The 57139-nt window shown below is 63.1% G+C and carries 52 protein-coding genes and 1 riboswitch (2 of these 53 running past the window's edge); of the genes, 22 read left to right on the forward strand and 30 right to left on the reverse strand.

Translation table 11 applies throughout. The annotated features are described in order from the left end of the window. Nucleotides 1-263, reverse strand: the beginning of a protein-coding gene (locus P9875_RS20550; protein WP_278316456.1) for a xanthine dehydrogenase family protein molybdopterin-binding subunit. Its footprint begins 2011 nt before the window's first position; only the first 263 of its 2274 coding nucleotides appear in the window; the start codon lies at nt 261-263; its stop codon lies beyond the left edge, outside the window. Nucleotides 264-280: 17 nt separating this feature from the next. After that, nucleotides 281-3397 (reverse strand): EAL domain-containing protein, encoded by a 3117-nt coding sequence (locus P9875_RS20555; RefSeq protein WP_278316457.1) that lies wholly within the window; start codon nt 3395-3397, stop codon nt 281-283. Between the two features lie 259 nt (nt 3398-3656). Between P9875_RS20555 and P9875_RS20560 the strand changes: the two genes are divergently transcribed. Beyond that, nucleotides 3657-4163: a DUF1993 domain-containing protein gene (locus P9875_RS20560; RefSeq protein WP_034779265.1), complete on the forward strand. Its 507-nt coding sequence runs from the start codon at nt 3657-3659 to the stop codon at nt 4161-4163. A gap of 105 nt (nt 4164-4268) precedes the next feature. Here the strand turns inward: P9875_RS20560 and P9875_RS20565 are convergent, their stop codons facing one another. Further along, nucleotides 4269-4463: a DUF1289 domain-containing protein gene (locus tag P9875_RS20565; RefSeq protein WP_070255368.1), complete on the reverse strand. Its 195-nt coding sequence runs from the start codon at nt 4461-4463 to the stop codon at nt 4269-4271. Then, nucleotides 4463-5035, reverse strand: a complete 573-nt coding sequence (locus P9875_RS20570; protein ID WP_278316458.1) for a DUF1415 domain-containing protein — start codon at nt 5033-5035, stop codon at nt 4463-4465. The genes P9875_RS20565 and P9875_RS20570 overlap by 1 nt, the downstream gene beginning before the upstream one ends. Before the next feature lie 338 nt (nt 5036-5373). Here P9875_RS20570 and P9875_RS20575 point away from each other — a divergent pair, with 338 nt between their 5' ends. The 5 genes from P9875_RS20575 (at nt 5374) to P9875_RS20595 (ending at nt 10340) form a co-directional block, all read left to right on the forward strand. Beyond that, complete coding sequence (locus tag P9875_RS20575; protein WP_034779271.1) at nt 5374-6786, forward strand: transglycosylase SLT domain-containing protein; 1413 nt, start codon at nt 5374-5376, stop codon at nt 6784-6786. A gap of 100 nt (nt 6787-6886) precedes the next feature. After that, complete coding sequence (gene fabI / locus P9875_RS20580) at nt 6887-7675, forward strand: enoyl-ACP reductase FabI (protein ID WP_278316459.1); 789 nt, start codon at nt 6887-6889, stop codon at nt 7673-7675. Nucleotides 7676-7747: 72 nt separating this feature from the next. Next, nucleotides 7748-8026 (forward strand): hypothetical protein, encoded by a 279-nt coding sequence (locus P9875_RS20585; protein ID WP_035820277.1) that lies wholly within the window; start codon nt 7748-7750, stop codon nt 8024-8026. Between the two features lie 5 nt (nt 8027-8031). Continuing rightward, complete coding sequence (locus P9875_RS20590) at nt 8032-8553, forward strand: helix-turn-helix transcriptional regulator (protein ID WP_035820278.1); 522 nt, start codon at nt 8032-8034, stop codon at nt 8551-8553. 380 nt (nt 8554-8933) lie between these two features. Next, a complete protein-coding gene (locus P9875_RS20595; RefSeq protein WP_035820280.1) occupies nt 8934-10340 on the forward strand; it encodes a DEAD/DEAH box helicase in 1407 nt (468 codons plus the stop codon). 87 nt (nt 10341-10427) lie between these two features. Here the strand turns inward: P9875_RS20595 and P9875_RS20600 are convergent, their stop codons facing one another. From P9875_RS20600 to P9875_RS20615, 4 genes are all read right to left on the reverse strand, one after another. After that, entirely contained in the window at nt 10428-10886 is a 459-nt protein-coding gene (locus tag P9875_RS20600) for an acyl-CoA thioesterase (protein WP_278318858.1), read from the reverse strand. A gap of 83 nt (nt 10887-10969) precedes the next feature. Continuing rightward, the gene (locus P9875_RS20605; protein ID WP_099378390.1) at nt 10970-11338 is read right to left on the reverse strand and encodes a hypothetical protein; all 369 of its coding nucleotides are present in this window, start codon (nt 11336-11338) and stop codon (nt 10970-10972) included. 129 nt (nt 11339-11467) lie between these two features. Further along, complete coding sequence (locus P9875_RS20610; RefSeq protein ID WP_278316460.1) at nt 11468-11605, reverse strand: hypothetical protein; 138 nt, start codon at nt 11603-11605, stop codon at nt 11468-11470. A gap of 240 nt (nt 11606-11845) precedes the next feature. Further along, nucleotides 11846-12019 carry a hypothetical protein gene (locus P9875_RS20615; RefSeq protein ID WP_176389529.1) on the reverse strand — a complete coding sequence of 58 codons (174 nt, stop codon included), beginning with the start codon at nt 12017-12019 and terminating at the stop codon, nt 11846-11848. 138 nt (nt 12020-12157) lie between these two features. Between P9875_RS20615 and P9875_RS20620 the strand changes: the two genes are divergently transcribed. The 3 genes from P9875_RS20620 (at nt 12158) to P9875_RS20630 (ending at nt 15670) form a co-directional block, all read left to right on the forward strand. Continuing rightward, entirely contained in the window at nt 12158-13390 is a 1233-nt protein-coding gene (locus P9875_RS20620) for a glycosyltransferase (protein WP_278316461.1), read from the forward strand. A 188-nt stretch (nt 13391-13578) separates the two neighbouring features. Next, a complete protein-coding gene (locus tag P9875_RS20625; RefSeq protein ID WP_099400474.1) occupies nt 13579-14562 on the forward strand; it encodes an EDSAP-1 family PEP-CTERM protein in 984 nt (327 codons plus the stop codon). A gap of 109 nt (nt 14563-14671) precedes the next feature. Further along, a complete protein-coding gene (locus tag P9875_RS20630; protein ID WP_225241870.1) occupies nt 14672-15670 on the forward strand; it encodes an EDSAP-1 family PEP-CTERM protein in 999 nt (332 codons plus the stop codon). A 14-nt stretch (nt 15671-15684) separates the two neighbouring features. Here the strand turns inward: P9875_RS20630 and P9875_RS20635 are convergent, their stop codons facing one another. The 5 genes from P9875_RS20635 to P9875_RS20655 form a co-directional block, all read right to left on the reverse strand. Further along, nucleotides 15685-16794, reverse strand: coding sequence for a nitroreductase family protein (locus P9875_RS20635; protein WP_278316462.1), 1110 nt, complete (start codon nt 16792-16794; stop codon nt 15685-15687). After that, nucleotides 16795-17664, reverse strand: a complete 870-nt coding sequence (locus P9875_RS20640; RefSeq protein WP_176389525.1) for a ThiF family adenylyltransferase — start codon at nt 17662-17664, stop codon at nt 16795-16797. An 87-nt stretch (nt 17665-17751) separates the two neighbouring features. Continuing rightward, the gene (locus P9875_RS20645) at nt 17752-19335 is read right to left on the reverse strand and encodes a methyl-accepting chemotaxis protein (protein ID WP_176389524.1); all 1584 of its coding nucleotides are present in this window, start codon (nt 19333-19335) and stop codon (nt 17752-17754) included. Nucleotides 19336-19479: 144 nt separating this feature from the next. Next, on the reverse strand, nt 19480-19677 hold the full coding sequence (locus P9875_RS20650; protein WP_010399555.1) for a hypothetical protein: 198 nt from the start codon (nt 19675-19677) through the stop codon (nt 19480-19482). A gap of 95 nt (nt 19678-19772) precedes the next feature. Next, nucleotides 19773-22616 (reverse strand): M16 family metallopeptidase, encoded by a 2844-nt coding sequence (locus P9875_RS20655; RefSeq protein ID WP_278316463.1) that lies wholly within the window; start codon nt 22614-22616, stop codon nt 19773-19775. 185 nt (nt 22617-22801) lie between these two features. Continuing rightward, nucleotides 22802-22952, forward strand: a riboswitch (FMN riboswitch). Nucleotides 22953-23047: 95 nt separating this feature from the next. Between P9875_RS20655 and ribB the strand changes: the two genes are divergently transcribed. Beyond that, nucleotides 23048-23695 (forward strand): 3,4-dihydroxy-2-butanone-4-phosphate synthase, encoded by a 648-nt coding sequence (gene ribB / locus P9875_RS20660; RefSeq protein ID WP_035820303.1) that lies wholly within the window; start codon nt 23048-23050, stop codon nt 23693-23695. A gap of 4 nt (nt 23696-23699) precedes the next feature. Here ribB and P9875_RS20665 read toward each other — a convergent pair whose 3' ends face one another. Further along, nucleotides 23700-25070 (reverse strand): MFS transporter, encoded by a 1371-nt coding sequence (locus P9875_RS20665; RefSeq protein ID WP_278316464.1) that lies wholly within the window; start codon nt 25068-25070, stop codon nt 23700-23702. A gap of 120 nt (nt 25071-25190) precedes the next feature. Between P9875_RS20665 and P9875_RS20670 the strand changes: the two genes are divergently transcribed. From P9875_RS20670 to P9875_RS20690, 5 genes are all read left to right on the forward strand, one after another. Next, nucleotides 25191-26057: a LysR family transcriptional regulator gene (locus P9875_RS20670; protein ID WP_219307014.1), complete on the forward strand. Its 867-nt coding sequence runs from the start codon at nt 25191-25193 to the stop codon at nt 26055-26057. Between the two features lie 72 nt (nt 26058-26129). After that, complete coding sequence (locus P9875_RS20675; RefSeq protein WP_099400686.1) at nt 26130-26945, forward strand: MlaE family ABC transporter permease; 816 nt, start codon at nt 26130-26132, stop codon at nt 26943-26945. Nucleotides 26946-26997: 52 nt separating this feature from the next. Next, nucleotides 26998-28008: an MlaD family protein gene (locus P9875_RS20680; RefSeq protein WP_278316465.1), complete on the forward strand. Its 1011-nt coding sequence runs from the start codon at nt 26998-27000 to the stop codon at nt 28006-28008. Next, complete coding sequence (locus tag P9875_RS20685) at nt 28005-28685, forward strand: hypothetical protein (RefSeq protein WP_278316466.1); 681 nt, start codon at nt 28005-28007, stop codon at nt 28683-28685. The genes P9875_RS20680 and P9875_RS20685 overlap by 4 nt, the downstream gene beginning before the upstream one ends. A gap of 87 nt (nt 28686-28772) precedes the next feature. Beyond that, a complete protein-coding gene (locus tag P9875_RS20690; RefSeq protein WP_278316467.1) occupies nt 28773-30098 on the forward strand; it encodes an ATP-binding protein in 1326 nt (441 codons plus the stop codon). Here the strand turns inward: P9875_RS20690 and P9875_RS20695 are convergent. The 8 genes from P9875_RS20695 to P9875_RS20730 all read right to left on the reverse strand — a co-directional run bounded on the left by P9875_RS20695 (nt 30095) and on the right by P9875_RS20730 (nt 38001). Beyond that, nucleotides 30095-31414, reverse strand: coding sequence for an HD domain-containing phosphohydrolase (locus tag P9875_RS20695; protein WP_278316468.1), 1320 nt, complete (start codon nt 31412-31414; stop codon nt 30095-30097). The two genes, P9875_RS20690 and P9875_RS20695, sit on opposite strands and share 4 nt — an antisense overlap. A gap of 14 nt (nt 31415-31428) precedes the next feature. Further along, nucleotides 31429-32892, reverse strand: coding sequence for an ATP-binding protein (locus P9875_RS20700; protein ID WP_278316469.1), 1464 nt, complete (start codon nt 32890-32892; stop codon nt 31429-31431). 14 nt (nt 32893-32906) lie between these two features. Next, the gene (locus P9875_RS20705; RefSeq protein ID WP_278316470.1) at nt 32907-33746 is read right to left on the reverse strand and encodes an HDOD domain-containing protein; all 840 of its coding nucleotides are present in this window, start codon (nt 33744-33746) and stop codon (nt 32907-32909) included. Further along, the gene (locus P9875_RS20710; protein ID WP_278316471.1) at nt 33743-34075 is read right to left on the reverse strand and encodes a hypothetical protein; all 333 of its coding nucleotides are present in this window, start codon (nt 34073-34075) and stop codon (nt 33743-33745) included. The genes P9875_RS20705 and P9875_RS20710 overlap by 4 nt, the downstream gene beginning before the upstream one ends. After that, complete coding sequence (locus tag P9875_RS20715; protein WP_278316472.1) at nt 34072-34914, reverse strand: response regulator; 843 nt, start codon at nt 34912-34914, stop codon at nt 34072-34074. Before P9875_RS20715 ends, P9875_RS20710 begins: the two co-directional genes overlap by 4 nt. A gap of 149 nt (nt 34915-35063) precedes the next feature. Then, complete coding sequence (locus tag P9875_RS20720) at nt 35064-35528, reverse strand: hypothetical protein (RefSeq protein ID WP_278316473.1); 465 nt, start codon at nt 35526-35528, stop codon at nt 35064-35066. 81 nt (nt 35529-35609) lie between these two features. Further along, entirely contained in the window at nt 35610-36863 is a 1254-nt protein-coding gene (locus P9875_RS20725) for a DEAD/DEAH box helicase (protein ID WP_278316474.1), read from the reverse strand. 79 nt (nt 36864-36942) lie between these two features. Further along, a complete protein-coding gene (locus tag P9875_RS20730; RefSeq protein ID WP_278316475.1) occupies nt 36943-38001 on the reverse strand; it encodes a DUF4105 domain-containing protein in 1059 nt (352 codons plus the stop codon). A gap of 177 nt (nt 38002-38178) precedes the next feature. Between P9875_RS20730 and P9875_RS20735 the strand changes: the two genes are divergently transcribed. Then, nucleotides 38179-38883, forward strand: coding sequence for a hypothetical protein (locus tag P9875_RS20735; RefSeq protein WP_278316476.1), 705 nt, complete (start codon nt 38179-38181; stop codon nt 38881-38883). A 2-nt stretch (nt 38884-38885) separates the two neighbouring features. Here the strand turns inward: P9875_RS20735 and P9875_RS20740 are convergent, their stop codons facing one another. Then, on the reverse strand, nt 38886-40055 hold the full coding sequence (locus P9875_RS20740) for a mandelate racemase/muconate lactonizing enzyme family protein (protein WP_278316477.1): 1170 nt from the start codon (nt 40053-40055) through the stop codon (nt 38886-38888). A gap of 97 nt (nt 40056-40152) precedes the next feature. On the opposite strand from P9875_RS20740, the gene P9875_RS20745 reads away from it, so the two are divergent. Further along, nucleotides 40153-41073 (forward strand): LysR family transcriptional regulator, encoded by a 921-nt coding sequence (locus tag P9875_RS20745; protein ID WP_278316478.1) that lies wholly within the window; start codon nt 40153-40155, stop codon nt 41071-41073. Nucleotides 41074-41115: 42 nt separating this feature from the next. After that, nucleotides 41116-41979, forward strand: a complete 864-nt coding sequence (gene motA / locus P9875_RS20750; protein ID WP_035820336.1) for a flagellar motor stator protein MotA — start codon at nt 41116-41118, stop codon at nt 41977-41979. A 22-nt stretch (nt 41980-42001) separates the two neighbouring features. Here motA and P9875_RS20755 read toward each other — a convergent pair whose 3' ends face one another. From P9875_RS20755 to P9875_RS20770, 4 genes are all read right to left on the reverse strand, one after another. Beyond that, nucleotides 42002-42400, reverse strand: coding sequence for a VOC family protein (locus P9875_RS20755; RefSeq protein WP_099400455.1), 399 nt, complete (start codon nt 42398-42400; stop codon nt 42002-42004). Nucleotides 42401-42458: 58 nt separating this feature from the next. Continuing rightward, the gene (locus P9875_RS20760; RefSeq protein WP_278316479.1) at nt 42459-43901 is read right to left on the reverse strand and encodes a PLP-dependent aminotransferase family protein; all 1443 of its coding nucleotides are present in this window, start codon (nt 43899-43901) and stop codon (nt 42459-42461) included. 10 nt (nt 43902-43911) lie between these two features. Further along, entirely contained in the window at nt 43912-44496 is a 585-nt protein-coding gene (locus P9875_RS20765) for a LysE family translocator (RefSeq protein WP_099400453.1), read from the reverse strand. 265 nt (nt 44497-44761) lie between these two features. Next, entirely contained in the window at nt 44762-45073 is a 312-nt protein-coding gene (locus P9875_RS20770) for a hypothetical protein (RefSeq protein ID WP_152598724.1), read from the reverse strand. A 309-nt stretch (nt 45074-45382) separates the two neighbouring features. On the opposite strand from P9875_RS20770, the gene P9875_RS20775 reads away from it, so the two are divergent. Next, the gene (locus P9875_RS20775) at nt 45383-46039 is read left to right on the forward strand and encodes an HAD family hydrolase (RefSeq protein ID WP_099400452.1); all 657 of its coding nucleotides are present in this window, start codon (nt 45383-45385) and stop codon (nt 46037-46039) included. Nucleotides 46040-46342: 303 nt separating this feature from the next. Here the strand turns inward: P9875_RS20775 and P9875_RS20780 are convergent, their stop codons facing one another. After that, nucleotides 46343-47338, reverse strand: a complete 996-nt coding sequence (locus P9875_RS20780; RefSeq protein WP_099400451.1) for an AraC family transcriptional regulator — start codon at nt 47336-47338, stop codon at nt 46343-46345. 59 nt (nt 47339-47397) lie between these two features. On the opposite strand from P9875_RS20780, the gene P9875_RS20785 reads away from it, so the two are divergent. The 3 genes from P9875_RS20785 to P9875_RS20795 all read left to right on the forward strand — a co-directional run bounded on the left by P9875_RS20785 (nt 47398) and on the right by P9875_RS20795 (nt 54329). After that, nucleotides 47398-48615, forward strand: a complete 1218-nt coding sequence (locus P9875_RS20785) for an MFS transporter (RefSeq protein WP_278316480.1) — start codon at nt 47398-47400, stop codon at nt 48613-48615. A gap of 534 nt (nt 48616-49149) precedes the next feature. Continuing rightward, a complete protein-coding gene (locus P9875_RS20790; RefSeq protein ID WP_278316481.1) occupies nt 49150-50307 on the forward strand; it encodes a response regulator in 1158 nt (385 codons plus the stop codon). Nucleotides 50308-50315: 8 nt separating this feature from the next. Next, complete coding sequence (locus tag P9875_RS20795; RefSeq protein ID WP_278316482.1) at nt 50316-54329, forward strand: response regulator; 4014 nt, start codon at nt 50316-50318, stop codon at nt 54327-54329. Between the two features lie 26 nt (nt 54330-54355). On the opposite strand, the gene P9875_RS20800 is transcribed toward P9875_RS20795, so the two are convergent. Next, the gene (locus tag P9875_RS20800; RefSeq protein ID WP_219307034.1) at nt 54356-55948 is read right to left on the reverse strand and encodes a hybrid sensor histidine kinase/response regulator; all 1593 of its coding nucleotides are present in this window, start codon (nt 55946-55948) and stop codon (nt 54356-54358) included. Between the two features lie 542 nt (nt 55949-56490). After that, nucleotides 56491-57139: the end of a DUF4153 domain-containing protein gene (locus P9875_RS20805; RefSeq protein ID WP_099400682.1), read on the reverse strand. It continues 1169 nt past the right edge of the window; 649 of the gene's 1818 nt are visible here — the last part of the coding sequence; its start codon lies off the right edge, out of view — the gene reads right to left on this strand; it ends in the stop codon at nt 56491-56493.

The following is a 57139-nucleotide window of genomic DNA, read 5'->3' on the forward strand; positions in this document are numbered from 1 at the left end:
ACCAGCATCGGCAAGGCCGTGTGCACGCCCTGCCCCATCTCGCTGCGCGGCATGGCCAGAATGACGCTGCCGTCGATTTGAACGGCCAGCCAGCCATTCAGCGCCACGGCGCCATCGGCCACCGGCAGCGGCGCGCTGCCATGCAGGCGCTGGCGCGGCGGCAGCACGCCCCAGCCCAGCACCAGGGCACCCACGCCGGCCACGCCGAGACCCAGACCGCCGAGCAGGAAACGGCGGCGCGAGGTGTTTTTTTCTGCGGCCATGGGATACCCTTTATTCGTTAGTGATCGATCCAGCGCTCCAGCATATCCTGAGCCAGCACCGGACGGCTATAAAAATAACCTTGCGCCAGCTTGCAGCCATGGCGCAGCAGGAAAGCGGCCTGCTCTTCCGTCTCGACGCCTTCGGCGATCACCGACAATTGCATGCTCTTGCCCAGCTGGATGATGGCAATCGCAATCGCTTCATCATTGACGTCCGTCGAGATATCCTTGATGAAGGAACGGTCGATCTTCAGGGTTTGCACAGGCAGCTGTTTCAGATACGCGAGCGAGGAATAGCCGGTGCCGAAATCGTCGATGGCCAGGCCCACGCCGATGGCGTGCAAGTCGTTGATGAAGCCGAGCGCGTCGCCCGTGTTCATGATGACGGACTCCGTCACTTCCAGCTGCAGCCGCTGGGGTTCCAGCCCCGTTTCTTTCAGAATGTCGGCCACCATGCCGGCGATGCTGCCCCGCTCGAACTGTTTGACCGACAGATTCACGGCCATCTTCGGCACGTGCAAGCCCTGCGCCTGCCAGCGCATCATCTGGCGGCACGCCTCGTCGAGCACCCATTTGCCCAGCTGGTTGATGAAGCCGCTGTCTTCGGCCAACGGGATGAAGCGGGCCGGCGGCACCAGGCCCAGTTCCGGGTGGTTCCAGCGCACCAGCGCCTCGACGCCGACCAGGCGGCCCGTGTCGATTTCCACCTGCGGCTGGTAATTGAGGAACATCTCGTTCTTTTCCAGCGAGCGGCGCAGGAAGGTTTCCAGGCGCAGGCGCTCGACGCCTTCGCCCGTCATCGACGGCGCATAGAAGCGGTAGCCGTTGCGCCCGCGCGCCTTGGCCTGGTACATGGCCACGTCGGCATTGCGGATCAACATGTTCAAGTCCAGCGCATCATCCGGATACAGGCTGATACCCACGCTACAGGTGACGAACAGTTCGTGATCGGCCACCGTGAACGGCTGGTCGAACATGGTCATCAGCTTTTCCGCCACCTGCGTCGCGCCATACTCGCCGTCGACGCGTTCGAGCAGGACGATGAACTCGTCGCCGCCCAGGCGCGCCAGCGTATCCCCTTCGCGCAGGCGGGCCGCCAGCTGGCCCGCCACCTTTTGCAGCAATTCGTCGCCCACATGGTGGCCCAAGGTGTCATTGACGTTCTTGAAACGGTCCAGGTCGATGAACAGCACGGCCAGCTGCTCCTGGTCGCGCGCGGCGCGCAGCAGCGCGTGCTGCAGGCGGTCGTGGAACAGCAGCCGGTTCGGCAGCCCCGTCAGCGGATCGTGGTGGGCCATGTGGTCGAGCTTTTCCTGCGACTCCTTGATCAGGGTAATATCGCTGAACACGCCCACGTAATGCGTGGTGCCGGCGCGCGCGTCGCGCACGGCGCTGATGGTCAGCCATTCCAGGTACAGTTCGCCATTCTTGCGCTGGTGCCAGATTTCGCCGCGCCAGAAACCGCTGGCTTTCAATTCGTTCCACATGGCCTCGTAGAATGCAGCGTCATGGCGCGCCGAGCGTGTCAGCGAAGAGTGCTGGCCCACCGCTTCGGCTTCGGTGTAGCCGGTGATTTGCGTAAAGGCGGGATTGACGGTGACGATGATGCCGCTGGCATCGACCACCATCACGCCGTCGGCGATATGTTCGAGCACGGTGGCCGACAAACGCAGTTTTTCCTCGGCTTCCTTGCGCGCCGTGATGTCCGCATACACCCAGATGCTGCCTTCATTGGGGCGCAGCGGATCGAGCGCGCAGCCGCTCACCAGCGCCCAGAACAGGCTGCCGTCGCGGCGCTGGTACTGGCGCTCCTCGCTGAAATCGCCACCCATGGCCAGCGCCGGATACTGGCGCTCGCCCGCGTCCTCGAAATCATACGAACTGGTAAACACGATGGCCGTCGAATTGCCCGTCATCTCGGCATGGTCGTAGCCGAACAGTTCCTCGCAGCGGCGGTTGACGGAAATGATGCGGCGGTGGCGCACGAACATCACGCCGAACATCACGTTGTCGAGAATCGCGCTCTGCTCCGTCAGCAGCGCTTCGATGCGCATCTCGTGGTGCTTGCGCTGGCTGATGTCGGCAATGATGCCGTCGACCCAGGTGACGCCCTGCTCGCCCGCCTGCGGCTGGCCATTCTCGGCCACCCAGCGCTCGATGCCGAAGGCGTCGAAGATGCGGTATTCCAGCGCATACGGCCGCACCTCGGCCACCGCCTGGCCGACGGCGCGGCGGTGCGCGCGGCGGTCTTCCGGGCAGATCAGGTCTTCCCAGGCATGCGTGGTGCCGCGCATGAACTGGCGTGCCGAATAGCCGGAAATGTCTTCGATGGCGTCGCTGACGAAATCGATGGGACCGTCGGGCCGGTAACGGAAGACGGCGCCCGGCACCTGCGTGACGATGGTGCGGAAGCGCTCTTCGCGCTGGCCCACGTCCTCGAACAGCTGGCCGATGGCCGCGCGCATTTGCTCGAGCTGGGCCGTCAGGCGGCCCAGCTCGTCATTGCTGTGCGAGGTCAGGGGCGTATCGAAATCGCCGTGCGACAGGCGGTCGGAAAAACGCGTCAGGCGGCGCAGCGGTTTGAGCAGGCGCCGGTTCAGGAACAGCACGATCAGCGCCATCGACACGGCCAGTTGCGCGCCCAGCACGAAAATATACGACATCTGCTTTTCGCGCAGCTCCTGCTGGCTGCGCGCATCGTCCATCTCGACGACGACGTGGCCGATGCGTTCGCCGCGCACGAGGATGTCGCGCTCGGCGCGGTACAGATTGCCGACGGGCCGCTGCGGCGCCTGCAGGCTGATGAATTCCGTGTCGCCCTGCCCCAGCACTTTCACCAGCAGCACGGAGCGGTCGCGCATCACCGACTCGACCAGCGAGTGGGCCGATTCCGCATTCATGTTCCACAGCGACTCCTGCATGCCCAGCGCCAGGATGTCGGCATTGCGCTGCAAGGCTTCGTTCAGGCTGGTGCGCGCAGACTGGCGCTCATGCACGCCGACCAGCACATAGCTGCCGAAGATGGCAGGCACGACGAGGCCGCCAAATACCACCAGCAGCAAGGCGCCATAGATCGACGAGCCGTACAGCACGCGCAGGCTGGCGCGCAGGCGCTGGTAAGGTGAATTAAACATGCGGCAACAGGGCAACAGGGATCAGGCGGGCGATCATTGACTTTACAGGGGAATCGGGTGGTCAGGCGGGAAGAAACTTTATGAGGAGCAATTATGCATGCAAAAAGCGGGGAAAGTCACCAATAAACACACGCCAGCGGTGTCCTCGTGTCATATAAACAGGATGGAAAAACCACACGCGGGCCGGCGCGCCCGGCCGGCGCCAGCAGAAAAACGCGCGGCTTGCTATCATCGCGCCACTTTACCTAGAGGAACCACCATGACCTTCTCCATCTACTCCGCTTCGATCCCCGTCTTCAAACAGATCCTGGGCAGCCTGGCCGCCATCCTGGACAAGGCGGAAACGCACGCGCAAGACAAGAAAATCGACCCGAACGCCCTGCTGCAATTCCGTTTATTCCCGGACATGCTGCCGTTCGTGCGCCAGATCCAGATCGCCACCGACTTCGCCAAGGGCTGCGGCGCGCGCCTGGCCGGCGTGGCCGTGCCACCGTATGAAGATAGCGAACAGAGCTTTGCGGAACTGAAAGCGCGCATCGTGAAAACCATCGCCTTCCTGGAAAGCCTGCCGCAAGCGGACATCGACGGCAGCGAAACGCGCGCCATCACCACCGGCAGCGGCGAAAAGACCAAGCACTTCACGGGCCAGACCTATCTGTTCCACTACGCGCTGCCGCACTTCTTCTTCCACGCGACGACGGCGTACGACATCCTGCGCCATAACGGCATTGAAGTCGGCAAGAAAGATTTTATCGGTAGTTATTAATCGCTAGCGTCAACAGTACCGGGGTCAGACCCTCGCGACCGCCAACGCTGAGCTCTGCGTTAGCGGCCTTGGGGGTCTGACCCCAGCAGTTGCAGTTGGGTTAAATCAGGTATTCCTGCGCGGATACCCTTGCGAAAGAATCCGCACCCACACCACTTCCTTCTCCTCATCCGTCATCGACACCCAGTGGGCCACTTCCACGACGCTGCGGCCACAGCCACGGCAGATTTCATCGAAAGTCGTCGAACACACGGCCACGCAGGGCGTATCGGGACGCGGCGGCAATTCCTTGTCAGCCATCAAGACACCTTCGGCAAACCGAGCTTTTCCCAGCCTTCGGTGCCCAGCGCTTCCAGGGTGGCGATATTCTTGTCAAAGATTTCCGACGCTTCCGGGAACGCCTCGACGGCGCGCTCGATGCTGTCTTCGCGCAGCAGGTGCAGGGTCGGGTACGGCGAACGGTTGGTGTAGTTGCTGATGTCGTCCTCGAACGTCTCGGCAAACTGGTAATTCGGGTGGAAACTGGCCACTTGCAGTTCGCCCGCCAGGTGCATGTCTTCGACGGCCGCGTCGGCCACATCGAGGAACTCGTTGTAGTCGAGGAAATCGTTCAAGGTGTAAGGATGGATCAGCAGGGTCGTGTCGATTTGCTCGGGATCCGTGTCGGCCAGGGTTTGCAGCTCGTCCATCAGCATCGCCAGCAGATCTTCGGGATTGCTCGACTCGCACACCACATAGCGGATCTGCTTCTTGACGTGCACGGCCTTGGCGAACGGGCACAGGTTCAGGCCGATCACGGCCTTTTCCAGCCAGGCAACGGTATTGGCGATGATGACGGTGTTGTCGTCGTCGTGGCGCGGCGGGGTGTTCATATACTTGACTCTCTATCAATATGGCGACCGGCGGCTGAATGGCCGGACAAAGCCAAATTGTACGCACTTTTGCGCAGCCTCATGCCAGGCGCCATCCAGGCTTGCGCCAACCTCGTCGCCATGTATGCTATAACAGCGGCCGAATCACGCATTGGGCAAATTAAATTTGCAATAATGACAGCATTTGCGAATGGAAACTCAGCCGTTTCCGACTTATTGCCGCTTATTTCCTGTCATCATGCTGACATAATTCTTGACTCCGGCATGTGGATATACGTACACTCGCTGCTGAATCATGGGTCTGTCCGATGTTTCTCCGACGACAACAATGGAACACTATGCACGAAAACTCCTTTAAATCTACCGTCCTGGCGGCGTTGGCCCTGGCGCTTGCGCCCGCCCTCAGCCAGGCGTACGAAGCCGGTGTTGAGAGCGATAACGCGCCAGTCGCCGCCGCCGCACCCGCCCTGATCCCGATGACCGCCCAGGTCACGGCGAAACTCCCCACCCTCGACAACCGCCTGCAAAAGACCGACCGTCTACTGAAAAACCTCAGCGACAATTCCGATCCGCTGCGCGAAGCCGACGTCTGGGGCCGCATCCGCAGCGGCTATGCGATTCCCGACATCAACAACCAGCTGGTAGCGAACCACGTCAACTGGTACGCCACCCGCCCCGACTACATCGCCCGCACCACGGCGCGCGCCTCGCGCTACATCTTCCACGTGGTGCAGGAACTGGAAAAGCGCGGCATGCCGACGGAACTGGCCCTGCTGCCGTTCATCGAGTCCGCCTTCAACCCGCAAGCGTTCTCGAGCGCCAATGCGGCCGGCATGTGGCAATTCGTGCCCGCCACCGGGCGTGATTTCAACCTCAAGCAAAACATGTTCAAGGACGAGCGCCGAGGCGTGCTGGCCTCGACGGACGCGGCATTGACGTACCTGCAGCGCCTGTATGACATGTTTGGCGACTGGCAACTCGCCCTGGCCGCCTACAACTGGGGCGAAGGCTCGGTGCAGCGCGCCATCAAGAAAAACCAGGCGCTGGGCAAGCCGACGGACTTCGAAAGCCTGGCCGACCTGATGCCGGCCGAAACGCGCAACTACGTGCCGAAACTGCAAGCGGTGAAAAACATCATCGCCAATCCAGCCCAGTTCGGCCTGACCCTGCCCGTGGTCGACAACCAGCCGTATTTCACGGCCATCGACAAGACCAGCGACATCGACATCACCGTTGCCGCCCAGCTGGCCGAACTGTCGATGGATGAATTCAAGGCCTTGAATCCGCAATTTAACCGCCCCGTCATCATCGGCGGCGAAAAGACCAAGATTCTGTTGCCACAGGAAAACGCCGCCAAGTTCACCACCAATCTGGCGCAATGGGGCCATGCCTTGTCGAGCTGGACGACGCACAAGATCACCAATGCGCGCGAACGCATCGAAACCCTGGCGTCGAAATTCGGCACCACGGCCGACGTACTGCGCCAGGCCAACAACATTCCCCAGCGCACCAGCCTGCGCGCCGGCTCCACCATCCTCGTGCCGAAAACCTCGGCCACGATGAACAAGGACATCACCCAGGAAATCGCCGACAGCGCCACCATGCTGCTGGAAGCGGACCGTCCGGAACGGGCCGCCAAGGCACTGCGCCGCGCCGCCAAGGGTGGCAAGGTGCAAGCCGCGCCAATTTCCCTGGTGAAACCGCGCATCCAGCGTGGCGGCGGCAATAGCCGGGCCAAAGCGCGTCACTGATCGCCTGAGTTATTGACGCACCGCACCGGCCGCCACAGCTTTGCTGTCGCGGCCGGTTGCACATCCGCCTTACCCGTCCACCACCCAGACAGGAGTCGTCATGGCTTTCTTGCAAGGCAAAAAAATCCTCATCACGGGCTTGCTGTCGAACCGCTCCATCGCCTATGGCATCGCCAAGGCTTGCCACCGCGAAGGCGCCACCCTCGCCTTCACCTATGTGGGCGAACGCTTCAAGGAGCGCATCACGGAATTTGCGGCGGAATTCGGCAGCGAACTGGTGTTTGACTGCGACGTGTCCAGCGATGAACAGATCAACGCCGTCTTCAGCGACCTGGCGCGCCACTGGGATCAATTGAACGGCCTGGTGCACGCCATCGGTTTCGCGCCGCGCGAAGCGATCGCCGGCGACTTCCTCGACGGCCTGTCGCGCGACAGCTTCCGCATCGCGCACGATATTTCCGCCTACAGCTTTCCCGCCATGGCCAAGGCTGCCTTGCCGCTGCTGCATCCGGGCGCCTCGGTGCTGACCCTGACCTACCTGGGCGCCGTGCGCGCCGTGCCCTACTACAACACCATGGGCCTGGCCAAGGCATCGCTGGAAGCGTCCGTGCGCTACCTGGCCGAATCGCTGGGTCCACGCGGCATCCGCGCCAACGGCATTTCCGCCGGCCCCATCAAGACCCTGGCCGCTTCCGGCATCAAGGATTTCAGCAAACTCCTGGGCTTTGTGGCCGAACATGCCCCGCTGCGGCGCAACGTCACCATCGAAGAGGTGGGCAACACGGCCGCCTTCTTGCTGTCCGATCTGGCCTCCGGCATCACGGGCGAGATTACCTACGTCGATGGCGGCTTTTCGCAAGTGATGGCCGTCAATCCCGAAGTAGAGTGATGCGGTGATGGTCGATATTTATCGGTTGTCACTTGACAACCGACTGATATCGACCTACATTGGAGGCATCGCATGGCGCGCTCCTCGCATCCGAAGAAAGAAATCGAAGCGGCGCTGCGCCACGCGGAAAGCCAGGGCTGGAGAGTGGAAATGGGCGGCAGTCATGCCTGGGGGAAAATCTATTGCCCCTACAATGACGACGGCTGCCGCTGCGGCGAATTCTGCATCGCCTGCATCTGGAGCACGCCAAAGAATCCCGGCAACCACGCGCGGGCGATCCGGCGAGTGGTCGACAATTGCACCTTCAATAAACTGATCCACGACTGCATGCAACGCAAACCCAGGGGGTAACAATTATGGATTACATCTTTACTCTCAAGTACCGCCTGCCCGACCACGAAACCGATCTCGACGCGCTGGCCGAGCGCCTGGGCAGCGGCGGTTGCGACGACGCCCTGGTCGGCATCGGGCAAGCGGGGCGCCTGGCGCTGGAATTCACGCGCGAGGCCAGCAATGCCAGGGAAGCGCTGCTCAGCGCCCTGGCCGACGTCAAAGCCATCGTGCCCGACGCCGTGCTGGTCGAGGCATCGCCCGACCTCGTGGGCTTGAGCGATGTGGCGCAGGTACTCGGCCTGTCCCGGCAAAACCTGCATAAACTGATGAGCAAATACCGCCACAGTTTCCCCGTGCCCGTGCATGAGGGCAGCGCCACCATCTGGCACCTGGCCGACGTGCTGGCGTGGCTGCATGCCAAGGGAACGTATCAGCTGGAACGCAGCCTGGTCGAACTGGCACAGGTCACCCGGCAAATCAACCTGGCCAGAGAAACGCGACAGGCGCCGCCGCTGTCCGCCGACATCGTGGCCATGCTCAATTAAAACGCGCAAAATCTACGTATTCCTACTGATTTCACATAGGAAACATCATCAAAACGTGGTAGGACTGTCGTTTCTTCCCATTTAGACCGTGCAAAACGGCATCAAATACGGTATAGTGTCGTTGTGCGCTGCAATATGTTTCCTTGAAGCGATGGCAACACCGCAGTCCAGCACTACAAACTTAGCAGCTTCGCAAGCCTTAGCGCATCCACAGGATGCCGCTTATAAAGCCCTCCCGCCTTGTGTGTCGCACCTGACACCGTCCCGGCGCAAAGCTTTTGTGCCGAAATTTCTTTTTAGTTGAGTCATTTCGTTTTGGTTGGCGTTGCTATTTTGCGTTCTGCTTTTTGCAAGAACGCTGATTTTTACGAAAGAAAAGAATGACATTTGAATCCTTAGGCCTGCATCCGTCCATCATCGCCGCTCTGACCGAATCGGGCTACACCGCGCCAACCGCGGTACAGTCGCAAGCGATTCCAGCCGCGATCGAAGGCCGTGACCTGCTGGTCTCGTCGCAGACCGGTTCGGGCAAGACGGCAGCTTTCATGCTGCCATCGCTGCACAAACTGGCCAGCGCCGAACAAAGCGCCGCCGGCAAGACGCCGAACCAGGAAATGCAAGCATCGCGCGCCCGCGGCGAGCGTCCACGTTTCAAGGCTGCCCAGCCAAAAATGCTGGTGCTGACGCCAACGCGCGAACTGGCCCTGCAAGTGACCACCAATACCGACAAGTACAGCACCGGCATCCGCCGCATCAAGGCTGTGTCGATTCTGGGCGGCATGCCTTACCCTAAACAGATGCAATTGCTGGCCAAGAACCCTGAGATTCTGGTCGCGACCCCTGGCCGTCTGATCGACCACATGGATTCGGGCAAGATCGACTTCTCGCAACTGGAAATCCTGGTGCTGGACGAAGCCGACCGCATGCTGGACATGGGTTTCATCGACGACATCGAAAAAATCGTGGAAGCGACGCCAGAAGGCCGTCAAACCATGCTGTTCTCGGCAACCCTGGACGGCGTCGTTGGCAACATGGCCCGCCGCATCACGAAGAACCCACTGGTCATCCAGGTGGCTAGCTCGAGCAACAAGCATGAAAACATCACCCAGCGCGTGCACTTCGTCGACGACCTGTCGCACAAGAATCGCCTGCTGGACCACCTGCTGCGCGACGAATCGCTGGACCAGGCTGTTGTGTTCACCGCCACCAAGCGTGACGCCGACACCATCGCCGACCGTCTGAACATCGCCGGTTTCTCGGCTGCCGCCTTGCACGGCGACATGCATCAGGGCGCGCGTAACCGCACCCTGGACGGCATGCGTCGCGGCCAGGTCAAAGTGCTGGTTGCCACCGACGTTGCCGCCCGCGGTATCGACGTGCCAACGATCACCCACGTGTTCAACTACGACCTGCCGAAGTTCCCGGAAGACTACGTCCACCGCATCGGCCGTACCGGCCGTGCTGGCCGCAATGGCCTGGCCATCTCGCTGGTGAACCACGCTGAAGGCATGAACGTCAAGCGCATCGAACGCTTCACCAAGCAATTGATCCCGGTCAATGTCATCGAAGGTTTCGAGCCGAAGAAAACGGCGTCGGCACCACGTTCGAGCGCCCGTCCAGGCGGCTGGAAACCAGGCGACAACCGTGGCGGCGCGAAGCCAGGCCAACGCACGTTCAGCAAGCCAGGCGCACCACGCAAAGACGGCGCACCGAGCACCGGCGGCGGCTACAAGGGTTCCAACCCGCGCAGCACCGACGGCGCACGCCGCAGCTACGGCGACCGTTAATCACGGCGCCATGCCGCCAGCAGGCGGCAGGCAATAAAAAACGGCCACCAGATCACTCTGGTGGCCGTTTTTTATTGCCTGCCGCATTTATTTTTTCGACACTTCCTGGCGCGACAGCTTGCGCAGCTTGGCCTGCTCGAAGCGCGCGTGCTGTTCCGGCGTCTCCAGCACCAGTGGCGGCACGGCCACGGGCTTGCGGTTGGCGTCCACGGCCACCATCGTGAAATAGCAGCTGTTGGCATGGCGCACCAGGCGCTGCTGGATGTTTTCCGTCACCACGCGGATACCCACTTCCATCGATGTCGTCCCCGTGTAATTGATCGACGCGAGGAACGTCACCAGCTCGCCCACGTGGATGGGCTGCAGGAACATCACCTGGTCCACGGACAGGGTCACCACATAGCTGCCCGAATAGCGGCTGGCGCAGGCATAGGCGACGCTGTCGAGGTATTTCAGGATGGTGCCACCGTGCACGTTGCCGGAAAAGTTGGCCATATCGGGCGTCATCAGGACCGTCATCGTCAGTTCGTGGGCCGACCAGTTCATCGCGCTGTCCAAAGTGTTCTCCAAAGGGGAAATTAAAAGTGAGGGAAGATGTGAAAACCGGCCACGAGGGCCGGTTGTGAGCCTTACAGACCCAGGGTGTCGATGTCGGCCAGCGATTCGCGGCCCTTGTCGGAAATGTCGTGGCCTTCGCCGTCGGCGCGCGCCACGATGTGGGCTTTCTTGCCCAGGAAATACGCCACGTCCGACTCCAGCTTGGTCAGCGGATCGGTGGCGACGGCGCGCAGCCCCATGATGCAGCGGCGCAGGAACAGCAGTTGTTGTGCTTTCTCGGTGATGGACAGACGGCCATCGCGTGCATAACTGAGCAGCTTCAGGCCGGACAGGCGCTTGGCATTGCGGGCCACGCAAGCACTGGGGCGCTCGGTCTTGATGCCGCGTGCAACTTGCTCCAGCGCGTCATATTCATCGGTTGTTAATTTCTCGTTCTTCATTACTTTTCCATAAAAGGCCAGGTGTTCGGCCCCCATGGTACGCGCCCCGCTGCGCATCGGCAACAGGCAACGTGAATCAGTCTCCGCCCGCGCGGCGAACGGATGGCTGAAAGACGGGCTGGACAGCCCTTATTTATAGCTGCGCAGCAGCAGCCAGGCCAGGCCGCAACCCGCCACGGCGCACGCCAGCGCCAGCGCCAAAAGGTTTTTGCTGGTGATCACAGGCCGCCGGCCCAGGTAGATTTTGTTATGCAAGGAATTGCCCACGATGGTCTCCTGTACAAGAATTTTTATGATGTCTCATTATAAGAACAGAATCGTGACGGCCGCATGACACTCGACAGTTAGCGTTTGATTTGTATCCAGTCGGCAACATTTATTGACGTTTTTGTTGTTTAAATGGCGTGGCGCCGGCGGCCGCCCCGCAGTCCATTTCCGATAGGAAATAAACGCGGCGCGCGTCCCCCCTCCGCAGGCCATGGCGCGGTGCAACGGTCCGAAAACCGCTCAATGCATTTTCACGGGCGGCGGCGGCGGCGTCGGCTCCTCGACCGGCACGGGATCGATGTGGGGCGGCTGTTCCGGCGGCGGCGTGAGCGGGTCGCCTTCCGGCGGTGGCGGCATATCGGGTTCGGGCGTGCTGTGCGCACGCAACGGGTCAAGATGGAATTGTGGCTGCATGGTGGCCTCCTTTGCCCCACTGTAGCCGATGCGGCCAAATCCTGGCGCCCGCCAGTGGCACGCTGCAGGGAACTAAACGGCGTGGCGCCACTCCAACTTGACAAGCATCCCCTCCAGCTACGAGTGCAAGCGATTTCCATGGCGCGCAAGAAAATCCTCTTTATGGCCGAGGCAGTGACCCTGGCCCACGTCGGCCGTCCCCTGAGCCTGGCCCAGGGCCTGGACGAGGACAAGTACGAGGTGCATTTTGCCTGTGCCGACGGCTATGACTTTTGCTTCAAGCAAGCGCCCTTCCGGCGCTGGCGCATCGACAGTATTTCATCGCTGCAATTTCTGCAGGCGCTGGCGCACGGCAAGCCCGTCTATACGGAAAGTACGCTGCACGCGTATGTGGAAGACGACTTGCGCCTGCTCAATGCCGTCCAGCCCGATCTCGTGATCGGCGACTTCCGCCTGTCGCTGTCGGTCAGCGCGCGCCTGCAGCGCATTCCCTACATTACCGTCAGCAATGCCTACTGGAGTCCCTGGGTGCGCCAGCACTACACGGTGCCCAGCCTGCCCCTGACGGGCATGCTGCCCATCTGGCTGGCCGATCCCCTGTTCCGCCTGATCCGCCCGCTGGCCTTCGCCTCGCACGCCGTGCCCCTGAACCGCGTGCGCCGCCGCCATGGCCTGCCATCCTTGGGCAGCGACTTGCGGCGCATCTATACGGATGCCGACCGCACCTTGTACGCGGATATTCCGCAACTGTTTCCGCCGCAAGCCATGCCGGCCACGCACGACTACCTGGGCGCCGTCATCTGGGCGCCGCCGCTTGATTTGCCCGACTGGTGGCAGCGCCCGGAACTGAGCAGCGGACGGCCCATCATCTACGTCACCCTGGGCAGCTCCGGCCAGGGGCAATTGCTGCCACGCGTGCTGCGCGCGCTGGCGCCCCTGCCCGTCACCGTACTGGCGGCCACGGCCGGCACCATCCGCGTCGACGCCGTGCCGCCGAATGCCTATGTCGCGCCCTTTCTGCCCGGCGACGCGGCCGCCCGGCGCGCCAGCCTGGTGATCTGCAACGGCGGCAGCCCCACCAGCCAGCAGGCGCTGACGGCGGGCGTGCCCGTCATCGGCATCGCCGGCAACCTTGATCAATTCCTCAACATGCACGGCATCGCCGGGGCCGGTGCCGGCCTGCTGCTGCGCGCCGACCGCTTCCAGGAAACCGCCCTGCGCCATGCCGCCACGCGCATGCTCGACGATGGCCGAGCCAGGCTGGCGGCGCGCCAGCTGGCCACGGCCATGCGCAACTATGTGCCAGGGCAACGCTTGCTGCCCCATATGCACGCCCTGCTGGGCTCGTTGCCACCAGGCGGCCTGCCTTGACGGGCGGCGTCGGTTTTTCTTACAGAGCGTCCGACAACACCTGCAGAACGTCAACAAAAGCACGCCAAGTCCTTGATTTCAATAGAACCTCATGCGTTGGCATGGAAGTCGCTTAGATCTGGCCATGAGCACCTGCCGACAGGACTCAAGCAAGACTCCCAGACTCACTCAACCACGAGGTGAATACAATGAAACTCTCGAAACTGAAACTGCTCCCGGCCGCAGCGGCACTGGCCATGCTGTGCGCCGCCGGTAGCGCACAGGCGGGCGCCTACGGCTATTCCTACAACAACATCTTCGGCCTGGTGATCGCCGTGCCAACGGGCCAGATCACGGTGGCCAACAGCACCACCATCTCGCGCAGCACGGCCACCCTGAATGGCGTAAGCGTCATCAATGGCGGCTCCGGCTCGCTCGATGCCCCGCGCGCCAACGTCGGCGCGGTCACCAAGGGCGAGAATGACTTCACGCAGCAAGGCCCCACCAACACCTATTCGCGCGGCGATGCGCAGATCGTCAGCACGCAGTTCCCCTCGTTCCCGCCCGGCTCCACCTCCACCCAGGTGGTGAACGTGGCCGAAGCCCACCTCGCAGGCCCCGCCGGCACGGCCGATGCTTCCGGGCGCAACGGCTCGACCACGGGCTTTTCCGTCGATTTCATCGTCGGCTCACCCACGGCAACCTTGAGCTTTGACTTCCTGGCCTCGCCCTTCATGCAAGTCTTCCTGCAAAGCACGGTCGGCCAGCTATCCACCGCCACGGCCAACCTGGTCGTCACCTTCACCATCACGGATGCGACCGGTGCGACGGTGTTCAACTGGACGCCCGATGGCGCGATCGGCTCGGGCATCTTCGGCGGCACGGAAAACGCCGATGGCGCCAACCTGAACACCAGCCTGGCGACCAATTTCCTCACGCGCGGCAACCTGTTCACCTACGACCCTTCCGGCTGCGGCACGCCCACGGGCACCGGTGTCGGCACGGTGTGCGGCAGCAACTTCAGCTCCGTCAGCAATGCCTTGACTGCCGGCAACTACACGCTGACCCTGAATGCGGTGGAAAGCGTGGATCTGGTGAAACAGCAAGCGACACCGGAACCGGGCACCCTGGCCTTGCTGGGCCTGGGTCTGGCTGGCCTGGGCTATGCCCGCCGCCGCAAGGTTGCCGCCTGAACCAGGCAACAGGGGGGATTCACAGGCGAGGAGGCTCTCCTCGCCTTTTTTATGTGGCAAACCTGTCGGTTTTCCTTACAACGCGACCGATCAGGAGATGAGGATTTTCATGACTATATTTTCTTGCACCCGGCTGCCAACAGTCCTGTTAGCTTTTCTGCTGCTGGCCAGCAGCGGCACTGCCAGTGCCGCCGCCTACGGTTATTCGTACACCAGTGTCTTTGGCCTGGTCATCAGCAATCCCACCGGCTCCACCAGCTTGCTCAGCAATATCGACCTGTCGCGCACCACCGCCACGCTCAACGGCAGCAGTATCATCAATGGCGGCAGCAACGAGATCGACGCGCTGCAAGCGAAGCGCGGCGCCGTTACCAAGGGAGAAAACGACTTTACCCGGCAAGGCATGGGCAACGCCTCGTATGCGCGCGGCGAGGCGCAGATCGTCACTTCGCAAATTCCCCCTTTCCCACCGGGCTCGACCAGCACGCATACGGTGAATGCGGCGGAAACCTTTCTGACGGGCGGCGGCAGCGCCGACGCCTCGGGACGCAATGGCTCCAGCACCGCGATGACGGTCAATTTCGTCGTCGGCCAGCCTGGCGCAACCCTGGCCTTCGACTTCCAGGCCCTGCCCTTCATGCAGCTGTACCTGGACGCGCTGGCCGGGACGGGCTCGGCGGCCACCACCAACATGGCGCTGACATTTACCATCATCGATGAAAATGGCCAGATCGTCTTCAACTGGGCGCCCGACGGCAACCTCGGCTCCGGCATCCTGGGCGGCACCGAACTGGCCGATGCCGCCAACCTCAATACGGGTTACGCGCAAACGCCGCTCACCAGCGGCAGCATGTTCACCTACGACCCCAGCGGCTGCGGCGCGCCCACCGGCACGGGCATCGGCACGACCTGCGGCGGGCAGTACGGCGCCGTCACGGATAATCTGGCGGCGGGCAACTACACCCTCGTGTTGAACATGCTGAACAGTTCCGAACTGGCCTACGTGCCAGGCGTCACGCCAGTGGCGCTGCCCGGCACCTTGCCGCTATTGGCGGCTGGCCTGGCAGCGCTGGCTTGCCTGGCGCCACGACGCCGACGCAGACGCTGATGCTGGCGCGCGCCTCACTGCCCCGCCGTCGGCGCCACCAGCAAGTCCTGCAGCGGCCGGCGCAGCGAGCGCGCACTGGCGGCCGGCCCCGCGCCTATGCGTCCGAGAAACACGGCCCGGTCAAATGCCGCCGCCCCCAGCACGGCCTGGCATTGCACGGCCAGCTCCTGCGCCATTTCCTGCATGCCATCGGTGCGTGAAAAAGTGCGCCGTTCGCGCACATAGCGGGCAAAGATCAGCGGCGTCAGCTCCGGCTGCAACTGCAGGCCCAGCTGCGTGGCCGTCAGCCAGAAACGCTGCATGGCGCGGCCGGCCGCCACGTAATCGTCGATATGGCGCGGCGGCGCCTCGGCCAGCAACACGAAATGCGCGGCGCAATACAGGCCCGGCAGCAAATCCATCTGCAGGCGCGGCGCGACGGTGCCCGCCAGCCAGGTATTGAAAAAATCCACGCGGCGCCAGCTGTGCATGACCCAGCGCATCAGGCGCGCCGTCATCGGATCGACGCCGAGCGCCTGCTCCGGGATGCGGTCGGCGCTGTAGCGCGCCCCCCATTCGATCACGTCGCGGTGTACCTTGTGCGCCTCGGGCATGGTCAGGCGCAGCTTCGCGTTGTCGAACATCAGGCGCGCGCAGGCCAGACGCGCGCGCCCGCCTTCAAACCACTGCACGCCATAGCCCGGCGGCAAGCTGGCCGTCAGCGCCGCCTTTTCGCTGGCGCGCAGGCGGCGCGTGCTGAGCCGGCGCCGCTGCACACTGCGCTGCGGCAAGAAGGCCGCCAGCGGATCGGGCGGCATGCCGGGGCTGTCGAGCAGATGCACGTCAAACGTGGGCAAGTTGTCGGGCATCGACAGGCGCCGGCGCGCCTCCATGCGCAAGCCGTGGCTGCTGGCCGCCAGCGCCATGCTTTCGAGCAAGGCACCGAGCGACAACTGGCTGGGATGGCCGTCGAGGTCGTACACGCAGTGGCTGCGCGTATCGAAGCCATGCACGACCACGTGGCGCGGGCCCGCGACCTCAAAGCGCCACGGCTGCGTGTTGTCGCCGCTGGGAGCCCAGCGCGCCTGGTCGAGGATGTTTTCCAGCACAGAATCGATCTGCGCGATCTGCGGTGCTTGCGCCATTTATGCCCCCTGCGCCGCGCGGCGCCGCTTGATGATGGCCATCGTCAGGCGCTGCAGCGGATGACGGTTGCCGCCGGGACGCCAGGTATGCACGAGCTTGTTGCGATAGGCGTCGAAATGCATGCCGTGCGGCGCCGCCATCACCTTGCCCCGCTTTAACAATATCTTCAAAGCTTCCGTGGCGGCCGCGCCCGCGCACAACTGGCAACCCATGATGGTCGACGGCCCGCGCCGCTCTTTCAGATTAATGGCGGACGGGTCGACCAGGTAGGGAGCGTGCAAGCCGGCCGGCGCCAGGCCGACGAGAAAGCGCAGGGCTTTTTCTTCCTCGGGCAAGTCGCCCCAGCCGAAATACTCTTCGAACGTCATGCCGCCCGGCATGAAGCTGAGCACGGCAGTGCCCATGCCCAGCGGCGCGGCCGTGATGGCGGGGATGCCCAGGCGGGCGCACGTGGCGAAGGTGGCCTGGCGCGCGGGGAAGGCGAAAAAATCCAGGCCGTCCACATACAGGTCGACACCGGCGAAGAACTCGGCCAGGTTGCTGTCGTGTATGCCGTCGGGAAATTGTTTAATCTCAAGTTCAGGATTGATGTCACGCGCCATCTGCGCCAGCACGGCCACCTTGGGCTGGCCCAGGGTGGACACCATGGCGCCGGCCTGGCGGTTGAAGTTGGCGATATCGAAGGTGTCGAAATCGGCGATGTGGAAGGCGCCGATACCGAGCCGCGCCAGGGTCAGCAAGTGCACGCCGCCCACGCCGCCCATGCCGGCGATGGCCACGCGCTTGCCGCGCAAGCTATTTTGCTCCGCCTGCGTGACCCAGCCCAGGTTGCGGGCGAACGCCGCGTGATACGAAAAACCGTCTGTCATGCTCACCTCTTCTGTGCATCCCTTGCGGACGAAAAAGTTTGGACAGGTGAGCCGGGGATAAGTTCCCCGTATGACAGAAAAAAGCGCTTAGCGCGTCAGGCGCCGCGCCGCAGGCACGCTGCGCTGTAGCGCTGCCGCTGCCGGCGCCACCGCACCCACCTTGAACACGCTGACGATCTGCGCCAGACCCGCCGCCTGCTCGTTCATCGCCTGCGCCGCCGCCGAGGCCTGCTCGACCAGGGCCGAGTTTTGCTGCGTCATGTTGTCCATCTCGACGATGGCCTGGTTGATCTGCTCGATGCCGGCGCTCTGCTCGGCGCTGGCGGAGGAAATCTCGGCCACGATATCGGTCACGTGCTGCACGCTGGAGACGACTTTTTCCATCGTCTCGCCCGCCAGCGCCACCAGTTTTTCTCCGGCGCCCACTTGCTCGGCGGAACTGTCGATCAATTGCTTGATTTCTTTGGCCGCCGCGGCCGAACGCTGCGCCAGATTGCGCACTTCGCTGGCGACAACGGCGAAACCACGGCCCTGTTCGCCCGCGCGCGCCGCTTCCACGGCCGCATTCAGGGCCAGGATATTCGTCTGGAAAGCAATGCCGTCGATGACGGCGATGATGTCGCCGATCTTCTTCGACGAGGCATTGATGGCGCCCATGGTGTCGACCACCTGGCTCACCACGCCGCCCGCCTGCGTCGCCACTTGCGATGCAGAAATGGCCAGCTGGTTGGCCTGGCGTGCATTGTCCGCATTCTGGCGCACGGTGGACGTCATTTCTTCCATGGTCGAGGCCGTTTCTTCCAGCGATCCCGCCTGCTGTTCCGTGCGCGCCGACAGGTCGTGGTTGCCCGAAGCGATCTCGCCCGACGCCGTGGAAATGGATTCCGCATCGGTGCGCACCTGGCTCACCAGATGGGCCAGGTTGTCGCGCATGGCCTTGATCGCCATCAACAGACTGGACGTATCGCCGGGACGCGTGTCGATGTGCGTGGTCAGGTCGCCCTGGGCGATTTGCGCCACGATGGCTGCCGCATAGTCGGGTTCGCCGCCGAGCTGGCCCAGGATACGGCGCAGCATCAGGGCCGCGAGGGCGCCCACCACCACCATCAGCGCGCCGCCGATAGCCAGCAGCACGCCCGCCTGGGCCCAGAACTTGTGGTTGATGTCATCGATATACGTGCCCGTGCCGATGAGCCAGTCCCACGGCGCAAATTTCACCACGGCATACATCTTCGCCACCGGGTCCTTCACGCCGGGACGCGAGCCATCCGCCTGCACCAGGCCGATGCGGCTGTTGGCCAGGGCCAAGCGGTAGCGGTCGCCCGACTGCTTCATGTTCTTTTGCGGCGTGCCGATGCGCGCGGGATTCGGGTGCACATACAGCAAGTCGGTGCTGAAATCGCGCACGAAATAATACATCTCGTCCTTGACGAAGCTGCCGATGGCCAGCTTGGCTTGCTGCTGGGCCTGCTCACGCGTGAGCTTGCCCGACTGTTCCAGCGCATACGCCTTTTCCACCGAGGCATTGGCCAGTTCCACCAGCACCGTCAATTGCTCGACCCTTTCCGCCATCATGGTCTGGCGCAGCGAATACAAGGAGAATGAAGCGATGAGGACGATGCCCAGCAAGGTGCTGAAACACAGGAGGAGAATGCGCGAACGGAGAGTCATGGGAGCCTGGGTAAAGAATAAAATGTGGAATTATAAACAATTTCCATATGGAAATCTTTTCAGAAAAGCAAAGCGGGCGGCGCTACCAGGCTGATGCCCGGCAGGCACCGCCCGCATATGTCTTGCTGAAGTCTGGATGAAAGGTCAGGCCAAGGCTTCCTTGGCTGCCTCTTCCGGCGTCAAGCCGTCGTAGAACTGGTCGGTAAACCACTCGACCTGCTCTTCGATGTGGTCCTGCGCCTGCGCCACGGTGGCGCCGCCAGCCACGAGGAAGCCTTCGACCTCGATACACCAGTTGATCAACTCCAGGGTTTCCGGATCGAGCTCTTCTTTCTTAGCCATCGTATTTCCTTGCTTGTTAAATTGCGATATCACATCAATAAGCGGCAGTTTAACAGCTTCGTCACCTTGCCGCCCATGCAGATGAAACACGAGGATTACTTGGCTGCAACGTTTTTACGTTCCGGATACAACACCACCTGCACATAATTGTGCATGTCCAGGTAGCGCTGCGCCGCCAGTTTGACGGCTTGCGGCGTGATGGCGCGCACGCGCTGCTCGTAGCGCAGGATGTGCGCCGGGTCGCGCCCCTGCGTCACCGAACCCATCAACTGGCTCATCCAGTAGCGGTTTTCGCGCAGCGACTTTTGCTGGCGCGTAATCCAGTTCAGCTTGACCTTTTCCAGGTCGGCCGCCGATGGCCCGTCCGTCTTCATCTTGTTGATTTCGGCAAAGGCGGCGGCGATCACTTTGTCGACGTTTTCGGGTCCCGTCGGCAAGTTCAAGGCCACCGAATAATGGCCATACGGATGCTGGCCCATCGACGTTTCAAAGCCGCCGCCATAGATCATGCTCATCTTTTCGCGCAGCACTTCGATGACTTTCAGGTTCAGCACCTCGCCCAGCGCCTGCAGGGTCAGCTTTTGCTCGTCCGAATACGCCACGTCGCCATTGAAGGTGATGGAAATCGTGCTTTTCGGCTCGCTGCCCATGTAGATATCCTTCTTGACAACCCCGGTCACCGGACGCATGCCCACGTCGCGGTAGGCGTGCGGCACGTCGGCCACGGGCAAGGTGCCCAGGTAGCTGGCGATCAGCGGCTTGATCTTGTCGAGCTCGAAGCTGCCCGCGAAGATGAAGGTCATGCCGCGTGCGCTGGAAAAGCGCTGGCGGAAGATGTCCAGCGAACGGTCCAGGCCCACCTTGTCGAAGTCGGCCGCGCGCGGCACGCCATCGACGCGCGGGTTGTCGCCAAACATGGCGTGCTGGATGGCATCGTAAAACACGGCTTCCGGCTGCGCCATGCTGTTTTTCGCCAGGTCCTGCTGCTTGCCGATGAAGGACTGGTACAGGCCCGCATCCTTGCGCACGTCATTGAAATACAAATACACCAGTTGTAGCATGGCTTCCACGTCGGCGCTGCTGGCCGAGCCGCCAAAGCCTTCGCTCAGCTCGCCCAGCGAAGCGCCCACGTTGACCGTCTTGCCGGCCAACACTTTTTGCAAGTCCAGCGGCGCCAGGTCTTTCAGGCCCATGCTGCCGACCACGGCGCTCGCATAGCGGGCGTTATAGATATCGGCGTCGCCAAACAGCGACTGGCCGCCGAAGCGCGTCGAGCCCATCAGCACCTGGTCATTCTTGAAGTCCGTCGGTTTGAGCAGCACGCGCACGCCATTGCCCAGGGTCAGTTCCGTCACGCCGATGGCGCTGTTCAACTTTTCCGAGACGATGCTGCCGCCGGCCGGCGGGCCATCCATCAGCTTGCTGGCCAGCACTTTTTCCGTGCGCGGCTCGATGGTTTGCTGCTCGGCTTTCGCCACGGCATCGAGCAATTGCTGCTGCGTCGGCACGGTCGAGGCCGCAGCGCCCGCCTTCGGCTCGGCGCCCATGAAGACCACCAGTTTCTTTTGCTGGTCGGGAATCACCTTGGCCACCGTCTCGTTGATTTCCTGCAAGGTTACCTGCGGCAAGAGTTCCTGCGCGTACAGCAATTCATTGGCGATACCGGGGATGGCTTCCTGCTCCAGGAAGTTGCGCGAGTATTCGGCCACGAAACCGGCCGAATCGGACTTGTCGCGCTCGCTGTATGCGCGCTCGTAATTGCGCAGCATGTTCTTGCGCGCGCGGTCCAGCTCGTCCTGGCTGAAACCGAAGCGGCGCGCCCGCTCGTCTTCCTGCACCAGCGCATCGACGGCCGGCTGCACGCCGCCCTTGCCCAGCAAGGCGTACGCGCTGAACGATTCATAGCCGCGCACCAGCTTGCCCATGTTGCTGCCGCCCTGGATGAACGGCGGGTTCGCCTGCTGCGTCAATTCCTGCATGCGCGCGCTGAGCATTTGCCCGTACAGGTTTTCGATCATCTGGCGGCGGTAGTCGGCGATGGTGACGGGCTCCTGCGCGGCGCGGATCGGGTAGCGGATAAAGACGGTGTCGTCCGGCGCTTCCTTGTCCGTGATCACCAGCGCTTCCGTTTGCGAGCGCTGCGGCACTTCCGCATACAGGCGCGGACGCGGTTTCGCGGGATTTTTCAGCTTGCCGAAATGCTGGCGGATCATCGCTTCAGCCTGTTTCGGCTCCACGTCGCCGACCACCACCACGGCCATCAGGTCGGGACGGTACCAATCCTTATAGAAACGCTTGATGGCTTCCGGCTTGAAGGTTTTCAAGACGGATTCCTTGCCGATCGGCATGCGTTCCGCGTAGCGCGAACCGTTCAGCAGCTTCGGATACAGCACCTTGTTCATGCGGTCGCTGGCGCCCTTGCCCAGGCGCGCCTCTTCCAGCACGATGCCGCGCTCGCTGTTGATGTCGGCCGGATTGAATTTCAAACCATGCGCCCAGTCTTCCAGTACGAGAAAACCCTTTTCCAGGTTTCCCTTCTTGTTCGTCGGAATCGGCAGCACGTACACGGTTTCATCAAAGCTCGTGTAGGCGTTCAAGTCGGCGCCGAACTTCACGCCGATCGATTGCAGGTATGAAATCAGTTCATTGCGCTTGAAATGCGTGGAGCCATTGAAGGCCATGTGTTCCGTGAAATGCGCCAGGCCTTGCTGGTCGTCATCTTCCAGGATGGAACCGGCTTTTACCACAAGGCGCAATTCCACTTTCTGCGCAGGACGGGCATTTTTCTTGATGTAATAGGTCAAGCCGTTCGGCAGTTTTCCAACGGTAACTTCTGGTGCCAGCGGCAAGGGATCGCTCAAACGGATTTCTGCCTGGGCCATGCAGGCGCACGCCAGCAAGACGGCGCCCGAGATCAGGCGTAATTTACTCAGATTCATGTATTCTCAACGGTAAGATTCAGTAAGCGTACCTTACACTGAAATCGTCTTTCCGCCATTAAAAACAGCTTAGGAAAAACTGCTTTCCCCAGGCAACTTTGCCGAATAACAAACTCAACAGTGCCCTGCCAGCTTTTGTCAATTGTGCTAAAGTATTGCCGCCGGTCATGTGGACCGGCACAACAATACGTCTTCGGGGCGGGGTGCGATTCCCCACCGGCGGTAAGACCGGCAACGGTCAAGCCCGCGAGCGCCTGTCAAACTTCGTTTGGCAGGGTCAGCAGATCTGGTGTGACTCCAGAGCCGACGGTATAGTCCGGATGAAAGAAGATGTGCAGTAAACGCGATGTCCGCTCGACCTGTCGATGCGGCCGGCTGCGTCTATTCGCTTGCCCTGCAGCGTTTTTCGCCTATGCGAGGAGCGTTTCACCATGTTAGTCAACAGCTATACCCTGCTTTCCAACGACCTGGAAGGTCGCATCCAATCCGCCCTGGCCGCCATGCGCGCCGGCATTCCCGTCATCCTGCTCGACGATTTCGACCGTGAAAACGAAGCCGACCTGATCCTGTCTGCCGAAAAACTCACGAACGAAACCATGGCCCTCTTGATCCGCGAATGCAGCGGCATCGTCTGCCTGTGCCTGCCGACGGACGTCGTCAGCGCGCTGGAATTGCCACCCATGTCGTCCGACAACGGCAGCCGCTACGGCACGCCGTTCACGGTGTCCATCGAGGCGCGCGACGGCGTCACGACGGGCGTGTCGGCCGCCGACCGGGTCACCACCATCCGCGCCGCCATCGCGCCAAATGCGAAGCCAGCCGACCTGGTGCGCCCCGGCCACGTATTTCCCCTGCGCGCCGCGCCCGGTGGCGTGCTCGAGCGCCGTGGCCACACGGAAGGCTCCGTCGACCTGTCGCGCATGGCGGGCCTGAACCCGGCCGCCGTGCTGTGCGAGCTGATGAACCCGGACGGCACCATGATGCGCGGCGACGATATCGAACGTTTCGCCGAACTGCACGGCATGCCGATCCTGACCATCGAAGAACTGGTGGAATGGCGCAGCACGCGCGAGCAATAAACTGTCAGGCGGCCACGGCCTTAGGCAGATGCACGTGCCGGTAGACGAGGCCCGCCGCCAGGCCATACGCAACGGCAATCGTCGCGTAGGCCAGCGGCAAACGCAGCGACCAGTCCTGCACCATGTGCAGGATGCTGCCGATCAGGGCCACGCCCACCAGCGCGCCGATTTGCCGGTTGGCATTCAGGGCCGCCGCCGCGCTGTTCGCATGCTGCTTGCCGGCCACCCGCATCACGGTGGCCGTCATGGCGGGAATGGCGATGCCGATGGCCACGTTCATGACGGCCGTGCCCAGCGCCAGCAGCGCAAACGGCGTACCCGGACGCAAGCCCATCAGCAACAGCGCCATCATCGCCCCCACCAGCAAGCCGGCCAGCATGGGCAAGCGCGTGCCGTGACGCGCCGCAATGCTTCCTGCCATGAAATTGCCCACCGTGTAGGCCGCCATCATGGGCAGCAGGCGCAAGCCCGACTGCAAGGCGTCGGCGCCGCCCGATTGCTGCAGGAACAGGCTCAATAAAAACAGCTGGCCAAACACGCAGAAATTGATCAGGAAACCCACGCCATTGGCCGCGCCAAAGCTGCTGCTGTGAAACAGTGCACGCGGCAACAGCGGATGGCTGCCGCTGCGCTCGCGCCGCAGCAGTTGCCCGGCCGACAGCACCGTCAAGGCCCCCGCCGCCAGCACACCGGGCGACAGCCAGCCCAGCACGGGCCCTTCGATCAAGGTAAAACTCAGACCCGCCAGCGCCGCCACGCCCAGCGCATGGCTGAACAGCGATAAATCGCGCGGCTGGCGCGCCGGCGCGGCCAAGAGCACTTGCGCCATGACGATGGCCAGCACGCCCAGCGGCACATTCACCCAGAATACGCTGCGCCAGCCGAACTGGTGCACGAGGATGCCGCCGATCAGGGGGCCGGATGCACCGGCCACACCCACCAGCGCCGACCAGGCGCCCAGCATGCGCGTGCGCTCGCGCTCGTCGTCAAAGCTGTGCGTCAGCAGGCTCAGGGAACTGGGCATGAACAGGGCCGCGCCCGCCCCCTGCAACAGGCGCGCCGCCGTCAAAAAATGTCCATCGGGCGCGGCGCCGCACAGCACCGAACCGATAATGAAGACGCCGAGGCCGCCCTGGTACACGGCTTTCGGCCCGTAGCGGTCAGCCAGCGCGCCGCCGGCCAGCAGCAGCGCGGCAAACGTCAAGGTGTAGCCGTCGACCACCCAGACCAGGCCCGTCAGCGGGATGCGCAAGTCCAGCGCGATATCGGACAAGGCCACGTTGACGGCCGTGACGTCGAGCATGGCCATGACGAAGCCGAAGGCCAGTGTCAGCAGGATCAAGCCGCTGGCGCGGCGCGGTGTGGGGACAGACATGGAATTCCTTGCAGGGACAGCGGGGCAGCCATTATGCGAGCGTTGCATGATGCGGTAAACAGGCATAAAATCGGCGCATTGATGCAAAAATGCATCACAAACATCGAACGGAAAGCACTCATGGACTGGGATAACGCGCGCATCTTTCTCGCCATCGGCCGGGCCGGCACCCTGCGCGGTGCGGCCGCCCTGCTGCGCATCGACCAGGCCACCTGCGGGCGCCGCCTGGCCGCGCTGGAAAGCTCGCTGGGCGCCACCCTGTTTCTGCGCACGCCATCGGGCTACGTGCCCACGCCCGCCGGCGAGCTGGCGCTGACGGCCGCCGAAGCGATGGAGCGGGCGGCCGACAAGCTGCAGCGCGAGATGCAGGGCGTCGACAACCGTTTAAGCGGCCTGGTGCGCGTGGCCACCACCGACACCATGGCCAGCCATTTCGTCATCCGCGCCATGCAGCAGCTGCATGCGGCCCACCCGGACATCCGCATCGTGCTCAACGTGGCGCCGGCATTGGCCAGCCTGACGCGGCGCGAAGCGGACCTGGCCGTGCGCGGCGTGCGCCCCACCGACCCGGACCTCATTTCGCGCCACCTCGTCAAGCGCAGCCTGGGCCTGTACGCGTCAAAAAGCTACCTGGCCGAGCGGGGCGAACCCGTGCGCGGCACGGCGCTGGCCGGGCACGACATCGTCATCTACCACCATTCCGTCACGCCGCGCCATGGCGACAAAATCGCCGGCGAGTCCGTCGCCAACGCCCGCGTCGCCATGGAAGTCAATTCGGCGGCGATGCTGCAGGAAGCCACGCGGGCAGGCCTGGGCGTGGCCGAGCTGGCCACCCACCTGGGCGACATCGACCCGCTACTCGTGCGCATCTGGCCCGAACGGGCGGAAAGCTACGACGTGTGGCTGGTCATGCATGCCGACCTGAACCGTTCTGCCCGCGTGCGCGCGGCTGCCGACGCCATCATCGCCAGCGTGGCCGGCGAATAGCGGGCTTGCCGTGCACGACCGCACGGCTGGACAATCGCTTGTATCGAACGTATCCAATGTTAAGATGCCATGATGACCCTATCCGTCTCCCTCATCATCAGCCTGCGCCGCCTGCACCGGGCCACCATGGCCTGGCTGGTCAGCTGGTGGCGCATGCTGCATTTCGCCATCCTCGTGTTTTCGCTGGCCCTGTCGCCATCGAGCTACAACCGCGACAACCGCCCCATCCTCGCGCACCGCCTCGTGACGAACACGGCGCCGAACCTGGTCTGGTTCAGCGTGGCCTGCGCGCTCGTCAGCCTGGTACTCATCCGCATCGTCGTCGTCAGCGCGCAAAGCTACGGCCTGTCGCGCTATGCGCTGGAAATGGTCGTGCGCGTGCTGGTGCTGGAACTGATACCGCTGACGGCCGCCCTGTTCGTCGCGCTGCGCCTGACCTTGCCCGACGGCATTGCGTTCGCACAAATGCGCTCGTCCGGCATGCTCGATACCATGCAGCGCCAGGGCGTCGACCTGCTGCGCCGCGAATACTTTCCGCGCGTCATGTCCGGCATCTTCGCCGTGTGGATGCTGGCCATCGTCAGCTGCGTCACGTCGCTGGTGCTCGCCTACCTCACCATCTACGGTTTTACGCCGTGGGCGCTGCAAGGCTACACACGCGTCGTGGGGCAGATCTTCAATCCGGCCGTGGCCCTGATCCTGATGCTCAAAGTCATCTTCTTCAGCTTTGCCGTGGCCCTGATCCCGCTCGCCTCGTCGTACTATCCGGAGGAGCCGCATGGGCGGCGCAACCGGCTGTGGGCCGCGCACGGCCTGTCCGAAATGCTGCGCCTGTTTTCCGTCATCCTGCTGGTCGAAGTGGCTTCGCTGATGGGCAATTACTACTGATGCCCCGCCACCGCCAGCCAATCTTGAATCACCCATACCAGAGCCAGAAGCCATGAGCCAACCTCAAAATCCCGACCAGACCGACGTCACGGCGCCCGACGCTGTGCTGCCCGCCCCGCCGCCCGTGCGCCACGCCGAACTGAAGGCGGCCATCCTGCTCGTCTTCATGTTCGTGCTGGTGGTCGGCTCCGTCGTCTACCTGATGTATGCGCGCGGCGCCTTCGAAGCCACGCAGACGCTGGTGCTGACGGCCGACGATTCGGACGGCGTCGGCGTGGGCGCCGACCTGACCTTTTCCGGCTTTCCCATCGGCCGCGTGCAGCGCATCGAACTGGCGCCGGACGGCCGCGCGCGCGTCATCATCGACGTGCCGCGCAAAGACGCGCACTGGCTGCGCACCAGCTCCATCTTCACCCTGGAACGGGGCATCGTGGGCGGCGCCAAGCTGCGCGCCTACAGCGGCATCCTGACGGACCCGCCGCTGCCCGACGACGCCACGCGCGACTTGCTGGTGGGCGACATGGCGGCGGAAATTCCCCGCCTGCTGGCCGCCGCCAAGGACTTGCTCAACAACCTGGGCAACCTGACGGGCAGCGATTCCGCACTCGACGGCACCATGCGCAACGTGCAGGCCGTCACCGGCAAGCTCAGCGGTCCGGGCGGCGCCATGGGCTTGCTGACGGGCGACGACAAGCAATCGCGCCTGCTGATCGAGCGGGCCAACGCCCTGCTGATCACGGCCGACCAGTTGGCGCGCCGCACGGATGGCCTGGTGGCCAATGCCGATACGCGCGTCTTCGGCGACAAGGGCGTGATGACGGATGCGCAGGCGACCATCGTGCAGCTGAACGCGCTGCTGGCCGACACGCGCAACAGCCTGAAAAAAGTCGACGCCGTGCTGGTCGAAGCGCAAGCCGTGGGCGCCAACGCCAAGGCGGCCACCGCCGACCTGGGTCCGCTGCGCGCCGACGTGGAAAGCAATCTGCGCAAGGTCGAGCAACTGGTCAATGAAATCAACCGCAAATGGCCGTTCAAGCGCAATCCGGAGATCACACTGCCATGAGAAAACTCAACGCCTCCTTGTCCGCCCTGGCCGCATTGTTGTGCACCGCGCTCGCCGCCTGCTCCAGCGGCCCGCCCGTGCCGGACTGGAAAATGAATGCGCAAAGTTCCGTCGAACGCTTTCAAGCGGCCTACTTGAATGGCAACGCCCTGGTCGAGCAGACGGAATTCCGGCGCGCCCGCAGCCAGGTGGCCGGCACGGGCAAGCTTGACCTCGTGGCGCGCATCGAACTGCTGCGCTGCGCCGCGCGCGTGGCCAGCCTGGCCTTCGAGGACTGCGCCGGCTTTGACGCCCTGCAAGCCGACGCGACAGACGCCGACCGCGCGTATGCGGCCTGGCTGGCTGGCAAGGCGCAGGCGGCCGACGTCGCCCTGCTGCCGGAAACGCAGCGCGCGGCCGCCGGCGCCAGCGCCGATACGGCCGCCGCCAGCGCCGTGTCCGCCATCAAGGACCCGCTGTCGCAGCTGGTGGCGGCCGGCGTGCTGCTGCGCTCGGGCCGCGCCACGCCGGCGCTGCTCGATACGGCCGTGGCCACCGCCTCGGACCAGGGCTGGCGCCGGCCGCTGCTGGCGTGGCTGGGCGTGCAGCGCCTGCGCGCCGAACAGGCGGGCGACACGCAAGCGGCGCAGCGCATCGCGCGGCGCATGGCGATCGTCGAGCAGCCGCTGGCGCCTTGAGCGCGCCGATGGCGGCCCAAGGCAGGCAGAATCAGGCATAATCGAGCGAGGATGACATCAAGGCCGTGCAGGCAGCGAGGTGTGACGATGCAGTTCGAGGATTTCGACCTTTCCACTCCCGATACCGGCCGGCATGCCGGGACGGCGCCTGGCGATGACGCGTCGGCCGCCACGGCCGTGCGCCTGCAATACCTGCTCGACAATACACCTTCCATCATCTATTGCACCGTGCCCAGCGGCGACTTCAAGATGACCTTTGTCAGCAACAATGCCCTCAACGTGCTGGGCTACCAGCCCGAGGAGATGGTGGCCGATCCGAATTTCTGGTTCGACCACATCCACCCCGACGATGCGCCCGGCATCTTTTCCAGCCTGGCGCAGATCTTCGTCGAAGGCGCGCGCGCCTACGAATACCGCTTCCGCGTGCGCGACGGCAGCTATCTGTGGATGCACGACAGCCTGCGCCTCGTGCGCGACGATCACGGCGTGCCGTTCGAGGTGATCGGCTCGCTGACGGACATCACGGAACGCAAGGGCATGGAAGCGATGCTGCAGGCGCGCGGCGAAGAGCAGCAACTACTGATCAGCAAGTTGCAGGAAGCGCACGACCAGCTGCTGCAATCGGAAAAGATGGCCTCCATCGGCCAGCTGGCGGCCGGCATCGCGCATGAAATCAACAACCCGATCGGCTTCGTCAATTCGAACATGAGCTCGCTGCAAGGCTATGTCGGCACCCTGTTCGACGTCATCGCCCAGTATGAAGCGGCGATGGGCGAGCCGCTCGATGGCCCGGCCCGGGCCGAAAAAGTGGCGCAGGTGCGCGCGCAGGCCGACCTGGCTTTCCTGCAGGACGACATCGGCGACCTGGTGCGAGAATCGATGGATGGCTTGAAACGCGTGCGCGACATCGTGCAGGCGCTGAAGGATTTTTCCCACGTGGGCGAGACGGACTGGCAAGTGGCCAGCCTGCATGCGGGCCTGGACAGCACCCTCAATATCGTCGCCAACGAATTGAAATACAAGGCGCGCATCGAAAAACACTATGGCGAGCTGCCGCAGATACTGTGTCTGGCGTCGCAGCTGAACCAGGTCTTCATGAACCTGCTCGTCAACGCGGGCCAGGCCATCAGCAGCGACGGCGTGATCAGCATCCGCACGGGCCACGCGGGCGACTGGGTGTGGGTGGAGATCGGCGACACGGGCGCCGGCATCGCGCCCGAGCACCTGAACCGCATCTTCGAACCATTTTTCACGACCAAGGCCGTGGGCAGCGGCACCGGCCTGGGCCTGTCGCTGTCGTACGGCATCGTCAACAAGCATGGCGGGCGCATCGAGGTGGCGTCCGAAGTGGGCCAGGGCACGCGCTTTACCGTGCACCTGCCGCTGCAGCCGCCTGGCGCCGCGAAGGCCTAGGCGTCTTTCGACGGCGCGTACACGCGGATGCTCAGGCGCCCGCCATTCTTGCCTTCAAAGTCGAGCAGCTGGGCAATCACGCGGGCCGTCAGCACGTGTTCGGCCGCCAGCAGCATCAGGCCATCGCGGCTGATCAGGTCGCGCGACAGCACCATGCCCGGCTCCAGCTGGCCCGACAGCACCGTCAGGTCGCGCGCCGGCGGTTCCGTCTCTTCCATGATGCTGCGGAAAGCGGCCACCACGGCCGGGTCATAGCGCTTGCCGACGCTGTCGTAGATCAGGGTGCGGGCCTCGTCGGCGCGCAGGCTGCGCTGCACCATGGCGCCGATCTGCAAGCCGTCGTAGTCGGACGCCAGCGCCAGGATGCGCGCGCCCATGGGAATGGCCAGGCCTACCAGGCCGTCGGGAAAGCCGCCGCCGTCGAAGCGCTCGAGCTGCGAGCGCAGGATCACGGAGACGGCGCGCAGCTCGTCGAGCGCCATCAATAACTGTTCGGCGCGCAGCGGATGCTTGCGGAACGCGGCCAGCTGCTCGCCATTCCAGGCGCTGGCCGGCAGTTCCAGCACGTCGTCGCTCAGGCTGAGCTTGCCGATATCCTTGAGCAGGGCCGCGATGAACACGTCGCGCGCCTCCTGCCCTTCCAGGCCCAGCGCCTGCGCCAGCTTGCGCGACAGCTCGGCCACCCGCCGCGCATGACCGGCCAGCTTGCCGCCACGCATCTCGATCAGGTTGGAAAACACCTTGATGGTCGTCACGAACGTGGCTTTCAGTCGCTCGTTGGCCGCCTGCACTTCGTCGTGCGACTGCTTCAGCTGCTGCGTGCGCGTGGCCACCTTCGCTTCCAGGCTGGCGTTGAGCGCCTGCAGCTCCACGTTCTGGCTGGCCGTCAGCGCTTCCAGACGCAGCTTTTCCTGCTCCAGCGCGCGCCGTTCCAGCGCGTGGCGCACCACCAGCACGATATCGTTCTCGTCCCACGGCTTGGTCACGTAGCGGTAGATCTCGCCCTGGTTGATGGCGTCGAGGATGGACTGGATGTCGGCATAGCCGGTCAGCAGCAAGCGGATGGTGCCGGGCCAGCGCTGGCGCACCTGGGCCAGGAACTGGGCGCCGTCCATCTGCGGCATGCGCATGTCGGAAATGACCAGGTCCACCGTCTCGCTCTCGAGCAGGGCCAGGCCGGCCGCGCCGCCATCGGCCGTCAGCACGCGGTAGCCGTGCGGGCGGAACAGCCGCCGCAGCGACGACAGGATATTCGGCTCGTCATCGACGCACAGGATGGTGGACGGCGCGGTGCTGGTGCTGGTGCTGGTATGCATGCTGTCCTGTTCGGTCATGGTGCGACGGCCTGCGCCTGGCGCACGGGCAAGGTGATGCGAAAGGTGGTGCCGCTGCCGATGACGCTGCGCACGTCGATGCGGCCATGGTGTTTCTGCACCGTCGTGTAGGCCAGCGACAGGCCCAGCCCCGTGCCCTTGCCGACGGCCTTGGTGGTAAAGAAGGGGTCGAAGATGCGCGACAGGTGCTCGGGCGCGATGCCGCCGCCCGTATCCTCGACCTCGATCCACACTTCCGTCGCGTTGTCGCTGCCCGTGCGCAGGGTGATGCGTCCGTGCGCCTCGCCCATGGCGTGGGCCGCGTTGACGACCAGGTTCATGATCACCTGGTTCAGCTCGGAAGGCTGGCATTCGATGTCGGGAATGTCGCCATATTCGCGCACCACGTCGGCCTTGTACTTGACCTCGTTATTCACGATATTGAGCGTGGTATTGATGCCCTGGCGCAAGTCGGCCCAGACCCACTCCTGGTGCGCATCCGTGCGCGAAAAATCCTTCAGGTCCTGCACGATGCGGCGCACGCGCGAAATGCCTTCCTTCGACTCGCCCATCAGCATCGGGATGTCGGTGCGCAGGAAATCCAGGTCGATCTGCTCGCGCAGCGCCCGCAGGCGCGCCGCCACCACGGGGTCGGACACGGCCGGCTCGGCTTCCTCATAGGCGTCGAGCATGCTGAACAGGTCGTCCAGGTAGCCTTCCAGGGTGCCGACATTGGAAAACACATAGCCGATGGGATTGTTGATCTCGTGCGCCACGCCGGCGGCCAGCTGGCCGATCGATGCCAGTTTTTCCGACTGCAGCAGCTTTTGCTGGGCCAGCGACAGCTTGCTGTTCAATTCCGTCAGGGCCAGGTTACGCTCGCGCAATTCCAGATCGGCGATCTGGCGCTGGCGGATGTCGTCGGCCAGGCGCTCGTTCATCTCCGCCAGCTGGGCCGTGCGCTCGGCCACCAGGTGTTCCAGGTTGTCGTGCGCCTTGCGCAGCGCCAGTTCCGCCAGGCGCCGTTCGCTCACGTCGCGCAGGGTTTCGATGGCGCCCACCAGGCGTCCCTGGCGGTCGCGCAGGGGCGCCGCCGTGAAATGCAACCAGTGGCCGTCGGGGCCGATATCGGCAAAAAAATCCTCGGCCTCGAAGGCGCCGGGGATCACGGGTGAACGCTTCAGCTTGCCAAGGTAAAGGTCATTTTCGCCGAGCGCGATGTCGTCGGCCACCAGCAGGTCGGCCAGGCAGGCGCGCGGCTGCGGATAAAACGCCTTCCAGTGGTCGCGCGTGCCGACCATCTCGGCGGCCGCAAAGCCCAGCAACTGCTCGCAGGCGCTGTTCCAGTGCGTCACCACGTGATTCGTGTCGATGGCGAAAGTGGCCACGGGATGGCCGTCGAAAAATGCCGACAGCGCGATGGTGTCGCCCTGACGGCGTTCCGGCTTGGCCGGCAGCGCCTGCCCTGCATCTGTTTCCATGGCCTCTATCCTGTTCATGCCAGCATGATCCGCGACATTTCATCGAAGGTGTGTTCCGTTTGCCCCAGCAGCGCCAGCCAGGCGGGTTCGTCCAGCGCGATGCTACGCCAGCCCGTCGGCGACAGGGGCGGCACCAGCGCATCGTCGACGCCGGCCAGGTCGAGCGCCAGGGCAACGGCATTGGCCAGGTGCACGGCCAGCGGCAGGCCGCCCGCTTCCAGGCGGTCGATGGCATGGTGGTCGGCCACCGCCTGCTGTATCGCCTCGGGAAACTTCCAGTAGGCGGCAAGGGCGCTGCCCACCTGCGCGTGATCGATGCCGATGACGGCCAGTTCCGCCTCGGCCATCTGGCAATCGTGCGCCTGGCGGTGGCTGCGCACGAGCGCGTGTTCGGCCGGGAAGCGCGTCACCAGCACCAGGGTGCCCAGGTCGTGCAGCAGGCCGGCCGTGAACGCCGTTTCGGGATTGACGCGCAGGTGCGGCGCCAGCAGGCGCGCGGCAATGGCCGTGGCCAGCGAGTGGCGCCAAAAGGCCTGGAAATCGAAGCCGCCGCTGACGGGTGCGAAACTGCCCGTCAGGGCGCACGCCGTGACGACGGTGCGGATGCTGTGAAAGCCCAGCACGGAAACGGCTTGCGGAATACTGGTGACCTTCGATTGCATGCCGTAGAACGAGGAATTGGCGATGCGCAAGGTCTTCGCCGCCAGGGCCTGATCCAGCTCGATCTTTTGCGCCAGCACGTGCACGTCCGTGTCATCCTGGTCCATGCTCGACAGCAGTTCCAGCACCACCACCGGCAGCGAAGGCAGTTCCTGGATCTGGCGGATGATGTGTTCAAAACTGAGGCGTGTCATGCCACGCCCCCTTGCCGGTAGCGCTGCAGCAGCGCCAGTAGTTCGGCCCCGGCGGAATCGGCCGGTGTGGCGCGGAACAGCACGGCCAGCCGTTCCAGGCGGCGCAAGCGTTCCTGCTCGGCATGCGCCTGCGCGGCGGGGTCAAGCACCTCGTCCATGACGACGCGGCAGCGCTCCACATTGCGCCGGCGCAGAGCCGTCAGGTTCGCCGCCGTCAGAGTGGCGCCCTGGGCCAGCAGCACGGCGCCGCTGGCGTCGTTCAAGGCCTGCGCCAGCACCATGCCTTCCTGCGCCTGCTCCATCGAAATCTCGCGTCCGCTTTCACTCATGTATCTGCTCCATGACGACTCAGGGTGACGAGGCTGCCGCGCGAGCGCGAATGCAGGCCCATCGGATGGACGGCCACGGCGTACGGCTGACCATCGATGGCGGCCAGACGGGGGGCGCCCTGCCCGTCGAACAATTGCGGCAAGACGATCGCCGCCTCGTTGCCCAGCAGGGCCGCGCCCCGTTCGAACAGGTTGGCCGCCGCCGCGTTGATAAAGGCGATCATGCCGTCCTCATCAAGCCCGATCACGGGCAGCGGCAGAAATTGCAGCAGTTCGCGCGCGATGCCCAGGCTGACTTCATCGCGGCTGATCTGGTGCTGCTGCTGGCGCACCAGCGCCTGCATGGCGGCATTGGCGGCCGCCAGCGCCTGGTTGGCGTCGCGCAGCTGCGCATTGAGGCGCACATTGTCGTCGTCGATGCCTTTCAGGCGAAACGCTTCGGCGATATGCTCGCGCAGCTGGTGGTCTTCCCAGGGCTTGGTGAGGAATTTGAAAATGGCGCCCTCGTTGACGGCGTCCGTGACGGCCTGCAACTCGGTGTAGCCCGACAGCATGATGCGGATGGTTTGCGGGCGCAGCAGCTTGGCCTTGCGCAGGAAGTCGGCGCCCAGCATGCCCGGCATGCGCTGGTCCGAGACGATGACGTCGACGGCGTGGCTGGCCAGCACGTCCAGCCCTTCCTGGCCGCCGTTGGCCGTCAGGATATGGTAGCCGTCGCGCCGCAGCAGGCGCTTGAGGGAAGCGAGGATATTCGGTTCGTCATCGACCAGCAGCAAGGTGCGCGGCGGCGCCGCAGGCACCGCCGTCCCTGACATGTCATGCTCGTCGTGCACATCCATCGGACCATCCTCTCATCGCCGCAGCGATATCGGAGCTTGCCTGGAGGGAGAATTTGCCGCGCGAGACCATCTTGCGCGGCAGCCAGCTTGCACTGAAATTATACGACTAAATATTCCCGTATGACACTAATCCGGCACTTATCCGCCACTTATCCGCGCTGTACAGGACAAGGCGTGTCGCGGTAAAACACAAAGCCGCCCAGGCCGATGGCTTGCGTGTCGGCCTTCACGGCGTAGACCAGCGTATTCTTGGCGGCCTCGACCCTCAGCAGGTTCTTGTGCAGCACCGTTTGCGCGTGCGACAGTTCCAGCGACGGCGTCGGCGCCAGTTGCAAACGCAGCTCGGACGTGGCCGCATCGTAGGCCCAGCGGCCCGGATTGAAAAAGGCGAAGCCACCGTCGAAACGCAGGCTGCCATCCTTGAACTGGGTCAGGCAAATACCGGGAAATTCGCTGGGCGGGTTGTACCAGGTGGCGGCCACGGCGGCGTCGGCCGGCGTCTTGCCCGGCATCTGCATGCCGGTGCTGTCATTTTTTCCGCCCATGCCGGCGCAACCGGCCAGCGCCAGCGCGCAAGCCAGAGCGCCCGCGCGCGTGATGAATATCATGTGCATTGCCGTCCCCTTGCTTTATAGAAACATCATCTTAAAGCGGGACGGCCAGCCGTTCAAGCGGCTAGCGCACATAAGGGGGATTTAATTGCCTTCGGCCGCCTTCGCAGCCGCTTCACGCAATTTATCCTTCTTGCTCTTGCGCGCGCCCTTCACGCCGCCATTCACCGTATCGGTGACGGGATGCACGGGCGCGGGCAATTCCGTCGGCTCGAAACCGGCCACCACTTCGCGCACGATGCGCAAGTCGTTGCGGTTTTCGATCAGGCGGAAATGCGCTTCCGTGTCGGCCGTCACGAAACTGATGGCCGTGCCGCTTTCGCCGGCGCGGCCCGTGCGGCCGATGCGGTGCGTGTAGTCGACGGCCGAGCGGGGCAAGTCATAGTTGACGACGGCCGGCAAGCCGGCGATGTCGATGCCGCGCGCGGCCACGTCGGTGGCCACCAGCACCTGCAAGCGGCAGGCCTTGAAGTCGGCCAGCAGCTGGCTGCGCGTACCCTGGCTAAATTCGCCATGGAAGGCGCCCACGTGCAGGCCGGCGCGCTGCAATTTGTCGGCCACGTGTTCGGCCGCGTACTTGGTGGCGACAAAGACCAGCACGCGCTCCCACTGCTGCTGCAGGATCAGGTAGCGCAGCAGCTGCGTGCGGCGCGGCACGTCGACCGTGATGGCGCGCTGCACGATGTCGGGCTTGTCCTGCGGTTCGGACGCCACTTCGATGCGCACGGGTTCCTTGAGCAGGCTGTCGGCCAGCGCCTGCACGCTGTCGGGGAAGGTGGCGGAGAAGAACAGGTTTTGCCGCTTGCCCGGCAGCAGCGCCAGGATGGCATTGATTTCCTCGCTAAAACCCATGTCGAGCAAACGGTCGGCCTCGTCGAGCACGCACAGCGACACGCCGCCCAGCTTCACGGCGTTCTGGCGCACCAGGTCCAGCAAGCGGCCCGGCGTGGCGACGACGATATCGGCGCCGCCGCGCAAGTCCATCATCTGCGGATTGATCGACACGCCGCCGAACAGCACGGAAATCTTCAGTTTGATCGGCAGCGGCTTGGCCAGCGCGTGCACGGTCTGCCCCACCTGCGCCGCCAGCTCGCGCGTGGGCACGAGGATCAGCGCGCGCACCTGGCGCGGGCCGGAAACGGGCGCCATCAGCGCCTGCAGCAGCGGGAGCGCGTAGGCGGCCGTCTTGCCGGACCCCGTCTGGGCCGCGCCCAGCACGTCGCTGCCGCGCAGGATGGCGGGAATGGCGGCTGCCTGGATGGCCGTCGGCGCGGCATAGCCGGCCTTGTCGACGGCACGGACCAGGGCGGGAATCAGACCCAGTGAGGAAAATGGCATAGCGGGCCTTCTTTATTCGTAAAGTGAGACCGGCCGCGAAAGGCGGCCGGTCGGAATTGCGACAGTATAAGGCAGACGGCTACTGACGTGGCATTTGCAGCTTCGAAAAGCCCGCTTCGTCATAGCCGGGCATGGCGCGGCGGATGGCGTGCGAAAAATCAGGATCGTCGTTGGCCGCACGCGCGCGCGCCGTGACGTGGCCGCCATCGCGCAGCTGCTGGAAGCTCAGGCCGGGCACCAGGCCCTTGACGTCGAACAGGTAGCGGTCCAGGTAGCCCGAGGCCATCAGCCGGTAGTCGAGCGGCAGGCCAGGCACGATACGGCGCACCATCTCGAAGACGATGGTGGTGCAGTTGGCCGTCAGGGTGTTATAGAACCGCGGCTGGTTCTTCAGCGCTTGCGCCTCGTCCAGGTAGGCGAGGAACAGCGAACGCATGGCCGCCTTGGGCATCATGACGCGGTACAGATGCATGTCCTCGCCGCGCGCATTCGTGCGCACGCGCAGGATGTCGCGCTCGTCGGCGGCGATCAGACTCATCTCGAAATGCTTGAAGAAGCCGCCGATGGCGGAAAAGCTCTCGCCCTTCTCCTTGCGGATCTCGATGGAAAACGTCAGAAAGCGCCCGTCCGCAAAGCCGAACGAGATCAGCGTGTGCGCAATGTACGGGCCCGTCCAGTACGACAGCGCCGTGTCCACCGTGCGCAGTTCGTCGAGGTCGTAGCTGCGCTGCTCCCACTTGACCGTGTAGTCGTCATCGCTGCGCCAGTCGAAATTGCGCACATTGTCCAGGGTGACGAGATTGCCAGCCACCTTGCCGGTGACATTGCGCGCCACGTCGTCGGCCCACACGCGCTGCTGTTTCGGCGTGATGAAACTCCACCACACGAGCAGCAGCAGGAAACCGGCCGCATACGGCAGCAGCACGCGCGCGTCGCCCCGCATCCACCACAGCGCAATGCTGGCCACGCCCAGCGCACCCCACAGCAGCGCGCCGATGCCTTGCGCGGCCGTGCCGCCGGACAGCTGGTACCACAGCGCCAGCGCGCCCCACAGTGCAGTCAACAGGAGAATCAGGGAAACGGCCATTTTGCCGAAGGTGCCCAGCACGGAGCGGGCACGATGTGATAAGAAAGTCATGCCCTGATTATAAGGGCAAGCTCAGGAACAGGTGAGTTCAGACAGGTTTCGATGCAACAGGCTACAACAGCATTGCTTGCCTGCCAATTTGTTTCATGAGAGCATGCTATCCAGATAAAATGTATAGACAAGGTGCTCTGTCACGGCAGCGCTGCCTTGGCCATTCCAGGAGATACCTTGCAGTCCCCTTCCCTCTACGTCCTCGCCGGCAGCCTCAATTCCCTCTTCATCGTCGTCAGCCTGTTTGGCCTGTGGTCGCAGCTGCAAAAAATCTGGCAGCGCAAGCGCGATGCCGGCATCGGCGCCGGCAAGACGACGGACATTTTGTCCATCAACCAGTTCACCGTCAGCTTCCTCGCGTATTGCGCGTTTTTTGTGTACGGCTATTCGATCACGCCATTCAACCACTACATCGTCTGGCCGCGCCTGATCGCGTCCTTGATCGCGCTGGCCATCCTGTTCGAGATTTACCGCGACCGGCGCAGCCGGGCATCGCGCAATGCGCTGCTGGCCTGCGCGCTGCTGCTGTGCGCGGGCGTGGCGGGCCTGGCCTTCGGCCCTACCTTCACGGATGAAAAGCGCGTGATCTCGCAAAGCCTGATCGTCGCCGTCACCGTGCTGCTGGCGCAGGGCTATGCGCACCAGATTGGCCTGATCTGGCGCTCGGGCAAGACGGGCGCCGTGTCCCTGAAAATGAGCCAGTTCATCCTGGCGATGGATGTCAGCACCATCTTCTTTGCCTGCGTCATGGGGCTGTCGACGGGCTGGCCCTTGCTGCTGCTGGCCAGCGTCAGCGCCACGACCAAGCTTGCCATCATGTGGCTGTTCCGCTGGGAGAAAACCAGCCCCGCCGCGCAGGGGAAACGGCAGGCGCTGGCCTGAGCCTACTGTCCGCTCAACGCGCGCATTTCCGCATACAGGTTCGCCTTGCCCTCGAAGCCGATGCCGACCAGGTCCGGCATGGTGATGTGGCCGTTCTCGACCTTGACGCCATCGGGAAAACCGCCGAACGGCTGGAACAGATCGGGATACGATTCATTGCCGCCCAGGCCCAGCCCTGCCGCGATATTCAGCGACATCTGGTGGCCGCCGTGCGGGATGCAGCGGCTGCGCGACCAGCCGTGCTGCTGCAGCATGTCCAGGGTGCGCAGATATTCCACCAGGCCGTAGCTGAGGGCGCAATCGAACTGCAGCCAGTCGCGGTCGGCGCGCATGCCGCCGTAGCGGATCAGGTTGCGCGCATCCTGCATGGAAAACAGGTTTTCGCCCGTCGCCATAGGCTTGTCGTAATAGCTGCGCAGGGTCGCTTGCAGCTCGAAGTCGAGCGGGTCGCCCGCCTCTTCATACCAGAACAGGTCGTACTGGCGCAGCGCCTTGGCGTAGGCGATCGACGTGTCGAGGTCGAAGCGGCCGTTCGCATCCACGCACAGCTTTTGCCCGTCCTGCAGCACCTCCATGATGGCGTCGATGCGGCGCAAGTCCTCGTCCAGCGAAGCGCCGCCGATCTTTTTCTTGACCACCGTATAGCCGCGGTCGATATAGCTGCGCATCTCGTCCTGCAGGGCGGACAGGCTCTGGCCCGGGTAGTAATAGCCGCCGGCCGCATACACGAAGACTTTTTTGTCCGGCACGCCCGTGCCGTGGCGCTCGGCCAGCAGCTGGAACAGGGGCTTGTTCTCGATCTTCGCCACGGCATCCCAGATGGCCATGTCGATGGTGCCGATGGCCACCGAACGCTCGCCATGGCCGCCCGGCTTTTCATTCGTGTACATGCAGTCCCACACCTTGTGCGGGTCAAAGTTGCTGCCGTCCTCCGTCACGAAGCTGGCGGGATCGGCATCGAGGATGCGGGGAATGAAACGCTCGCGCATCAGCATGCCCTGGCCGTAGCGGCCATTCGAATTGAAGCCGTAGCCGACGACAGGCTTACCGTCACGCATCACGTCGGTGACGACGGCCACCAGGCTCAGGGTCATCTTGGTGAAGTCGATGTAGGCGTTGCGGATGGAGGAAGAGATGGGGATGGTCTTTTCGCGGATTTCAACGATTTTCATGCGGGTCTCCTGTGCTTGAATGGTGACGCCAGCTTAACCGCGATAAGCAGTCGTATAATCGATAGAAATTTAAACCATTCTTCACTTGAAGTTAATAATGAAAAGCGACGCCACCACGGAAATGGCCTTCTTTGTGCTGCTGGCCAAGCTGGGCAGCCTGTCGGCCACGGCGCGCGAACTGGGCATCACGCCGCCGGCCGTCAGCAAGCGATTGCTGCTGATGGAACAGCGCCTGGGCGTGCGTTTGCTGAACCGCAGCACGCGGCGCATCAGCCTGACGGGCGATGGCGAAAACTACTTGCACCAGGCGCGGCAAATCCTCGACGACATCCGCGCCATGGAAGAATCCCTGGCCAGCGGCAGCGCCGAGCCGCGCGGACTGCTGCGCGTGAATGCCACCCTGGGTTTTGGGCGCACGGTGATCGCGCCCCTGCTGTCGCAATTCGCGCTGCGCCACCCGCAGCTGGAAGTGCAGCTGCAACTGACGGACAGCCCCATCAACCTGGTCGAGCAGGCGTACGACCTGGGCATCCGCTTCGGCGACCTGCCCGACACGCGGCTGTCGGCGCGACGCATCATGTCGAACCGGCGTTTCCTGTGCGCCTCGCCCGCCTACCTGCAGGCGCACGGCACGCCGCAGACACCGGACGAGCTGGCGCAGCACCGATGCATCGTGCACCGGCAGAATGACGACGCCTACGGCATCTGGCGTTTGAGCCGGGGCCGTGCCACCCACACGGTGAAAGTGCGCGGCACGGTGGCCAGCAATGATGGCGACGTGGTGCTGGGCTGGGCCCTGGACGGCCACGGCATCCTGCTGCGTTCGGAATGGGACCTGACGCGCTACCTCGACAGCGGCCGCCTGCGCGTGGTGCTGGCCGATTACGCGCTGGCGCCGGCCGACCTGTACGCCTACTACCCGAGCCGCCACCAGCTGCCCGCCAAAGTGCGCGCTTTTATCAATTTTCTCATCGAGCAGTTGCAGCCGGAAGCGGCCACGGCGGCCAAATCAGGTTAAACTACAATATTGCGATATGGCAATATTATGAAGGAGTAGGTTTTGCTAGTCATACTCGGATTTCTCGTCGTGCTGTTTTCCGTCTTTGGCGGCTTCGCCATGCAGGGGGGGCATTTGGGCGCCCTGTTCCAGCCGCTGGAACTGCTGATGATCGGCGGCGCCGCGCTGGGCACCTTCTTTGTCGGCAATGACGCCAAGGCCATCCGCGCCACGTTCGCCGCCCTGCCCACCCTGTTCCACGGCTCGCAATACACGAAGGCGCGCTATATGGAACTGATGGGCCTGATGTATGAAATCCTCAGCAAGATCCGCAAGGAAGGCCTGATGTCGGTCGAGGACGATATCGACGACCCCTACCGCAGCGCCATCTTCGTGAAATATCCGTACACGCTCGGTGACGAGCACATCCTGGAATTCATCACCGATTACCTGCGCCTGATGGTGTCGGGCAATATGGACGCCTACCAGATCGAGAATCTGATGGATAACGAGATCGAGACGCACCATGAAGATGCGGAAATGCCGATCCAGACGATTTCGCAGCTGGCCGACGCCATGCCCGCCTTCGGCATCGTGGCCGCCGTGATGGGCGTGGTGCACACGATGGCTTCCGTCGGCTTGCCGCCGGCCGAGCTGGGCGTGCTGATCGCGCAGGCACTGGTGGGCACCTTCATCGGCATCCTGCTGGCCTACGGTTTCATCGCGCCGCTGGCCAGCTTGCTGCGCCGCAAGCACCATGAAACGGCGAAGATGTACCAGTGCGTGAAAGTGACCCTGTTGGCCAGCCTGAACGGCTATGCGCCGGCGCTGGCCGTGGAATTCGGCCGCAAGGTCATTTCCGCCACGGAACGCCCATCGTTCAGCGAACTGGAAAACCACGTGCGCCAGGTGCGCACGAAGAACTGATCCGGCCGGTTAGCCTCAATCGTCAGGCTTCCGGCGCCGTCCAGACCAGGTTCCACAGGTGGCCATCGATATCCTCGAAGCCCTGGTCATACATGAAGCCATGGTCTTCGGGCGGATGCGGTATGCGGCCACCGGCGGCCGCCGCCCTGGCGATCAGGCCGTCCACCTCTTCCCGGCTTTCGCAACTGAGGCAAATGACGACTTCATTGGCCTCCTTCGCCTTCGCAACCGGCTTGCCGATCAGTGACTGGAAGAAGGCTTCCGTCGTCAGCATGGCCTGGATGCTGCCGTCGACGATGTTCATGAACGCCGCGTTCTCGCCGCTGAAGCGGGGATCGAAGGTAAAGCCAAGGGCGGAAAAGAAGGCCCGGGATGTGTCCAGGTCCTTGACGGGCAGGTTGAGGATGATCTGTTTGTGCATGGCGTTTCCTTGCTCACACGTTGACGAAAAAACCGTTCTTCCAGAATACCAATAAAAACTAAAGAAAGGCGCGGGCCAGGCTTGAGCGCGCGCCAGCCACCGCACGCAGGCGTTCTTCAAGGTAGGCGCTCACGCGGGGATGCTGGCTGAAGGCGACGTTGAAGCGGATGTGCTGGTCGGGCGTGTCGTTGGCCGAAAACGCGGCGCCGCGCATCAGCAGGATCTTGTTGCGGTAGGCGTCCTGCACCAGCAAGTCCACGTCCAGCCCTTCGGGCATGCTGCCCCACAGGAAAATGCCTGCGTCGCCGGGCTGCTCGAACAGCACGCCGGCCGCGCTCAGTTGCCGCGTGCTGGCGTTGCGCGCCACCATGATCTTGCGTTGCAGCCGCTCCAGGTGCTTGCGCAGATTGCCGGCCTTGAGCACTTCCAGCAACACGTATTCGTTCAGCGCAGGCAAGGTCATGATGGAATGGATCTTGGTGCGCATCAGCAGCTTGAGCAGGTTGGGCGCCGCGGCCAGGTAGCCCATGCGCAGGGCCGGGCTCAGCGCCTTGCACAGACTCGAATAATAGATCACGCCGTCGAGTCCGGACAACGACGCCAGCCGCGTGCTGTGGCCCGGCTGGAAATGGCCGTGCACGTCGTCTTCGGCGATCAGGAAGCCATGCTGCTGCGCCATGATCAACACCTTGTGCAAGTTGGCGGCGCTGCTGCTCCACCCGGTGGGATTGTGCAAGGCCGTCTGCATGAACAGCAGACGCGGACGGTGCGCGCGGCAAGCCGCTTCCAGTTCGTCCAGGTCGAGGCCATCGGGGCGGCGCTTGATGGGCACCAGGCGCACGCCGTCCTGGCGCAGCCTGCCGAACATCAGGAAGTATCCGGGGTCTTCCACCAGCACCGTATCGCCGGGCTGCAGAAACGTGCGGCAGATCAGATCGATGGCATGGGTGCCGCCGAACGTGGTGAGGATGTGGCTGGCGTCCGCGGCGATGCCGATGCCGCGCATCAGCAGCGCGATCTGCTCGCGCAGTTCGGCCAGCCCTTGCGGCGGACAGCGCGAGGCCATGCCGGCCGCGCTGCGCGCCAGGCCACGCTGCACGGCGGCGGCCGGCAGCGCGTCCTGCAGCCAGGTGGGCGGCAAGGCGCCGCTGCTGGCCAGCAGCACGCCCGGCCGCTGGTCATTCACTTGCTGGCTCAGCCAGACCGGCTCCTGCTCCTGGCCCGCTTCCAGCGCCACCTCGTCGGGAATGGCGCGGCTGGCGTCAGTGGGTGCGCACACGAAGAAGCCCGTCGTACCGTGCGTATCGATGACGCCCGCGGCCACCAGCCTGTCATACGCCACCACCACGGTGTTGGTGCTGACCGCGAGTTGCGTGGCGAGCTGGCGGATCGACGGCAGCCTGGTGCCGCCAGGCAGGACGCGTTGCGCGATCTGCAGGCGCAATGCGGCCTCGATCTGCTTGAACAGGGCGATGGGCGAGGAGCGGTCGATGGCGAGCATGGGTGGAAGTCTAGCGTAAAAACGTCACGGCGAGGACCAGCAGGATGGCGCCCATCGTGAGATTGAAGATGCGCTGGTTGCGGGGCGCTTTCAGCACGCTGCGAATCGAGACGCCGAACAGCGCCCACATGGCGTTGCACGGCGTGCCCACCACGGTGCCGATCACGGACACCAGCAGCGCGTTGGCGAGCATATTGCCCTGCGCAGGCATGAAGACCGACGCCATGGTGACCGCCTTGAGCCAGCTCTTGGGGTTGAGCGCCTGAAACAGCGCGGCCTGCGCAAACGACACGGCTTTCGCTGTGCTGCCTCCCGCCACCGAGGCGCCGGCAAGCTTCCAGGCCAGGAACATCAGGTACAGCGCGCCCGCGATGCGCAGCACCTGCTGCGCCATCGGATACGCGACGAACACACTGCCCAGCCCCACGCACATGAGCATGGTCTGCACAAAGATGCCGGCCTGGATGCCGAGGATCACCGGCACCGCACCGCGATAGCCGAAATTGGCGCCGGTGGTGGCCAGCATGACGTTGTTCGGCCCGGGCGTGGCGGACATCACAAAGCAGTAGCTCATCAGGGGCAGGAGTTCGGTCATGGCAGGCAGTCGCAGCGTGGAGAAGGCCCCAGTCTAGAAGCCCGGCACGGCAGGGACAAGACACAAGGCGCCGCATACAGGCACATGCTGTATCAGTCGAACGACTGCTACAGCGGCGATACAGGCAGCCCCGCCCGGACAAGCATTTGGAAAGCGCTGTTTCTGTCCGGTTGCGGCCGACAGCGCCGAAGGCATTGTCAATGTTGATAACGGACTTCAGCGTCCACCGCAGGCGCACAACGCAACTGGCGGATTGCCAGTGGGCTCAAGCGAGTCGAATTGTCATTTCAAAGGCGCTTCCACATTGGCCGGGATACCACCCCTTCATCAATGCCTGTCGAATAGCGTGTTCCACAACTGAGGGCGTGATAGCACGCGTGAAATTACCCAGCCAAATATCCGGACGTGCGATATCTGTTCTCACCAGAAGGGTGGTTCGGCCACCGCTTTCAGATTCCACTGCGAAAGACAGATTCGCTTCCCCCATGGCCTGTGTATAGGTGGGCAGACTGACCGACCATCGATATGGTAAAGAATCGACAATAATTCGGCGGCTTCCTTTTCTTGCAATGGACATGATATTTCCTGTGCTTCTGCTCCTGGCTGCGGACTCAATCAATCAACTCAACACTTTAACTTAAATGCATCGTTGCAGAGTGCGAATGATGCGAAAGAAAAACCGAATCAATTGCGCTGCGCCCCGTGGAACCCGAGATTAACGTTGCGAGAGGTTTAGCCGTGGAACGGGTGATGTTGAAGACCTTGGCGGCTTCGCGGTCGGACAGTCCGGTTGCCGGTTCCACATAACGCGTTTCTGACAGGACGCGGGTTCTTGGTACGACCTTTTTCTCCTTGATGTAACATGCCAAGGTCAACAAAGAGGCTTATGAATTCAAACACCCAATCCGAGTCGGTTCGCGCCATAGATACCGTCGTATTCGACCTTGGCAATGTTCTTATCGAATGGAATCCACGTGCCCTGTACAGAAAGATTTTTGGCACTGACGAGGCCGGTATGGAATATTTTCTCTCTGAAGTATGCAATACCGCTTGGAATGAGCAACAGGATTGCGGGCGGACATGGGCGGACGGGATCGCTACGGCGATCAAACAGCATCCAGAGCATGAACCTCATATTAGAGCGTTCCATGAGCGCTGGGAGGAAATGATCCCAGGTGCCATTGATGCAACTGTGGATGTCCTGGCGCAGCTTCGTACGCTAGATATTCGACTTCTCGCCCTCACAAACTGGTCCGACGAGACCTTTCCTATCGCTCAACGCCGCTTCCCCTTCCTGAGTTGGTTTGAAGGTATTATTGTCTCTGGCCGGGAGCGACTGATAAAGCCAGACCCGGCTATCTTTAAACTAATGATTGATCGGTATCAGCTCCGCCCTGGGTCCACTGTCTTCATCGATGACAGTATTTGCAATGTTGAAGCTTCCGCAGCGGAAGGGATTCACGGCATCCACTTTAAAAGTGCCCCCGAGCTGGCATGCAAACTGAGGGCGCTGGGTATTCCACTGGCCGATCGGAGTTGCTGATGGAAAACGTCTGGCTGACATACGCCAAGCAACTACAAGCTTCGGTATGGGCATCGGCCAGACCGCGATCCGTCGCTGGCTGCAGCAGTTCACTGCAGAGCAGAACGGGCAGCCCTGCATCGGCAAGCCGCTCACCGCCGGTCATCCCCCCATTTTTAGAATGCGCTAAAAGCAGAGGTTAAGCGGCCAAGGCAATCGCGTCAAATCGTCGAGAAATGCGCTTGATCGACGTGCTGTTCGGCTACTTCGCGCGCCAATGTTGCTGAAAAATGGATTGATCAGCGCTTCCCTCAGCTCTTCTCCTCAAAGCATTTGCCGACAGGCACCCGGCGGCTTGCCGATGACGCGCTTGAAAGCACGACTGAACGCGGCTTGAGATGTATAGCCAAGGCGTCGGGCGACGACGTCGATGGACACTCTTTCGTGAGTGAGCAATTGTGTGGCAAGACGCATTCTCAATTCCGTGGCATAGCGCAGGGGCGGCACACCGATGGTGGTTTCAAAGCGTCGCGCGAAGACAGAGCGGGAGATATGACACTCCGCAGCCAACTGTGCAACCGTCCATTCACGACCAGGCTGGCGGTGCAGCGCCAATATGGCACGAGCAAGGCGCGGATCCCGCAATGCGGCGAGGAGACCAGAAGCGTTTTCACAACCGCATTCAATCCAGCCGCGCACGATCATTGCTGCCGCGACCTCCGCCAGGCGAGCCAGAATGCCTGCAAAGCCAATACGGCCGGCGCAGATTTCACGCTTCATTGAATCAAGAACAGGCAATAAGCCAGGATAGCCTTGCGTTTGCGTGTCGGCCACCATGACGGTTGGCATCAGCTTGCCGATCCCTTGCATCCCGCCGAGATCGAATTCCATGCAGCCGTAAAAAATAACCGCACTGGGCACGGTGTGCGTACTGGGACATGTGTCGACTCCGCTAACGGATTCACCGAGGGGCGCGGCATCGAACTTTGCGATGTCCTGAAATGCAATATCCGCATCCGACAGAAGCTGATGTCTCCTGCCGTGAGGCATGAACACCGCGCTACCGGCAGACAGCTTGTGCAACTCACCATCATCGGTACATATGAAGGCAGTGCCAACGGCCAGGAAGTGGAAGTAGGCATGGCCTGGCTTGTCTTCAAAGCCTATGCCGAAAGCTGGGCCGGTCTGAATACGGCGGTACTGGACTCCACGCAGGCGCATACCTGTCAATAGTTCGCTGACGAGATTAGACGATGGAAAAATTTGATTTTGCTTGCTCATGTTAGGTGTTTCGATCAAAACATCAGGAGTTACCATCATAGATCATCCTGCATTTTACCTCTAGACTTTCGACTCCGATTGTTTTAGGGATTGTAGAGATGAACAACGATGTTTTTGCTACCGAGCAAACGCCCAACGCAAACGATGCGTCTGTTTCAGAGCCAGCGACAGCAGCATGGATGGCCGTGTTTTCACTGGCCATGGGGGTTTTCGGTTTACTGACGGCGGAGTACCTGCCAGCCAGTCTGTTGACCCCGATGGCCTTCGATCTTGGTGTATCGGAGGCACTAGCTGGTCAGGCAGTGACGGTGACGGCCGTCGTGGCCATGTTCGCCGGGCTGTCGGTGCCAGGTCTCACGCGTCATTTTGACCGGCGTGTCGTCTTGTTGGCTTTCACAGTGCTGATGATCGCCTCCAATTTGCTAGTGGCGTTGTCCTCAAGCTTGACAGTATTGTTGGTGATGCGCATTCTTCTGGGCGTCGCGTTAGGCGGCTTTTGGAGCATGGCGGCAGCCGTGGCTATGCGGCTGGTGCCGGCAAAGTTGGTGCCGCGAGCGCTATCCATCATATTCAGTGGCATCGCCATCGGGACGGTCGTTTCCGTACCGTTGGGCAGCTACCTGGGAGGGCTATATGGCTGGCGCAGTGCATTTATAGCAGCCGCGGCTGTCGGAGGGCTGACACTTTTGTTTCAATTGTTCACGCTGCCCCGTATGGCGCCGCGCACGATGATGCGCACGACATCGGTACTGCAATTGCTCCGTCGCCCGGGAATTGGGATCGGGATGTTGGGCTGCGTACTTGCCCATACCGGGCAATATGCATTGTTCACCTATATTCGCCCCGCTCTTGAAAGCGTTGTCCATATCGATGTAAACGGTTTGTCTCTGATGCTCCTGGGTTTTGGTGTCGCCAACTTCGTTGGCACGCTGCTGGCCGGCTGGCTAATGGAGCGTAGCCTGCGTGCTACTTTAGTGCTCATGCCTGCGCTGGTGGGCTTGACGGCATTCGGCATGATCTTACTGCCAGTCCAAGGAACAGGCCTGATGCTTTTGGTCGCTCTGTGGGGCCTGGCGTTCGGCGGCGTACCTGTCGCCTGGTCCAACTGGGTAGCCCGTGCTGTCCCTGATCAAGCGGAGACAGCTGGTGGCATGGTCGTCGCCGCGGTACAGTCGTCAATAGCTGCCGGCGCTGCATTGGGTGGCATGATGTTCGGGTTTGGTGGAGTGACGGGCGTTTTCATTATTGCTGGCGTGGTGATGCTGTTCGCCGCTCTCGTTATCGCTTTAAAAGTTCGAATCGAACTGCCGCAGTGACCCGCCACGAGTTCGCCAGACGCACTTCAGGCGATCAAAATACTGCTTTTCGCTGATGACCAGTCCACCGCCAGCGTACGATATTCTCGGTCTCACCGAGCGTTCATCCAGATGCTCGGGAAAGAGAACACTCTGGCTGCGGTCGGTTCCCTCGACAAAACGCTTCATCCTGCTCTCCTGATTACGTCAAATGAGATATTAACGCTTCAGAAAAAATCTCGTTTACATTGGGGTGCGTTTTCACACACTCTGGCCCCAAAGCAGAAGTTCAGTTTGTCGGTGGTAGTCGCTCTAAACGCACCCTCACTACACTATCTTCATTTTCGACTTTTCGATTGAAAATACGAGGTTAGCGATCTCGCAAGGGCTCTATGCCGGGATGAGGAATCTATGCAATACCCAGGGATCGAGAGAAGGCAGCGTATGCAGCAGGAGCGATTCGCATAGCAAAACTAATATGCAGTTTACTTGCGCACAGGACACAGATATAGTCTAGGCAACAAATTAATGCAGACCTGATTGGAGCATTTAGGCATGAACCCATCTTCTACCCGTCCCGTCAGGCCTGTAATTCTTGTCGTGGACGACACGCCGGATAATCTCCTGTTGATGGCCAACTTGCTCAAGGATAGTTATACGGTCAAAGCTGCAAATAACGGCGAGAAGGCGCTGCGCATCGCGCGCGATACACCGCCGCCCGACCTCATCCTGCTCGACATCATGATGCCTGGCATGAGCGGGCACGAAGTGGCGCAGGCACTGCAGGCCGACCCGGACACGCGCGACATTCCCATCATCTTCCTGACCGCCATGGCCTCAAGCGAGGACGAGACGCACGGTCTGGAACTGGGCGCGGCCGACTACATCACCAAGCCGATCAGCCCCCCCGTGGTGCTGGCGCGCGTGCGCACCCAGCTCAAGGTCAAGGACGCGGCCGACTTCCTGCGCGACAAGAACGAGTACCTGGAACAGGAAGTCCAGCGCCGCACGCGCGAGCTGGGCGCGATCCAGGACGTCACGATCCACGCCATGGCCTCGTTGGCAGAGACGCGCGACAATGAGACCGGCAACCACATCCGCCGCACTCAGCACTACGTCAAGGTGCTGGCCGAACACTTGCGCGAGCATCCGCGCTTCCGCGCTTTTCTCGACCCCGACACCATCAAGCTGTTGTTCAAGTCGGCGCCGTTACACGACATCGGCAAGATCGGCATCCCCGACCGCATCCTGCTCAAGCCTGGCCGCTTCGAACCCGAGGAATTCGAGATCATGAAGACCCACACCACGCTAGGGCGCGACGCCATCGCCCACGCCGAGCAACAACTGGGCATGGACGTCGACTTCCTGCGCCTGGCTAAGGAGATCGCCTACTCACACCAGGAAAAATGGGACGGCAGCGGCTACCCCGAAGGCCTGGCCGGCGATGCCATCCCGATTTCGGCACGCCTGATGGCGCTGGCCGACGTCTACGACGCCCTGATCAGCCGCCGCGTCTACAAGGAAGGCATGTCGCATGAAAAAGCGGTTCAGATCATCGCCGAGGGGCGCGGCTCGCACTTCGATCCCGACGTCTGCGACGCCTTCCTGGCCAATCTGCAGGTGTTCCAGCAGATCGCCGCGCGCTACGCCGACAGCGACCAGGACATGGCCAAGCAGGCTGCCGCCATCGCACACACCCTGCCTGCACAGTGAGCGCCGGCATGCGTTCGCCCCTGGCCTATGTTGAACGGCTGCGCCTGCGCCAGAAGCTTGCGGCCGGCTTTTGCGCAGTGCTGCTGCTGGCCCTGGCGCTGGGGTTGCAAAGCCTGCGCACCCAAGACCAGTTGAGTAGCGACATGCAGCACCTGCTCAGCGAGGGCATGATCGGCATCGTGCAGGTCAAGGAAGCCCGCATCCAGCTCACCCGCTTCGAGCTAATGCTGCACAAGGTGGCCAACGCCCCGGACCCTGTTGCCGTCGACGAGGCGCTGGAACAGCTCGACAAGGCGCGCGAGCAGTTGCATTTCGCTGCCGGCGAGGCCCGCGCCACGTTGCTGCGTACCGACAATCAGCAACGCTATGCCGTCTTCGAAACCATGCTGGCGCGCGCCGAACGCATCGCCGACGAAGCCATGGAGCTGACGCGCGAGAATCGCAATGCCGAGGCCAACGCCTTGCTCAACAGCGAACGCTTCCAACAGGCCATGCGCACGGCCGACCTGCAGATGGCCGAGATCGCCGCCGTGAAGGATTCCAACGCCCGCAGCACCATCTACCACATTCGCCAATTCGCCCTCACCAGCAGCACCCTCACCTACGCCCTGCTGATCGGCGGCCTGGCGGTGGCGTTGCTGTGCGCCTGGTGGATCAGCCTGTCGATCCGGCGCCCGGTCAACCGCCTGCGCGAGGCGGTCGATGCGCTGGCCGCCGGCCAGCTCGACAGCGTGATCCCGCACACCGACTACCAGAACGAAACGGGCGACCTGGCCCGCGCCATCGCCAAGCTGCAGGTCGAATCGCGCCAGCTCGACATGCAGCGCTGGATCAAGTCGCAGGAAGCCTCGATCCAGGCCGAATTGCAGCAGGCGGCCAGCCTGGACCAGGCCGCGCAGCGCCTGTTGACGCTACTCGCGCCGCTGGTGCAGGCTGGCCAGGGCGCGCTCTACCTGCTTGACGAAGACGCCGCCACACTGCGCCTGGCCGCCAGCTACGCCGCCGATCCGGACCATCCGCCGGCGCCGCAACTGGCGCTGGGTAGCGGCCTGCTGGGCCAGTGCGCGCAGGACCGCCAGCCGCTCCAGCTCGACGCACTGCCGGACGACTACGCGCAGATTCTCTCGCAACTGGGGCGGTCGCGCCCACGCCACCTGCAGGTACTGCCACTGCTGCACGGCGAGCGCCTGATGGGCGTGCTGGAGCTGGCCGGCTTCGACGCTCCCAGCGAATCAGGCCGCGTGCTGATGGACGAACTGCTACCCAAGCTGGCGATGTCGCTGGAAATCAAGGCGCGCAGCCACGCGGTGCAGACCATGGCCGCCGAACTCGAAGCGCAGCAGGTGGCGCTGAAAGCCACCGAGGCCTGGTATCGCGGCATCATCGAGGCGGCGCCCGACGGCATGCTGGTGATCGACGCCCAGGGCCTGATCATGATGACCAACCCCCAGCTCGACCAACTGTTCGGCTACCAGGCCGGCGAGCTGGCCGGCTTGCCGATTGAAGTCCTGGTGCCGCCGGAGGCGCACGGGCGCCACGTCGGCTCGCGCGACGGCTTCATCGCGCACGGCACTGCGCGCCAGATGGGTACGGTCGGCGCCGACCTGCACGGCATGCGCAAGGACGGCAGCCGCTTCTCGGTCGAGATCGGCCTGTCGCGGCTGCCGGCTATCGCCGAGCGCGGCGTTTGCGTGTGCGCCTCGGTGCGCGACATCAGCGACCGCAAGCTGGCCGAGGCCGAAGTGCTGCGCGCCAAGGAGATCGCCGAGGACGCTACGCGCGCCAAGAGCGATTTCCTGGCCAACATGAGCCACGAGATCCGTACGCCGATGAACGCAATTATCGGCATGAGCCATCTGGCGCTGCGTACCGATCTCGATAAGAAACAGCGCAACTACATCGAGAAGGTGCACCGCTCAGCCGAGAACCTGCTGGGCATCATCAACGACATTCTTGACTTCTCCAAGATCGAAGCGGGCAAGATGAACATAGAGCAGGCCCCGTTCCGGCTGGAGGACGTGCTGGAGAATTTCGCCAGCATGATCGGCCTGAAGGCCGAGGACAAGGGCCTGGAACTGCTGTTCGCCACTTCGGCCGACCTGCCGACCGCATTGGTAGGCGATTCGCTGAGGCTGGGTCAGGTATTGGTCAACCTCGGCAACAACGCCGCCAAGTTCACTGAACGCGGTGAGATCGTGGTCGGGGTCGAGCTGGCGGCCGAGGCCGGGGAACAGGTCGAGCTGCACTTCTGGGTGCGCGACAGCGGCATCGGCATGACGCTCGAACAGTGCGAGCGCCTGTTCCAGTCCTTCAGCCAGGCCGACAGCTCAACCACGCGCAAGTACGGCGGCACCGGGCTGGGCTTGGCCATCTCCAAGAAACTGGTGGAGTTGATGGACGGCCGGGTCTGGGTCGAGAGTGTCCCGGGCCATGGCTCGACCTTCCACTTCAGCGCCCGCTTCGGCCGCCAGGCCGAGGTGCAGCCGCGCCGCATGTTCCATGCCGACGAGCTACTCGGCCTGCGGGTGCTGGTGGTCGACGACAACGCCAGCGCACGCGAAATCCTGTCGACCATGGCGCGCAGTTTCGGCTTGGAGGTGGACCTGGCCGACAGCGGCCACAGCGCGCTGCGCACCATGGTCGAGGCTGAGCGCAAAAGCCTGCCCTACGACTTGGTGCTACTGGACTGGCGCATGCCGGGCATGGACGGCGTCGAGACGCTGCAACGCATGCAGAGTGGCGCCGTGACCCACATCCCATCGGTCATCATGGTGACGGCCTTCGGCCGTGACGACGCCCAGGAAGCGGCGGCGCGCCAGAAGATCGCGCTGCCAGCGGTGCTGACCAAGCCGGTCACGCCGTCGACCCTGCTCGAAGCGATCGGCGAGGTGCTGGGCAAGGGCGTGGTGGCGGAGACACGACAGGCCGAGCGTCAGGACCGCAGCGTGGCCGACCAGGCCCGCTTGGCCGGCGCCCGCTTGCTGCTGGCCGAGGACAACGACATGAACCAGGAACTAGCGCGCGAGCTGCTTGAAAGCGCCGGCATCGTGCTCACCATCGTCAGCGACGGGCAAAAGGCGCTGGACCTGCTGACCCAAGCCGGGACCGCCGCCTTCGACGGCGTGCTGATGGACTGCCAGATGCCGGTGATGGATGGCTACGAAGCCACCCGCCGCCTGCGCGCCCAACCCCGCTACGCTCAGCTGCCGATCATCGCCATGACCGCTAACGCCATGGCCGGCGACCGCGAAATGGCGCTGGCGGCCGGCATGAACGACCACATCTCCAAGCCGCTGAACGTCGCCTCCATGTTCGCCACCATGAGCAAGTGGATCCGCCCGGCGCAGCCGGCTGTAGCAACGCCCCCGGCGGAGCAGCCCGATGCCGAAGACAAAACGGCCGCCGACGCCCTACCTGCCCAACTCCCGGGTATCGACCAGCGCGCCGGCCTGGCGACCAGCATGGGCCGGCAGGACCTTTACCTGCGCATGCTGGTGCGCTTCCGCGACGGCCACGCTAGACTGCGGGGGGAATTTGAGGCTGCGCGGCAAAGCGATGACCCCACAGCGGCGGCGCGGGTAGCCCACACCTTGCGCGGCACCGCCGGCAACGTCGGTGCCAAAGGCGTGGCGGCGACAGCTACCGCACTGGAACTGGCATGCAAAGCTGGTGTAGCCGAAGCCGAACTGGCTGTGCTGCTGACGGCGGTCGAAAACGAACTGGCGCCGGTGCTGCTCGGCTTGGCGGCACTGGGCAACTATACTGCAGCGGCAGAGAACACCCGGGCCGGGGCCATCGCAGCGGCTCCCGCCCTGCCGCCGGACGCGGCCGCCACACTTGCCCAGCTGCGCAAGCTGCTGGCCGACAGCGACACCGCCGCGCTGGATGTGCTGGAGACATTGGAATCGCAAGCCGCCGGCCACCCGCTGGCGCGACAGCTGCGCAAAGTCAGCCAGGCAATTGAACGCTTCGACTTCGACGCTGCGCTGGAAGCGCTTGATGCCGTGGTGCAGCCAGCCTGACAAGCAAGGCCGCCGCGCGATTTGCCTTAGGCCGGGGGCGGCACCGACGGCAGGCTGACAATCAGGGTGGTGGTCTGGAGCTCGTCATCGACGGCGAAGGCCACCTCGCCGTATTGCGCGCGCGCCAGCAGGCGTGCCGAATACGTGCCCAGGCCGGTGCCGCCGGACTTACCGTCGGTGACGAACTTGTCAAAGAAGCGTTCGCGTATCGGTTCCGGGATCACACCCTTGTTGACTATCTCGATGCGCAACGGGCTTCCGGCGTACAGCGTGGCAATGACACGGGTGCGCTCTGGCGCCGCCTCGCAGGCGTTCTTGATCAGATTATTCAGCAGCGAATAGGTCAGCATGGCATCGCCCAGCGCTAGCGGAGCGTCGATGCCGACATCGAAATCGGTGTCGACCGCCAACACCAGCTGCTTACCCGCGTAAGTGGCGCGTGCCGTCTCCACCACCCGCCGCAGCATGTCGCTGATGGGAAGCAGCGCTGCATGGAGCACGTATTTTTCCGTCTCGATCTTGTACAGCTCGGTCGACAGGTTGACCATGTCTGTCACCTGCAGCATGGCCTGCTCCGCCAGCCGCAAATGCTCAAGTTGTCGTCGGTCCAGGTCGGCGGCGTCGATCAGCGACTGCACGATGCCGATGGCGCCGGCTAGTGGCCCCTTGAGGTCGTGCCGCGTCATGGCCTCAACGTCATCGCGCAGGCGGGCGATGGCCAGCATATTATCGTAGTCGGTCTGCAAGTGACGCCGCAGCTCGACGTAGCGCATGAAGTTGTCGACCCGAAGCTTGAGCTGGACCGGGTCGATTGGTTTGGTAATGAAGTCCACCGCACCCAACTCCATGCCCTGCAGGCGCGCGGCGTCGTCGGTCAGGGCTGTGACGAAGATTATGGGCACGTTTTCCGCGCCGGGATGCTGGCGCATGCGGCGCGCCACTTCAAACCCGTCCATGCCAGGCATCATCACGTCCAACAGCACCAGGTCGGGTGGCGTGTCGCTGCAGCACAGAGCCAACGCTTTCTCGCCGTTGTGCGCTGCCTTGATGCGGTAGCGGCCCTTGAACACATTGGCCAGCACGTACAAGTTGTCGGCAGTGTCATCGACCAGGAGCAAGGTCGGCGGCAACGGTTGCGGCGGTGGCAAATGAACCACAGCCGGTGGCACGACGACGACATCGTCTACGATTACAGCAACGAGCGGCGCATCGATGTTCGTGTCCGGCACTGGTGGTGCAACCTGGTGCGCCATCGCGCGCTTGATGCTGGTGGCCAGCCGGCCCGCCGTGTAGGGTTTGACCAGCAGGTCGCTGACACCGCTGCTGATGGCCGTTTCGATGCGGCTGCGCTCGGCCTCGGCGGTGATCATAATGAACGGCATGTGCATATGGCGCGGACTGGAGCGTATCATCTGCAGTAGGGCGATGCCGGTCAACGCTGGCATATTCCAGTCGGAGATCACCAAATCATAACGCTTGCGCTCAATCATGCGCCAAGCTTCGGCTCCATCGGATGCGAGCTCCACCGCCCCATAGCCGAGCGAGGTCAGTTGGCCAGCAGTGACCTTGCGCATTGTTTCGACGTCGTCGACCACCAGTATTCTCAGCACTTCTGCCATGTCGCCCCCCATGTCGGGCCTGCTACATTGCGTAGCAGACCGCCTCATTTATTATGAGGCATTTTTTTGCTGGGTTGGAGCAAAAACATTTCAACCCATCGTTATTATGTTATAAGGCACAAATAGTGTGACATGAAAAAACGGTGACCATTCTGCTTTGTTCGCGCTAGTAGCCGACGACGTGTTAGCCACGATCTACGGCAGTTCAAGCAGATAGGACTGGCCCACAGCGCAATACGAAGAAAAAATCGCGGTACCATCGAAGGCTATCAATCGGTGGAATACGGCCTCACCGCGTCGGCTAGCGGAATACTTCACCTGAAGCTCAAGAGGAGCAATCACTCAGCATTTCAACTTCAGTCCGCCTGGCAGGGATTAAGATGTGTTCATTGGCTCGCGTGACGGAACGACTCCTACCCAAATAGCCGCCAACTTCGGCTTCTGGCCGATACCGCACAGTCAAAATGATTCAGTGCACGAACTTACTGCCTTCAGCGCCAGCAAGAGGTTTGGTCCGGTGCGCCAAGTCCTCTCACTGTCACTTACGGCCCCGGCGCCGTCTCATCGGGGCAGCTGACCTCATCCTCTGGCGTATATAAGGTCATCGGCACGCGCTGGCCGTCGACTTCCAGTTCGCGCACTTTCGGCGGCACCAGCTGGAACTCGCCCGCCTGCAGTTTCTCGCGCAGGGGCTTGCAGCGCAGGGCATCCGTGGGGATTTGCCCGCGCGCGATCCAGCTGCCGTCGTCCTTTTCCGCCAGCAACACCGACGAGGCACGCGGGTCATTGCTGATCAGCAGCACGTCCTGCTTGCCATCGCCATCGAAATCGAGCAGGTAGGCATCGCACTGCGGCCCTGCCCGTTTCAAACAGGCGGGCAGGCGCCAGGCCGGGCTCACTTGCGTCCAGTCCTGGCGCAGGAAACTCTCCGGCAACTTCGCCGTGGCCGGGCGCAGGGTCAGGTTGATCGACACGTCGCTCAGCGCCCCCGTCTCGTCGAGGCGGTTCTGGCGCTTGAGCATGGCTTCGGCACGGGCCCGCACGATGGCCACGTCTGGCCCCGTCGTGCGTTTCGTCAACTCCTGCAAGGCTGCCTGGCCATAGCGGGCGCCCTGGAAGCGCAGGTATTCGAAATCGAACTTGTCCACGCCGATCTTGCCGCTGTCCAGGCGCGCCATCTGGCTGGCCACG

Origin of the sequence: Janthinobacterium rivuli, assembly GCF_029690045.1 — a bacterium.
GTDB lineage: Bacteria > Pseudomonadota > Gammaproteobacteria > Burkholderiales > Burkholderiaceae_D > Janthinobacterium > Janthinobacterium rivuli.

Bases quoted from the DNA above. Each gene is read 5' to 3' on its own strand.
- P9875_RS20560 (WP_034779265.1), top strand. From the start codon at position 3,657: ATGACCTTCTCCATCTACTCCGCTTCGATCCCCGTCTTCAAACAGATC.
- P9875_RS20730 (WP_278316475.1), bottom strand. From the start codon at position 38,001: ATGACTTTCTTATCACATCGTGCCCGCTCCGTGCTGGGCACCTTCGGC.
- P9875_RS20790 (WP_278316481.1), top strand. From the start codon at position 49,150: ATGAACCCATCTTCTACCCGTCCCGTCAGGCCTGTAATTCTTGTCGTG.
- P9875_RS20635 (WP_278316462.1), bottom strand. From the start codon at position 16,794: ATGGCGCAAGCACCGCAGATCGCGCAGATCGATTCTGTGCTGGAAAAC.
- P9875_RS20585 (WP_035820277.1), top strand. From the start codon at position 7,748: ATGGCGCGCTCCTCGCATCCGAAGAAAGAAATCGAAGCGGCGCTGCGC.
- P9875_RS20685 (WP_278316466.1), top strand. From the start codon at position 28,005: ATGAGAAAACTCAACGCCTCCTTGTCCGCCCTGGCCGCATTGTTGTGC.
- P9875_RS20695 (WP_278316468.1), bottom strand. From the start codon at position 31,414: ATGCATACCAGCACCAGCACCAGCACCGCGCCGTCCACCATCCTGTGC.
- P9875_RS20655 (WP_278316463.1), bottom strand. From the start codon at position 22,616: ATGAATCTGAGTAAATTACGCCTGATCTCGGGCGCCGTCTTGCTGGCG.
- P9875_RS20800 (WP_219307034.1), bottom strand. From the start codon at position 55,948: ATGGCAGAAGTGCTGAGAATACTGGTGGTCGACGACGTCGAAACAATG.
- P9875_RS20710 (WP_278316471.1), bottom strand. From the start codon at position 34,075: ATGAGTGAAAGCGGACGCGAGATTTCGATGGAGCAGGCGCAGGAAGGC.
- P9875_RS20720 (WP_278316473.1), bottom strand. From the start codon at position 35,528: ATGCACATGATATTCATCACGCGCGCGGGCGCTCTGGCTTGCGCGCTG.
- P9875_RS20725 (WP_278316474.1), bottom strand. From the start codon at position 36,863: ATGCCATTTTCCTCACTGGGTCTGATTCCCGCCCTGGTCCGTGCCGTC.
- P9875_RS20605 (WP_099378390.1), bottom strand. From the start codon at position 11,338: ATGAAGAACGAGAAATTAACAACCGATGAATATGACGCGCTGGAGCAA.
- P9875_RS20740 (WP_278316477.1), bottom strand. From the start codon at position 40,055: ATGAAAATCGTTGAAATCCGCGAAAAGACCATCCCCATCTCTTCCTCC.
- P9875_RS20615 (WP_176389529.1), bottom strand. From the start codon at position 12,019: ATGCAGCCACAATTCCATCTTGACCCGTTGCGTGCGCACAGCACGCCC.
- P9875_RS20675 (WP_099400686.1), top strand. From the start codon at position 26,130: ATGACCCTATCCGTCTCCCTCATCATCAGCCTGCGCCGCCTGCACCGG.
- P9875_RS20705 (WP_278316470.1), bottom strand. From the start codon at position 33,746: ATGACACGCCTCAGTTTTGAACACATCATCCGCCAGATCCAGGAACTG.
- P9875_RS20700 (WP_278316469.1), bottom strand. From the start codon at position 32,892: ATGGAAACAGATGCAGGGCAGGCGCTGCCGGCCAAGCCGGAACGCCGT.
- P9875_RS20555 (WP_278316457.1), bottom strand. From the start codon at position 3,397: ATGTTTAATTCACCTTACCAGCGCCTGCGCGCCAGCCTGCGCGTGCTG.
- P9875_RS20690 (WP_278316467.1), top strand. From the start codon at position 28,773: ATGCAGTTCGAGGATTTCGACCTTTCCACTCCCGATACCGGCCGGCAT.
- P9875_RS20775 (WP_099400452.1), top strand. From the start codon at position 45,383: ATGAATTCAAACACCCAATCCGAGTCGGTTCGCGCCATAGATACCGTC.
- P9875_RS20570 (WP_278316458.1), bottom strand. From the start codon at position 5,035: ATGAACACCCCGCCGCGCCACGACGACGACAACACCGTCATCATCGCC.
- P9875_RS20645 (WP_176389524.1), bottom strand. From the start codon at position 19,335: ATGACTCTCCGTTCGCGCATTCTCCTCCTGTGTTTCAGCACCTTGCTG.
- P9875_RS20590 (WP_035820278.1), top strand. From the start codon at position 8,032: ATGGATTACATCTTTACTCTCAAGTACCGCCTGCCCGACCACGAAACC.
- P9875_RS20640 (WP_176389525.1), bottom strand. From the start codon at position 17,664: ATGACAGACGGTTTTTCGTATCACGCGGCGTTCGCCCGCAACCTGGGC.
- P9875_RS20670 (WP_219307014.1), top strand. From the start codon at position 25,191: ATGGACTGGGATAACGCGCGCATCTTTCTCGCCATCGGCCGGGCCGGC.
- P9875_RS20625 (WP_099400474.1), top strand. From the start codon at position 13,579: ATGAAACTCTCGAAACTGAAACTGCTCCCGGCCGCAGCGGCACTGGCC.
- P9875_RS20785 (WP_278316480.1), top strand. From the start codon at position 47,398: ATGAACAACGATGTTTTTGCTACCGAGCAAACGCCCAACGCAAACGAT.
- P9875_RS20715 (WP_278316472.1), bottom strand. From the start codon at position 34,914: ATGGATGTGCACGACGAGCATGACATGTCAGGGACGGCGGTGCCTGCG.
- fabI (WP_278316459.1), top strand. From the start codon at position 6,887: ATGGCTTTCTTGCAAGGCAAAAAAATCCTCATCACGGGCTTGCTGTCG.
- P9875_RS20745 (WP_278316478.1), top strand. From the start codon at position 40,153: ATGAAAAGCGACGCCACCACGGAAATGGCCTTCTTTGTGCTGCTGGCC.
- P9875_RS20795 (WP_278316482.1), top strand. From the start codon at position 50,316: ATGCGTTCGCCCCTGGCCTATGTTGAACGGCTGCGCCTGCGCCAGAAG.
- P9875_RS20630 (WP_225241870.1), top strand. From the start codon at position 14,672: ATGACTATATTTTCTTGCACCCGGCTGCCAACAGTCCTGTTAGCTTTT.
- ribB (WP_035820303.1), top strand. From the start codon at position 23,048: ATGTTAGTCAACAGCTATACCCTGCTTTCCAACGACCTGGAAGGTCGC.
- P9875_RS20575 (WP_034779271.1), top strand. From the start codon at position 5,374: ATGCACGAAAACTCCTTTAAATCTACCGTCCTGGCGGCGTTGGCCCTG.
- P9875_RS20765 (WP_099400453.1), bottom strand. From the start codon at position 44,496: ATGACCGAACTCCTGCCCCTGATGAGCTACTGCTTTGTGATGTCCGCC.
- P9875_RS20650 (WP_010399555.1), bottom strand. From the start codon at position 19,677: ATGGCTAAGAAAGAAGAGCTCGATCCGGAAACCCTGGAGTTGATCAAC.
- P9875_RS20665 (WP_278316464.1), bottom strand. From the start codon at position 25,070: ATGTCTGTCCCCACACCGCGCCGCGCCAGCGGCTTGATCCTGCTGACA.
- P9875_RS20780 (WP_099400451.1), bottom strand. From the start codon at position 47,338: ATGATGGTAACTCCTGATGTTTTGATCGAAACACCTAACATGAGCAAG.
- P9875_RS20595 (WP_035820280.1), top strand. From the start codon at position 8,934: ATGACATTTGAATCCTTAGGCCTGCATCCGTCCATCATCGCCGCTCTG.
- P9875_RS20760 (WP_278316479.1), bottom strand. From the start codon at position 43,901: ATGCTCGCCATCGACCGCTCCTCGCCCATCGCCCTGTTCAAGCAGATC.
- P9875_RS20600 (WP_278318858.1), bottom strand. From the start codon at position 10,886: ATGAACTGGTCGGCCCACGAACTGACGATGACGGTCCTGATGACGCCC.
- P9875_RS20565 (WP_070255368.1), bottom strand. From the start codon at position 4,463: ATGGCTGACAAGGAATTGCCGCCGCGTCCCGATACGCCCTGCGTGGCC.
- P9875_RS20620 (WP_278316461.1), top strand. From the start codon at position 12,158: ATGGCGCGCAAGAAAATCCTCTTTATGGCCGAGGCAGTGACCCTGGCC.
- P9875_RS20755 (WP_099400455.1), bottom strand. From the start codon at position 42,400: ATGCACAAACAGATCATCCTCAACCTGCCCGTCAAGGACCTGGACACA.
- P9875_RS20770 (WP_152598724.1), bottom strand. From the start codon at position 45,073: ATGTCCATTGCAAGAAAAGGAAGCCGCCGAATTATTGTCGATTCTTTA.
- P9875_RS20680 (WP_278316465.1), top strand. From the start codon at position 26,998: ATGAGCCAACCTCAAAATCCCGACCAGACCGACGTCACGGCGCCCGAC.